General features: G+C 39.1%; 48 protein-coding genes and 3 tRNA genes (1 of these 51 running past the window's edge). 26 read left to right on the top strand and 25 right to left on the bottom strand.

Annotated elements, in window-relative coordinates; all coding sequences use genetic code 11:
• The 8 genes from L1283_RS09095 to L1283_RS09060 form a co-directional block, all read left to right on the top strand.
• A protein-coding gene (locus L1283_RS09095; protein WP_070562714.1) for a 6-pyruvoyl trahydropterin synthase family protein crosses the window boundary here: on the top strand, nt 1-376 show its 3' portion. It extends 38 nt beyond the left edge of the window; only the last 376 of its 414 coding nucleotides appear in the window; its start codon lies off the left edge, out of view; its stop codon occupies nt 374-376.
• Between the two features lie 28 nt (nt 377-404).
• Nucleotides 405-1,034 carry a GTP cyclohydrolase I FolE gene (gene folE / locus L1283_RS09090; protein WP_046673193.1) on the top strand — a complete coding sequence of 210 codons (630 nt, stop codon included), beginning with the start codon at nt 405-407 and terminating at the stop codon, nt 1,032-1,034.
• A 240-nt stretch (nt 1,035-1,274) separates the two neighbouring features.
• The gene (locus tag L1283_RS09085) at nt 1,275-1,910 is read left to right on the top strand and encodes an O-methyltransferase (RefSeq protein WP_112375449.1); all 636 of its coding nucleotides are present in this window, start codon (nt 1,275-1,277) and stop codon (nt 1,908-1,910) included.
• Nucleotides 1,911-1,932: 22 nt separating this feature from the next.
• Nucleotides 1,933-2,457 carry a glucosaminidase domain-containing protein gene (locus L1283_RS09080; RefSeq protein ID WP_046673195.1) on the top strand — a complete coding sequence of 175 codons (525 nt, stop codon included), beginning with the start codon at nt 1,933-1,935 and terminating at the stop codon, nt 2,455-2,457.
• Nucleotides 2,458-2,472: 15 nt separating this feature from the next.
• On the top strand, nt 2,473-3,306 hold the full coding sequence (locus L1283_RS09075) for a glucosaminidase domain-containing protein (RefSeq protein ID WP_070562717.1): 834 nt from the start codon (nt 2,473-2,475) through the stop codon (nt 3,304-3,306).
• Between the two features lie 70 nt (nt 3,307-3,376).
• Nucleotides 3,377-4,129, top strand: a complete 753-nt coding sequence (locus tag L1283_RS09070; RefSeq protein WP_333888519.1) for a hypothetical protein — start codon at nt 3,377-3,379, stop codon at nt 4,127-4,129.
• A gap of 22 nt (nt 4,130-4,151) precedes the next feature.
• The gene (locus tag L1283_RS09065) at nt 4,152-5,189 is read left to right on the top strand and encodes a DUF3078 domain-containing protein (RefSeq protein WP_429626057.1); all 1,038 of its coding nucleotides are present in this window, start codon (nt 4,152-4,154) and stop codon (nt 5,187-5,189) included.
• Nucleotides 5,190-5,200: 11 nt separating this feature from the next.
• Nucleotides 5,201-6,061 carry an N-acetylmuramoyl-L-alanine amidase gene (locus tag L1283_RS09060; RefSeq protein ID WP_429626056.1) on the top strand — a complete coding sequence of 287 codons (861 nt, stop codon included), beginning with the start codon at nt 5,201-5,203 and terminating at the stop codon, nt 6,059-6,061.
• 16 nt (nt 6,062-6,077) lie between these two features.
• On the opposite strand, the gene L1283_RS09055 is transcribed toward L1283_RS09060, so the two are convergent.
• The 6 genes from L1283_RS09055 to L1283_RS09030 form a co-directional block, all read right to left on the bottom strand.
• A complete protein-coding gene (locus L1283_RS09055) occupies nt 6,078-7,793 on the bottom strand; it encodes a sodium:solute symporter (protein WP_429626055.1) in 1,716 nt (571 codons plus the stop codon).
• Nucleotides 7,794-7,887: 94 nt separating this feature from the next.
• The gene (locus L1283_RS09050) at nt 7,888-8,097 is read right to left on the bottom strand and encodes a hypothetical protein (protein WP_429626054.1); all 210 of its coding nucleotides are present in this window, start codon (nt 8,095-8,097) and stop codon (nt 7,888-7,890) included.
• Between the two features lie 7 nt (nt 8,098-8,104).
• Nucleotides 8,105-10,558: a PIG-L family deacetylase gene (locus L1283_RS09045; RefSeq protein ID WP_429626053.1), complete on the bottom strand. Its 2,454-nt coding sequence runs from the start codon at nt 10,556-10,558 to the stop codon at nt 8,105-8,107.
• 656 nt (nt 10,559-11,214) lie between these two features.
• A complete protein-coding gene (locus tag L1283_RS09040) occupies nt 11,215-11,445 on the bottom strand; it encodes a DUF6952 family protein (RefSeq protein ID WP_236560329.1) in 231 nt (76 codons plus the stop codon).
• Nucleotides 11,446-11,449: 4 nt separating this feature from the next.
• Nucleotides 11,450-11,764: a thioredoxin family protein gene (locus L1283_RS09035; protein WP_046673204.1), complete on the bottom strand. Its 315-nt coding sequence runs from the start codon at nt 11,762-11,764 to the stop codon at nt 11,450-11,452.
• 84 nt (nt 11,765-11,848) lie between these two features.
• Nucleotides 11,849-12,481, bottom strand: a complete 633-nt coding sequence (locus L1283_RS09030; protein ID WP_070562738.1) for a peroxiredoxin — start codon at nt 12,479-12,481, stop codon at nt 11,849-11,851.
• A 288-nt stretch (nt 12,482-12,769) separates the two neighbouring features.
• Here L1283_RS09030 and L1283_RS09025 point away from each other — a divergent pair.
• The 3 genes from L1283_RS09025 to L1283_RS09015 all read left to right on the top strand — a co-directional run bounded on the left by L1283_RS09025 (nt 12,770) and on the right by L1283_RS09015 (nt 14,012).
• A tRNA-Tyr gene (locus tag L1283_RS09025) sits at nt 12,770-12,853 on the top strand.
• Nucleotides 12,854-13,087: 234 nt separating this feature from the next.
• Nucleotides 13,088-13,159: transfer RNA gene (locus L1283_RS09020), tRNA-Arg, on the top strand.
• Between the two features lie 178 nt (nt 13,160-13,337).
• Nucleotides 13,338-14,012, top strand: a complete 675-nt coding sequence (locus L1283_RS09015; RefSeq protein WP_088163376.1) for a phosphatase PAP2 family protein — start codon at nt 13,338-13,340, stop codon at nt 14,010-14,012.
• A 33-nt stretch (nt 14,013-14,045) separates the two neighbouring features.
• Here L1283_RS09015 and L1283_RS09010 read toward each other — a convergent pair whose 3' ends face one another.
• The gene (locus tag L1283_RS09010) at nt 14,046-15,233 is read right to left on the bottom strand and encodes an MFS transporter (protein ID WP_286848682.1); all 1,188 of its coding nucleotides are present in this window, start codon (nt 15,231-15,233) and stop codon (nt 14,046-14,048) included.
• Nucleotides 15,234-15,768: 535 nt separating this feature from the next.
• On the opposite strand from L1283_RS09010, the gene L1283_RS09005 reads away from it, so the two are divergent.
• From L1283_RS09005 to L1283_RS08990, 4 genes are all read left to right on the top strand, one after another.
• Nucleotides 15,769-18,972 carry a S41 family peptidase gene (locus L1283_RS09005; protein ID WP_145328267.1) on the top strand — a complete coding sequence of 1,068 codons (3,204 nt, stop codon included), beginning with the start codon at nt 15,769-15,771 and terminating at the stop codon, nt 18,970-18,972.
• A 315-nt stretch (nt 18,973-19,287) separates the two neighbouring features.
• Nucleotides 19,288-20,049, top strand: coding sequence for a carboxypeptidase-like regulatory domain-containing protein (locus tag L1283_RS09000; protein ID WP_145328268.1), 762 nt, complete (start codon nt 19,288-19,290; stop codon nt 20,047-20,049).
• A 135-nt stretch (nt 20,050-20,184) separates the two neighbouring features.
• Nucleotides 20,185-20,257 (top strand) — tRNA-Lys (locus tag L1283_RS08995).
• A 248-nt stretch (nt 20,258-20,505) separates the two neighbouring features.
• Nucleotides 20,506-20,970: a response regulator gene (locus tag L1283_RS08990; protein ID WP_046673283.1), complete on the top strand. Its 465-nt coding sequence runs from the start codon at nt 20,506-20,508 to the stop codon at nt 20,968-20,970.
• 95 nt (nt 20,971-21,065) lie between these two features.
• Here L1283_RS08990 and L1283_RS08985 read toward each other — a convergent pair whose 3' ends face one another.
• The 5 genes from L1283_RS08985 to L1283_RS08965 form a co-directional block, all read right to left on the bottom strand.
• On the bottom strand, nt 21,066-22,151 hold the full coding sequence (locus L1283_RS08985) for a hybrid sensor histidine kinase/response regulator (RefSeq protein ID WP_145328269.1): 1,086 nt from the start codon (nt 22,149-22,151) through the stop codon (nt 21,066-21,068).
• An 82-nt stretch (nt 22,152-22,233) separates the two neighbouring features.
• Nucleotides 22,234-24,384, bottom strand: coding sequence for a sensor histidine kinase (locus L1283_RS08980; RefSeq protein WP_145328270.1), 2,151 nt, complete (start codon nt 24,382-24,384; stop codon nt 22,234-22,236).
• Between the two features lie 9 nt (nt 24,385-24,393).
• Nucleotides 24,394-25,158: a methyltransferase domain-containing protein gene (locus L1283_RS08975; protein WP_145328271.1), complete on the bottom strand. Its 765-nt coding sequence runs from the start codon at nt 25,156-25,158 to the stop codon at nt 24,394-24,396.
• Nucleotides 25,158-25,967, bottom strand: coding sequence for a hypothetical protein (locus L1283_RS08970; RefSeq protein WP_075994562.1), 810 nt, complete (start codon nt 25,965-25,967; stop codon nt 25,158-25,160). Before L1283_RS08970 ends, L1283_RS08975 begins: the two co-directional genes overlap by 1 nt.
• A gap of 239 nt (nt 25,968-26,206) precedes the next feature.
• Nucleotides 26,207-27,541 (bottom strand): amidohydrolase family protein, encoded by a 1,335-nt coding sequence (locus L1283_RS08965; RefSeq protein ID WP_145328272.1) that lies wholly within the window; start codon nt 27,539-27,541, stop codon nt 26,207-26,209.
• Nucleotides 27,542-27,752: 211 nt separating this feature from the next.
• Here L1283_RS08965 and L1283_RS08960 point away from each other — a divergent pair, with 211 nt between their 5' ends.
• From L1283_RS08960 to L1283_RS08940, 5 genes are all read left to right on the top strand, one after another.
• Complete coding sequence (locus L1283_RS08960; RefSeq protein ID WP_145328273.1) at nt 27,753-28,616, top strand: LytTR family DNA-binding domain-containing protein; 864 nt, start codon at nt 27,753-27,755, stop codon at nt 28,614-28,616.
• Between the two features lie 95 nt (nt 28,617-28,711).
• On the top strand, nt 28,712-29,494 hold the full coding sequence (locus tag L1283_RS08955; RefSeq protein WP_145328274.1) for a CPBP family intramembrane glutamic endopeptidase: 783 nt from the start codon (nt 28,712-28,714) through the stop codon (nt 29,492-29,494).
• A gap of 189 nt (nt 29,495-29,683) precedes the next feature.
• Nucleotides 29,684-30,814 (top strand): SH3 domain-containing protein, encoded by a 1,131-nt coding sequence (locus L1283_RS08950; protein WP_145328275.1) that lies wholly within the window; start codon nt 29,684-29,686, stop codon nt 30,812-30,814.
• Nucleotides 30,815-30,946: 132 nt separating this feature from the next.
• Entirely contained in the window at nt 30,947-31,423 is a 477-nt protein-coding gene (locus tag L1283_RS08945; protein WP_088163365.1) for a hypothetical protein, read from the top strand.
• A 7-nt stretch (nt 31,424-31,430) separates the two neighbouring features.
• On the top strand, nt 31,431-31,898 hold the full coding sequence (locus L1283_RS08940; RefSeq protein WP_145328276.1) for a hypothetical protein: 468 nt from the start codon (nt 31,431-31,433) through the stop codon (nt 31,896-31,898).
• A 128-nt stretch (nt 31,899-32,026) separates the two neighbouring features.
• Here the strand turns inward: L1283_RS08940 and L1283_RS08935 are convergent, their stop codons facing one another.
• The 4 genes from L1283_RS08935 to L1283_RS08920 form a co-directional block, all read right to left on the bottom strand.
• Complete coding sequence (locus L1283_RS08935) at nt 32,027-32,776, bottom strand: LytR/AlgR family response regulator transcription factor (protein ID WP_145328277.1); 750 nt, start codon at nt 32,774-32,776, stop codon at nt 32,027-32,029.
• A 124-nt stretch (nt 32,777-32,900) separates the two neighbouring features.
• Nucleotides 32,901-33,968 (bottom strand): sensor histidine kinase, encoded by a 1,068-nt coding sequence (locus L1283_RS08930; RefSeq protein ID WP_088163362.1) that lies wholly within the window; start codon nt 33,966-33,968, stop codon nt 32,901-32,903.
• Between the two features lie 6 nt (nt 33,969-33,974).
• Nucleotides 33,975-34,589: a tetratricopeptide repeat protein gene (locus L1283_RS08925; protein ID WP_145328278.1), complete on the bottom strand. Its 615-nt coding sequence runs from the start codon at nt 34,587-34,589 to the stop codon at nt 33,975-33,977.
• 153 nt (nt 34,590-34,742) lie between these two features.
• Nucleotides 34,743-36,890: a TonB-dependent receptor gene (locus tag L1283_RS08920; protein ID WP_429626052.1), complete on the bottom strand. Its 2,148-nt coding sequence runs from the start codon at nt 36,888-36,890 to the stop codon at nt 34,743-34,745.
• Nucleotides 36,891-37,162: 272 nt separating this feature from the next.
• Between L1283_RS08920 and L1283_RS08915 the strand changes: the two genes are divergently transcribed.
• The 5 genes from L1283_RS08915 (at nt 37,163) to L1283_RS08895 (ending at nt 42,446) form a co-directional block, all read left to right on the top strand.
• A complete protein-coding gene (locus tag L1283_RS08915; RefSeq protein WP_145328280.1) occupies nt 37,163-38,131 on the top strand; it encodes a D-2-hydroxyacid dehydrogenase family protein in 969 nt (322 codons plus the stop codon).
• A 23-nt stretch (nt 38,132-38,154) separates the two neighbouring features.
• Nucleotides 38,155-39,201 carry an 8-amino-7-oxononanoate synthase gene (locus L1283_RS08910; protein ID WP_088163359.1) on the top strand — a complete coding sequence of 349 codons (1,047 nt, stop codon included), beginning with the start codon at nt 38,155-38,157 and terminating at the stop codon, nt 39,199-39,201.
• A 247-nt stretch (nt 39,202-39,448) separates the two neighbouring features.
• The gene (locus tag L1283_RS08905) at nt 39,449-39,733 is read left to right on the top strand and encodes an HU family DNA-binding protein (RefSeq protein WP_046673299.1); all 285 of its coding nucleotides are present in this window, start codon (nt 39,449-39,451) and stop codon (nt 39,731-39,733) included.
• Between the two features lie 18 nt (nt 39,734-39,751).
• A complete protein-coding gene (locus tag L1283_RS08900; RefSeq protein WP_070562796.1) occupies nt 39,752-40,588 on the top strand; it encodes a tetratricopeptide repeat protein in 837 nt (278 codons plus the stop codon).
• 304 nt (nt 40,589-40,892) lie between these two features.
• On the top strand, nt 40,893-42,446 hold the full coding sequence (locus L1283_RS08895) for an Rne/Rng family ribonuclease (protein ID WP_046673301.1): 1,554 nt from the start codon (nt 40,893-40,895) through the stop codon (nt 42,444-42,446).
• 69 nt (nt 42,447-42,515) lie between these two features.
• Here the strand turns inward: L1283_RS08895 and miaA are convergent, their stop codons facing one another.
• From miaA to L1283_RS08880, 3 genes are all read right to left on the bottom strand, one after another.
• Nucleotides 42,516-43,415 carry a tRNA (adenosine(37)-N6)-dimethylallyltransferase MiaA gene (gene miaA / locus L1283_RS08890; RefSeq protein ID WP_088163358.1) on the bottom strand — a complete coding sequence of 300 codons (900 nt, stop codon included), beginning with the start codon at nt 43,413-43,415 and terminating at the stop codon, nt 42,516-42,518.
• Entirely contained in the window at nt 43,412-44,584 is a 1,173-nt protein-coding gene (locus L1283_RS08885) for a Gfo/Idh/MocA family protein (RefSeq protein ID WP_075990358.1), read from the bottom strand. The genes miaA and L1283_RS08885 overlap by 4 nt, the downstream gene beginning before the upstream one ends.
• Before the next feature lie 64 nt (nt 44,585-44,648).
• Nucleotides 44,649-45,428 carry a hypothetical protein gene (locus L1283_RS08880; protein ID WP_145328281.1) on the bottom strand — a complete coding sequence of 260 codons (780 nt, stop codon included), beginning with the start codon at nt 45,426-45,428 and terminating at the stop codon, nt 44,649-44,651.
• A gap of 267 nt (nt 45,429-45,695) precedes the next feature.
• Here L1283_RS08880 and def point away from each other — a divergent pair, with 267 nt between their 5' ends.
• Nucleotides 45,696-46,277 carry a peptide deformylase gene (gene def, locus L1283_RS08875; RefSeq protein ID WP_088163356.1) on the top strand — a complete coding sequence of 194 codons (582 nt, stop codon included), beginning with the start codon at nt 45,696-45,698 and terminating at the stop codon, nt 46,275-46,277.
• 167 nt (nt 46,278-46,444) lie between these two features.
• On the opposite strand, the gene L1283_RS08870 is transcribed toward def, so the two are convergent.
• From L1283_RS08870 to L1283_RS08845, 6 genes are all read right to left on the bottom strand, one after another.
• Nucleotides 46,445-47,056, bottom strand: a complete 612-nt coding sequence (locus L1283_RS08870) for a trimeric intracellular cation channel family protein (RefSeq protein ID WP_088163355.1) — start codon at nt 47,054-47,056, stop codon at nt 46,445-46,447.
• A 97-nt stretch (nt 47,057-47,153) separates the two neighbouring features.
• Nucleotides 47,154-49,517, bottom strand: coding sequence for a GAF domain-containing protein (locus tag L1283_RS08865; RefSeq protein WP_145328282.1), 2,364 nt, complete (start codon nt 49,515-49,517; stop codon nt 47,154-47,156).
• 12 nt (nt 49,518-49,529) lie between these two features.
• Entirely contained in the window at nt 49,530-52,130 is a 2,601-nt protein-coding gene (locus L1283_RS08860; protein ID WP_429626051.1) for a BamA/TamA family outer membrane protein, read from the bottom strand.
• Between the two features lie 2 nt (nt 52,131-52,132).
• Nucleotides 52,133-53,029 carry an SdiA-regulated domain-containing protein gene (locus tag L1283_RS08855; RefSeq protein WP_429626050.1) on the bottom strand — a complete coding sequence of 299 codons (897 nt, stop codon included), beginning with the start codon at nt 53,027-53,029 and terminating at the stop codon, nt 52,133-52,135.
• Between the two features lie 119 nt (nt 53,030-53,148).
• On the bottom strand, nt 53,149-55,170 hold the full coding sequence (ppk1, locus tag L1283_RS08850; protein ID WP_429626049.1) for a polyphosphate kinase 1: 2,022 nt from the start codon (nt 55,168-55,170) through the stop codon (nt 53,149-53,151).
• Nucleotides 55,171-55,332: 162 nt separating this feature from the next.
• The gene (locus tag L1283_RS08845; RefSeq protein ID WP_227550323.1) at nt 55,333-56,517 is read right to left on the bottom strand and encodes a Pycsar system effector family protein; all 1,185 of its coding nucleotides are present in this window, start codon (nt 56,515-56,517) and stop codon (nt 55,333-55,335) included.
• Between the last annotated feature and the right edge of the window lie 1,154 nt (nt 56,518-57,671).

The following is a 57,671-nucleotide window of genomic DNA, read 5'->3' as shown; positions in this document are numbered from 1 at the left end:
GCACAAGCTCTATCGTGAAGACTGGAGTAAAGAGCAGAATGAACAGGTATTTGGTCTTTGCTCCAATCCAAATTGGCATGGACATAATTATGATCTTTATGTAACAGTTAAAGGAAAAGTCAATCCGGAGACTGGTTTTTTGATCGATTTAAAGATCATGAAAGAAATAATCAATCGTAGTATCATTGACAAAGTCGATCACCGTAATTTCAATTTAGATGTTGATTTTATGAAGGGAGTCATGGCTTCTACGGAGAATATAGCAATCGAAATATTTAAGATCTTAAAACCGCTGTTTGATGAACAGGGTGTGATCTTGCATAGTGTCCGTTTGCATGAAACAGAAAATAATTACGTCGAATATTTTGGCGATTAATCTTTAATACATTTAAATAGTAGAAACTATGAGTCAACACTCATTTGACAACGAAGAGTTGGATGGATATATTAAGATCGACAAATACAATACTGAAAAGGTAGATCGCATCGCTGCTCATTATACAGATATATTGGAATGTCTGGGGGAGGATCCAAAACGTGAAGGTTTAGTGAAAACACCAGAACGTGTTGCAAAGGCATTGCAATTTTTGACGCATGGCTATGATATCGATGCTGCGGAAGTGTTACGCGGTGCTATGTTTGAGGAAGACTACAGTCAAATGGTTGTCGTTAAGGATATTGAAGTATATTCTCTTTGTGAGCACCATATGTTGCCTTTCTTTGGTAAAGCCCATATCGCGTATATTCCAAATGGCCATATTGTCGGTTTAAGCAAAATACCACGTGTCGTTGATATTTTTGCGCGTCGCCTGCAAGTTCAGGAACGTCTCACCAATGAGATCAGGGATTGTATTCAAGAAACTTTAGGCGCTCGTGGAGTAGCTGTGGTGATGGAATGCAAGCATATGTGTATGGCCATGCGTGGTGTTCAAAAACAGAATTCCGTAACGACTACCTCTGCATTTACTGGCGCATTCCAAAATGATGTCACAAGATCCGAATTTTTACGCTTGATCACTGCTGATCTTGCTTAGTATATTTGTTGTTTATTAATAAAAAAAGCCTGCTAAAATATCCTCTTTTAGTGGGCTTTTTTTTTGATAGAATTTGAAAACAAAATAGAAAATCAAAAAATGGCAATATTGCTTTTTTATGCTTCTGAGGCGATTTATGAAAAATGCTCTTTACAAAAGGATAATTGTATTTAATTGATATTCAGTTTTTTGTAAAAAAAAGTTTTTATCATAAAAATGTTTTTTGGTACCTTTGTGGTTATGGAAATTGTTGCCGACGATTTAGAGTCCTATTTGGAACATACTACAGACGAGGAAAATTCGTTACTGAAAAGGGTAAATCGGGAGACTTATTTGAAGGAAACAATGCCCCATATGTTATCTGGGCACTACCAGGGAAGAGTTCTTTCTTTATTGAGTAAAGTGGTTGCTCCGAAACGTATTTTGGAAATAGGAACGTTTACGGGATACGCAACGTTGTGTCTCGCAGAAGGGCTGCAGGAAGATGGGATATTGCATACTATCGATATCAATGCAGAGCAACAAGAACGCGTCCAAGGTTATTTTGATGAATCGGCATTTGCTGATAAAATCAACTATCATATTGGAGATGCAGCGGTAATACTACCTACATTAGATGAAACATTTGATTTGGTATTTATCGACGCGGACAAAAAGAGAAATTTATATTATTTCGAAACGATAATAAATCAAGTTCCGTCTGGGGGACTTATTTTGATTGACAATGTCTTATGGAAAGGTAAGGTGTTAGATTCAAAACCAGACAACCAAACAAAGCAGATCATTGATTTGAATGCACGTTTAGCTCAGGACAAGCGCGTAGAAAAGGTAATATTACCGATTCGAGACGGACTTTTTGCCTTGCGCAAGAAGTAATTTGTGAACTAAAACATTCTTCATGAATTTAAAACAATTAAAAAGCTTTGTACTGTTACTAGCTTTGGGAACTTTTGGATTAACAAAAGTTTCAGCTCAAAGTAATGCGGCATATGTCGATAAGTACAGTCCAATAGCAAAAGAAATGATGGAGGAACATGGTGTTCCAGCATCGGTTATCTTAGCCATCGCTATGCATGAAAGCGGAAATGGTGGTAGCAGGGTAGCAAAAAATTTGAATAACCATTTTGGTGTCAAAGGAAAAAACAACAGTACCGTTATTCGGTCAGCTTACAAAGGTTATCGGTCTGTAATGGACTCGTATGATGATTTTGTAGGAATAGTAAAAAGAAAAAAGACTACTCAGAGTCTTTTTGAAAAACATCCCGGTGAAAAATACGAAGCTTGGGTAAAAGCGATTGCTCGTTCGGGCTACTCTACGAGTAAAGGTTGGACAGCAAAAGTACTCGCTACTATTAGACAATATCATTTGGATATGTTTGATAATGATGCTAAGCAAAATAGATTCTCGTCAACAAAAAAATAAGCGCGATAGTATTGCATGAAGAAGTTTTTTTATGGCATGTTTGTATTCATGATGTTGATTACATCATGTTCAAGCCGGAGAGGCACAATTTCCTCCACTAAATCTGGCTCCAATTCAAAAACTTCTTCATCCTCTTCTGTGGGGCGACCTACCATGGCTGGCAACGACTATATTGCTCATTACAAAGATGTGGCCGTTGCAGAAATGAATAAATATGGTATTCCTGCGAGCATTAAACTTGCTCAGGCTTTACTGGAATCCGGTAATGGTAACAGTTATCTTGCGCGTGAGGCTAATAATCATTTCGGTATTAAATGCGGTGGCGTTTGGAAAGGAAAATCCGTGACTCGTCCCGATGATAATATCAATGACTGTTTTCGGGTTTATGAAAATCCCGAACAATCTTTTCGGGATCACTCAGAGTTTCTGTTACGACCGCGATATGCGGCACTCTTTAAGTTGGATAAGAACGACTATAAAGGCTGGGCCAAAGGCTTGAAAGCGGCTGGATACGCCACCAATCCGCGTTATCCTGAATTGCTGATCGAAATGATCGAAAGATATCATCTTGATCAATACGATCGCGGTGAATCGCCACGTGAAAAGGTTGTACGTGAAGAGACTGTTCAGGTCGAGATCGTGCAGAATGTACAAGAAACCCCTCCTACCGTCGTAAAGACAGAAGAAATCAAGAGCCCGGTAGCTATGCGTATTCATGAGGTTAAAGCGCAGGATACGTTATATTCGCTCAGTAAGCTGTACAATGTATCCGTTGATCAGATCAAATCCCTAAACGGTCTTACCGATGATGCGCTATCTTTAGGGCAGCTATTGGTTATATCTAAATAGTTACGCTTTAAAAGATGTTAAATATTTCGCTTTTGTACAGCGATATAGTAGTTTTACGAAAGTGATACTATTGCGATATATTTTTCTACTTATTGCCCTTGTGGGCTTTACCTCTCCACTTTTTTGCCAAGATAAAAAAGTCGAGGGTATCGTTTTTGATAAAAATACCAAACAACGTATTGGAAATGTAAGGCTGGCCAACTTACGTACTGGCGAGGTCAATTATAATACTATTAAAGGAGAATTTGTCTTTAATGCACAACTAGGAGATCATATTGTTGCGCTATGTAAAGGCTATTTTTCAGATACTCTTCAGGTGGATAACCGCGGATTGTTGCTGTTTCATTTGGTACGTGAATCGTTTTATATTGATGAAGTTCAGGTTTTTGCACGCAAGACACCAGAGGAAATTCTGAAAAAAGCAAAAGAGGATTATGAGAAAGCGTATCGTCTTGCGGGTTATGGAGACGTATTTTCTGTTGGCCCAAATGGGGCTGGATTAAGCATCAATTCAATTTATAGTTTATTTAGCAAGGAGGCTAAAAGAGCACGTCGACTAACTAAAACCATTGAAAACGATTATAAGGAAAATGTGATCGATTACAAATTTACGAAAGAGCTTATCAGTAAGATTACAGGATTAAATAGCGAAGAAGCTGAACGATTTAGAAGGATATTTAGACCCTCCTATTTCTTTATTCTCTCAGCGAGTGATTATGAATTGGTGAATTATATCAAAGATTGTTATTCACGGTATCAATTGAACCCTTCGCAATATTTTATTGAGCCTTTTCCAACAATTAATTATAAATTAGTACCGTAAACAAAAAATAGACGTTTTCAGAATGAAGTTATTCAATTTTGTCGGCATGGCTCTGCTTTGCCTTTCTATTACCAGCTTAAAAGCACAGGATCTGAAAGATCTTCGAGCAAAACCAGATACCGTAATTTCTGTACAGAAAGAGCAACCATTAAATATTAAAACGATTCGTCCTATAGTTCCAAAACTAAACTTAGAGGTAGACTATTGGAAACATTGGACAAAATTCGGGATCAATTTAAACCAGGCGTCATTTAATGATAATTGGAAAGGTGGGGGTGTTGGTTCTATTGCTGTAGGATTGAATGCGAATCATAAATCGGATTATACGAAGGACAATTTCAATTTTGTGACCGAAGTTGATTTACGTTATGGAAAGATAAAGAATACCAATAATATTGCGAAGAAGAATAATGACCGTATATTTTGGGATAATAAGCTTTCTTATAAATTGTCTGCCAATTGGGCATTGTTTACGTCGGTGACATTTGAGTCGCAATTTGATGCGGGTTATAAATATAAAACGGTTAACGGCAGAGATACAATAGACTATATTGAGAATGCGTTTATGGCACCAGCTTATCTGACAGAATCTTTCGGTCTTGAATATAAGCCTAGTAACGAATTTTCCTTGCGTTTTGGTACGGGTACTGCACGTCAAACTTTTATCTTGGATGAGCGTGTTAAGCCTCGTTCTGGAGAAGGTTTCTTTGAGAAATATGGCTATTATAGAGATCCTAACAATCCAAGTGCGGGTACTGGTGAACGATTTGGTGTAAAGGAAGACCGCACTTTTGCCAATGCACTGGCATTCCAGCTAACGGGTAACCTAGACAAAAACTTCACAGATAAACTGAATGTAAAGGCTCGTTATAACCTTTTTGCTGATTACGAGAAACTTTCCAATCCTACACACCGTCTGGATGTAACTGTAACGGCAAAAGTCACGAGAGTCATCAATGTGAACTTAAATGGTATTATGATCTATGATCCAGATGTTATTTCAAGAGTACAGTTGAGCCAGTCGCTGGCATTGGGTATAGTCTATAGTTTACCAAAATAATGTTTAGGTCTGTGTCAATAGGGATATTGCTTTGTTCATTGCTGTCTTTGGCAAGCTGCAAATCGAAGATACAGCCGGTGGTTGCAAAACCGCTAGTTGCGTCATTTGCTTCTGCATTGGTTGTGGAAGAGAAAGTCGAAGCTAAGCCAGATACCAATTTATTGACACCTGAGGAAAGAAAGGTTGTTTTTTTACAGAAATCTGGAAACCATCCTTATTGGCGCCAAGAGGAAGCCATACATTATGATGTTCGTAAACCTAACTATGTCATTATTCATCATACAGCACAAGATAGTATTGGGCAGACGATCAAAACCTTTCAGATTCCAAGAACTAAAGTGAGTTCACATTATGTCATTGGCCGGAATGGGGAGATTATACAAATGTTGAACGATTATGTTCGGTCTTGGCATGCAGGGGTGGCAAAATGGGGTTCTATTGTCGACATGAACTCCTGTTCTATTGGTATAGAATTGGATAATAATGGTAGGGAGCCTTTTCCTGAGGCACAAATTAATTCATTGATGACTGTGCTTGATACCTTGAAATCGCGTTATTTAATTCCAGCAAATAATTTTATTGGCCATGCTGATATCGCTCCATCACGCAAGAATGATCCAAGCGTTTTTTTCCCGTGGAAAAAGCTTGCAGAACGGGGTTTTGGAATATGGTATGATGAAGGACAGCTTGTGGCCCCTCCTGATAGCTTTAATGCGATAGACGCGCTTAAAATTATTGGTTATGATACGTCCAATCTAAAAGCCGCTATCGTTGCCTTTAAACGAAAATTTGTCGTTCGGGATACAACCCCCGAATTGACCATATATGATAAGAGTGTATTGTACAATATCTATAAAAAATACGGAGCCTGAGCAATCAGGCTTTTTTTTATTCAAGATCCCTTTTGTCCTCTATAGGACGAGGTGCTTTCACCCCCAGTTGTACGATATAGGCGATTAACATGACAGCTAGGCAGCCAATAAGATTTAGCCAAAGAAAAGGAATCTTATTCATCGTCCATACTGCTATCACGATAATTTCGGAAAGAATGGCTGCAAGAAAAACAGCTTTGCCTTGAATTTTCTTCATGTAGAAGGCGACGATAAAAATCCCTAGGATAGTACCATAGAATAGTGAGCCCAAGATATTGACCGCTTCGAGGAGATTACCCAATCTGTTCGCATACAAAGCAACAATAACAGTAAATGTACCCCAGATCAACGTAAATAAACGCGACCACAAAAGGTCTTGTTTTTCAGATGAGTTAGGATTAATAAATCTTTTGTAGATATCAATGGTCGTTGTTGAGGCCAATGAGTTAATAGCACTTGCCGTAGACCCCATGGATGCGAGAAAAATGACCGCTATGAGTAGCCCAATTAGACCCTTTGGGAAGACGCTTGTCACAAAAGAAAGAAAGACATAATTATTGTCATTCGTTTCCGCTGTTGGGTTGTTTTTTTTGATTAAGTCCAAGGTTCCTTCTTTTACGACCTGCATTTTTGCATTAAGTTGATCGAGTGAGGATCGATAATCAGCAATTCTTTTTTCATCGTCGTGATCCAATGCTGTATTAAGCTGCTGAACAACAGATTCACGTGTTTTAAATAGCTCGCTATGCTTTTGTTCGAGAAGCTGGTAGTCAGGAGCATATTTGCTTTCTTTTAGCTTCTTGATCTCGACTTGATTAAAAAAAATGGGCGGCTGATGGAATTGATAATAGGCAAATACCAGAACTCCAATCAACAGGATAGCAAATTGCATAGGGATTTTCAATAGACCATTCATAATTAATCCCATGCGACTTTCTTTGATCGAAGCCCCTGTCAAATAACGACCTACTTGACTTTGGTCGGTCCCGAAGTAGGAAAGCTGTAGGAAAAAACCACCGATTAGTCCTGTCCAAAGCGTATAGTTATTATTGAGATCAAAAGTGAAATCCAATGCATTGGTTTTTCCTGATTTTCCTGCAATATGAAGTGCTTTTGATAATCCAATAGACTCTGGCAACAGATGGATAACTAATATACCTGCTACGAGTAATGATCCAAAGATAATGCTCATTTGAAGCAACTGTGTGTGAGACACGGCTTTGGTTCCTCCATAGGTCGTATAGATAACAACAAAACTTCCTATGGCCAATGTAGTCCATGTTAGATCAATATGAAGGATGGTTGATATAATTAAAGCCGGTGCAAAGATGGTAATACCCGTTGATATTCCCCGCTGTATCAAAAAAAGAATGGCGGTGAGCCCTCTGGTTTTGACATCAAACCGTTTTTCTAGAAATTCGTAGGCTGTAAATACTTTTAGCTTATGAAAAATAGGGACAAATGTAATGCAGAGCACAATCATGGCCAACGGAAGACCAAAGTAGAATTGGACAAAACTCATTCCAGAAGAATAGGCCAGCCCAGGGGCAGATAAGAAAGTAATGGCGCTCGCTTGTGTCGCCATTACCGATAATCCGACATGATACCAAGGTAAAGAACGATTACCTAGAAGATATCCGTCAATATTTTTTATACCCCTACTCTTATAAACGCCATATACGACAATAAATAAGAGTGTCAGAAATAAAACGATCCAATCTGCTGTACTCATGAATAGTGGTTCGTGAAAATGTACAGAAAAAGGATGAATACGAATAGCCAGATAACGACCAACCAGTAGAAACGCTTCCAGCTATTCATCTTTCTTATCTATCTGAAGGCTTTTGAGGATAGATAACGCTATTAAAAATAGCAGCGATAATCAATCCGACAATAGCACCTCCAAAGATGCTTAAAAATGTCTCGTTTGCAGTGAATCCAATTAATGCACCAAATACTACAGCAACTAAAAGAATGATTCCTTTTGCTTTGCCAGCATCAATTGTCGTGCAGTTGTTGTCAATCTGATTTTCCATTATTATATTATTTTGATTTTGATAGCAAATTTACGAATAATCTGTAAGCTCCGGGAATCCCGGCAGGCAATTGTCTGAAAAAAGACAAAGATGTATAAACAAATTTACCTTTTCCATATTGAGCAATGAGTAATGAGCCATTATGTAACGGTTCGCCGGGATCTTGCATGGTGATCGGGGTGCGGTACTTTTTATCGATATCTTCCGCAAAGTAGAGTCCCCGCTCCTGCACCCAGTGTTCGAAGTCAGCTTCGCTGATCTTGTTCGGGTAATTAAAAATCGGGTCATTTTTATCGAAATGTACCGTTGCAAGTTCGTCTGTTACACGGCTTCTGCCGATGCTAAAAGGAAAAGGGCCAAAGTTTTTTGAGAACAGTCCATTGTTTACATTGTACTGTTCCAGGACCGTTCCACCCATGTTCACATACGCAAGTAGTCTGTTTTGGAGCTGTGCAATTTGCTTGTTGACGTTGAATATTCGTACACCCAAGATTACAGCATCGTAGCTAGAGAGATCTGCTTTTAATGCCTGTTCGTTACTTAATACATCGACTTTAATACCAATGGCCGCCAGCGACTCCGGAATTAGATCCCCTGCCCCATGGATGTATGCCACTTTCTTTATGTCGTTGATCAGGTTGACATTGCTCATTTTTATAGCGACATCTGGGAAATAAACAATATTAGGTATATGATTGTAATCGATGGATTTTATCTCTTTTAAGTGCTCTTTGTTTGCTAAGAGGAAGTCCAGGGTATCAATGGAAGATTTAGAAGCATCTGATGGTTTTATGCTGATCTCTCTGGAAATTATACGTTCGCCTTTGTCAAAAGATAGGTCAAAAGATGCCGGTGAAACTTCCCAGCCTTTAGGTACATTCGGTCTGACGTTAAACGTGGTTGTGTTTGCTTGTCCGTTTTTCTGAAAAGTCAGATTTATTTTGACAGTGTGGGCATTTTGTGTAAGTGCCAAAGGGCTGGAACTTTTTGCCGTCAACTGTGGGACGATCACAATGGGGTCGTAGATTTCGCCACGAACAGGATCGGTATATTTATATTTTATGGGCTGACTGAGTGTGATATTTTCACCATTGATCCGGAGTTGAAATGATACCTCTGGAGCATAGGGGTTTTCTGGATAGCCAGTCAGGTTAAAATCACTGACATTAAATTTGCCTTTTCCATGCGGTTCAATCAACCAGTATGGTTGTGTCGTCCTGTCGGCATGTATAAGAACAGAGTCTCTTTGTAGCTTGTTTATTTTTAGTGTTTCATGAATGCTATTTCCATTTATTTGGGTCAGCTCAACGGTTACATTTGGACGTCGAACAATAATGGAATGTTCTACTTTGATCTGATCTTCCAAGGCATAGGATGGATTTTTAGCGATACTTTCGAACCAAATTCCACCACAGGCAAGAATTAGTTTTTCAACCTCTTTTTTCTTTTCAGTTTTCCAGTATTCATCATCAATTTGATCCAGTGCTTTGTACAGTTGGATCAATTCAGCAATGATCAATTCGGGTTTATCAATTTGATATGTTTGATTGATGTGGTCAATTAAGGACTCAACTTTACTGCCGTTTTGAATTCTTTTCCATGAGGTGTCAACTCCATCCAAGAGTGTATTTTTTGCAGGTGCACCGTCTACATACTCAAAGTATTCGATTGAAGAGCCACGTTGGCTTGCCGAACCAAAGCCTTGGCTTTTGTGTGATGAACGGCTGTGTGCGGCAATTTCTCCATAAGAGGCTCCTAGAAGAGAATTGTAATCCCCGATATCTATTTTTAACTGATCTTCACGTGTATTGTTTTGACCTCCGAAGTTAGCTGTATTCCAAAGCAAGCGTTTAGCTTTCCAGGGGCGTACAAATTGAAGTTGCTCTGGGAATATATTCGGATCAGCAGCAGCTTTAAAGGCTTCATGTGCTAGAATGGCCGAGGCTTGATGATGACCATGGCCACCCCTTGAATCGGGAGGAAAACGCGTGATGATGACATCGGGCCTAAATTTGCGGATAATCCATACGGCTTCGCGGAGAACACGCTGTTTATCCCAGAATTCGAAAGTTTCCTCTGGAGTCTTCGAGAATCCAAAATCGTATGCTGATGAAAAAAATTGCTCACCTTTATCGATTTTTCGAGCTGCCAGTAATTCCTGCGTTCGAATCAATCCAAGTTCAATACCTTGTTCTGTTCCGATAAGGTTTTGTCCCCCATCACCTCGAGTTAGGGATAAATAGCCTGTTTTATATTTTTTTTCCTGCGCTAGCCAAGCGATTAGCCGGGTATTTTCATCATCGGGATGTGCTGCAAAATAGAGTACCGACCCCAGCACGTTCAGTTTTTCTAGATGAAGTTTAATTTCAGCAGCGTTCCACTGTGGATTCTGTGCTTTAACGATTGAAGTTGACAAGATGCCAGCCAAAATAATGATAACAGAGAGAAAAGGTCTTCGCATGTTTAAAGATAAAAATTTTGATGAACAACGGATTGTTGGAGATTGTAATTTTATTGCGTGTCTTTTTAATTGACAGTCTTTAATTAGCCCACTTGTGACGTTGGTATATTGCTTTGACTTATGGATATTAGGCGAATTAAACTTAGGGCCATAAAAGGAAGCTAGTTTGAGTGACGAGGTAGAGGGATAGATCACTAAATGGTAAAATATAGGCATAAATAAAAAACGGAAATCCCAATCAATTTGGAATTTCCGTTTAACAATTAAAATATTTTTTCCTGAAACGAATTTTTAGAGAATAGTTATTTTGTCGCTTCGCTCCAAGTGGCAACCTTTAACATAGTAAATATATGTAGAAAATATTTAGTTCTGTTAGATTACTTTAATTAGTTTTCCACATTGCTAAATTTTGTCAACATTTTAGCTTTTGGAAAACATATAATATATAGGCGTCATGCGTTTAAGATGCTGCAATACAACGATCTTTAGGGTAAGATAGATTCTCCACTACCTTAAAAAAAATCTGGATTGGTCTAAATCCAATTGCATATTTGTTTGACAAATTTCAATTGATGTTAGTTTTTATGCTTCAAATGCTCAAAAACGACAGGAACAACCTTTAAAGAAAGTTTCACACGAATGCTTTTTTGCAAAGACTATTTATCAATAGCACCTAGAACACGCTTCATAAACATATTTAACGCGTCTTTTTTTGAGTTACCTTCTTTAATTAATTTATCAACCTCTACAGCTCCGTATAGGTTTGAAATCAATTCACCAAGAACGTCAAGTTCTTCATCCTTTAAAGGAGCTTCGGTTAATGCTTCCAGTGTCTCGATTGTTTCCAGGACATAATCTACATCATTCTGCTCGATGAACTCTGTCAAATGCTTAATTACTGGTAGTTTCATTGAATAATTCTACTAATGCGTCTAACTTATTTGTTTGTACCTGATTGACTAATTTACCGTTCTTAAAAGCGGCAAAAGTGGGTAGGTTATTGACATTTGCCAGTTTGCGGGATTCAGGAAATTTTTCTGCATCAGCAATAACAAAAGGTACGCTATCATTTTCGCCAGCCAGTTTTTTGAATTTTGGTTTCATGATTTTGCAGTTACCGCACCAAGTGGCAGAGTACTGAACCATCACAATATCGTTATTGTTTACAATTTCTTGTAAATTATCGTTTTCTAATTCTTGTAACATGATTTTATTATTAAGGTGATTGTTGGAGAAATCAACAGGAGCCGGGAAAAGCTCCTGTTGATAAGACACTGTGGTATTGTATTGTTAGTGTTTCGCTAAATAATCAGCTACACCTTTTCTATCTGCGTTCATGGCATCTTTACCTTCTTCCCAGTTTGCAGGACACACTTCGCCAAATTTCTGAACGTGAGCGTAAGCGTCGATCAAACGTAAATATTCTTTAACGTTACGGCCCAAAGGCATGTCGTTTACTGATTCATGGAATACACGGCCAGTTTCATCGATCAAGTAAGTTGCTCTATAAGTAACCGCAGAACCTTGAGCCAATGTTCCGTATTCAGGGTGTTCAACTTCTTGAACATCTAAGATTCCCAATATACTTGATAAGTTACGGTTGGTGTCTGCCAAAAGAGGATATTCAACACCTTCAATTCCACCGTTATCTTTTGCTGTGTTTAACCAGGCAAAGTGTACTTCATTTGTATCGCAAGAAGCGCCGATTAAGACTGTATTGCGTTTTTCAAACTCAGCAGCTGCTTCTTGGAAAGCGTGCAATTCAGTAGGACATACGAAAGTGAAATCTTTTGGATACCAAAATAAAAGCACTTTTTTACCTTCTTTAACTGCTTTTTCAAAAATGTTGATTTGTAAATTGTCGCCTAAATAATCAATTGCATCTACTGTAATGCTTGGAAAACTTTTACCTGTGAAACTCATAATATATCTTTCTTTTTTTTGTTGACACAAAGATACAGCAACTCGATGCAAAAAGCGAATTGATTTTACCAATACACTATCGTCAAAATCTATTATGACTAGATTATAACAATAAGTTTTTATTATAATAATGATAACTTGATCTCATGATGAACAGATCATTTGAATGTTTCTTGAAAATAAATGAATTAATACTGCGGTAGTTACAAATTTATGGCCTAAAATAATTGCAGTTTTGCAAATCAAAAGCTACTTTTGCGACGTTCAATTCTAGAACAACACAATGCTGGAGGGGTTCCAGAGCGGTCAAATGGGACGGACTGTAAATCCGTTGCTTCGGCTTCGAAGGTTCGAATCCTTCTCCCTCCACCATTTTTCATTTTCTAAATCCAGTTTATCTTTCAGGTTCTAAATTTGCGTTTGTTCGGGACTATTCCATCGTACATGAAACGGCTTTAATATAGATTTTTTGCTATTGTGGATGTTAATGGCTTTAGTATAACCAGTCTATACAGGGGTTACCTCTCTTTTTGAAAAAAATATAACAGGATTTTAGACTAGCTATTGACTTATATATAAAATAAACCTAAGTTTGGCTTCTGAAAAGGCCCCGTAGTTCAACGGATAGAATAGATGTTTCCTAAACATTTGATAGCAGTTCGATTCTGCTCGGGGCTACTGAGAAAAGCGATGGATTTCCATCGCTTTTTTTGTTTAGTGCTTAATAGTTTTTCTTTTCTTATCAAAATAAATGCGTAATAGAATTGTAAATTTTTAATAGAATGTTTACTTTCGGATCATTATTTACACATACAGCAATTTTACTTTTGGCCTGTAATTCTGTAACATAGATTGAATGGGAAAATTTTTATTATACCAATTTAGAAAGGTATATGCAGCTAATCCTGCTTTTTTTGTTTGTTTTGCCATTTGGATGGCCTTAATGACAGCTATAGTTGTATTTATACCGAAGGGAGATTCATTCCATTTTGTGAATACACGTCATGCATTTTGGGCCGATATTCTTTTTACAATACAGACCTATTTTGGAGATGGTCTTTTTGTTATAGGTGTTTTTATTGCTTACTGCTGTACACAGCAGTGGAATTTTGCTCGAGCTATCCTCGGGACTTATATCTTTTCAGGGCTGATCTGTTGTGTATTGAAAAACCTTTTCGATGCCGATAGACCGGCAACGGTATTTCATGGAGACCCAACATTCCATGTTGTTTCTTGGTTGCGTGTAGCGCACTTTAACTCTTTCCCTTCTGGACATACAACGTCGGCCTTTGCGATGGCAGCTACGTTAGCCATTATCTCAAAAAATAGGGCTTTTGGTATAATTTTATTTGTTCTTGCTGTATTAACGGGCTATTCTCGGGTGTATTTGGGCCAGCATTTTGTAGAAGATGTATGGTTTGGATCGATTTTAGGAACCAGTACAGCTTGTTTTTATTTACTTGCAATGCCTTATGTTTTAAGAAGTAAACGCATGTCATTTGGCCTGAGATTTCTTCAGGTCAAAATCTAAAGTGCAAATTCGGTAAACATGTGCGTTGATAGATTAGGCTACGCGTGTTTCTTTAAATAAAGATAATCGCCCAACCATCACAAACATCAATAGGCCGAAACAGGCAAAAACACCGTAGGAATAACGTAGGCTAAAAGCTTCAGCAATATATCCAATTAAAGGCGGTCCCATTAAGAAGCCCAGGTAACTGATGCTTGAAACCATGGCTAAGGCTACTCCAGATGGTACATTTTTGTTCTGCCCAGCAATGCTATAGATAGATGGGACGTTACAGGCCACACCTATACCTACCAACATAAAGGCTAGGGTACAGATGATAAATTCGGGGAAGATAACCGATGTCATCATTCCGACGAACATCAGGAGGCCACTGTATTGCAGGGTTCTTTTTCTCCCTAATTTGCGAATGACAGCATCACCAACAAAGCGCCCAGTGGCCATCATAATCATAAAAGACGCGTAGCCAACGACAACAAATTTTTCAGGAGCTTGAACGATCTCTTTGAAATATACCCCACTCCAGTCAAACATTGCCCCTTCTGTTGCCATGCTGAAAAAGCCGATAATGCCGAGTTGAAGTAAGCCACCTTCTGGTTTAGAGAAAAAACTACGCTTTTCCTTTTGAGGAGATTTGCCCGGAACCAGATACTTTTGGTTGATTAGTGTATTCGCTGTGACAATGACTAATATGATTAAAAAATGATAAAAGGTGTTCAGACCCAAATTCATCGTTAACAAGCCGACTAGTGCACCTGTGAAGCCAGCGATGCTCCAGGCCCCATGAAAAGAAGTCATTATTGATTTTTTGAAAATCTGCTCAGTTGCAACGCCTTGCGTGTTAACGGAAATATTACACATATTGCCAGTGACACCAAACAGAAATAATATGCCCCCCAACTGCCAGGCATTCTGTGCAAAGGGGATGGAGCACAGGACCAAGGTGTAAGCGATAGGTACAATACGCAAAACACTTGCACTGCCATATTTTGTGACCAGCTTTCCTGAGAGAGCCATTGTTGCAAGCTGACCAACAGGAAGCATTAGTAAAATTGTACCCAATTGCCCCTCACTTAAATGGAGATGAGCTTTAATAACGGGAATTCGACTTGCCCAAGATGCAAACGCGATCCCTTGGCAAAAAAAGAAAAGTGATACCGCGATTCTTATGCGATTTCGTTTGTTATAAAGATCTTCTTCTGAGTGAGTTAACGTTGCTTCCATAGTTTCTGATTTGAGGGTGCAAAGTTAAGGATAAGTATCCCATTAAAGAATATAATGATTCAAAAAAATACTTCAGCTTTTAGGTTGCAATAGGAATACAGAAATATGCCTATATTTAAATTGCTCATCGGATTGTTGATAATTATATGCGATTAATTCGATAATTATCTTCTGTTTCAGTCTTTCAGTAAGAAAATAATACGATGTCCTTTTTGAATTTGGCTAAAACATATGTATTCAATGTGATATGTTTTGCATAACCATTCCTTGTATAAGAACAGGAAAGACACACATTTGTTTCAGTCTATTTTCAAGCATGGTTCAATTTAAAAAGAAATTAGATGTGGAAGTCAAAAATAGGCCGAGTGGGAGCTTCTACTTCTTTAGAAAATAAACACCTATGAAAAAGTGGAATAGGTCTACGATTAAATGCTGAAGAAATAAAAATATAAAATTCTTCACTATTTCATATTGGTATTGTTCAATACCTATTCTACCTTTGTATTGGCAAACAATTATTAGCCTCCTAGATAACATGATAAAGAAACTAATTTTAAGTACAGTTCTAGCCTATGCTGGAACAACCTGTGTTATTGCCCAACAACCCACGTTTTTATCCCATCCGACTTTAAGTCCCGATGGAAAGGAAATGGTTTTCAGCTACGAAGGTGACCTTTGGAAAGTTGGAAGTCAAGGTGGTGTTGCGGTACGGTTAACAGGAATGGAAGGAAATGAGATCAATCCAAGAATTTCCCCAGATGGAAAATGGTTGGCTTTTTCCGCCAATCAAAACGGTAATATGGATGTCTATGTAATGCCCTTGGCGGGTGGAGATATACGGCAGCTGACATCGCACGATGCTTCGGATGAAGTAGACAGCTGGAGCTGGGATAGCAAGACGCTTTATTTTACGTCATCGCGTTACAATAGAATGAGTGCTTATCAAGTCGCTTTGGATGGCGGAACGGCAACAAGGTTGTTTCCTCATGTCTTTAATTATATCAGTAATGTGGTGCCAACACCTTCAGGAGAATTATTATTCAATGACAGCTGGGAAGGCTATAGCTCGGCGAACCGCAAGCGATATAAAGGTGCTTTCAATCCGGATATCAAGTCTTATAATCCCAAAACAAAGGCATTTCAACAGTATACAGATTATATCGGTAAGGATTTTTGGCCGACAGTAGACCAGAAAGGAAACATATTCTATGTGTCCGACGAAAGCAATGGTGAATACAATCTTTATCAAATAGCTGGAAAAGCGAAAACCCAATTGACCTCTTTCCCAGAATCAATCAAACGTCCGTTTGTCGCGGCAGATGGTAGTAAGATCGCTTTTGAAAAGGGGTACCAGCTTTATATTTACGATGTCAATGGAAAGAAAACCATGCAGCCCAGCATCGCACTTAACCGTAATCAGGTCCTAGGAAAGCTGAAGGAGTTCAATATTTCAGGTAACATCAGTAATTTCGACGTTTCACCGGACGGGAAAAAGATGGCATTTGTATCCCGTGGGGAATTGTTCGTTTCGGATATCGAAGGAAAGTTTGTTCGTCAGATGCCTAGTCAAGGGGAGCGCATCATGGAAGTTAAATGGCTTAAAGACAGTAAAACATTGCTCTATAGTCAAACGCATCAAGGGTATCAGAACTGGTTTTCACGTACAGCAGACGGTAAAGGAGAGGTAAAACAATTGACACAAGATCTGCGTAACAATCGAGATATTACATTCAATGGGGATAAAACAAAAGCGGTATATCTCAGCGGACGTGATGAAGTTCGTCTATTGGATTTGACAAGTTTGAAGAGCCAAACAGTAGTTAGAGATGAAATCTGGGCATTTCAAAATTCTTCGCCCTCATTTTCTCCCGATGGAAATTATCTTTTATTCACGGCTATACGCAATTTTGAACAGGATATTTTTGTGTATAACCTGAAAAATGAGCAAACGACAAATTTGACAAATACTGGTGTTACAGAGGCAGCACCATATTGGTCTCCCGATGGTAAATACATTTATTTTGCGAGTAATAGGACTAAACCTTCTTATCCTACTGGTATGCAAAACTCAAGCATTTTCCGAATGGCATTGACCAACTTTGACCAACCTTATCGTAGCGCAAAGTTTGATGAATTATTTGTAACACCTGAAAAGAAAGATACGACAGTAAATAAAACTGGTGCAACTAAGAAGGAAGATGCTGCTAAGGATAAGAAGAAAAATGATGCCGACAAGGTAAAGTCAACCGCAATACCAGCAGCCGAAGCAAAGAAAGCTGTTTTGGTCCAATTGGATTTAGAAGGATTGCGTGACCGAATTGAGCAAGTCAGTCCAGCATTTGGAACACAATCTGATCCTTTGGTGATACAAAAAGGGGATAAATCCTATTTGTTCTATGCTTCCAATCATGAAGGAAAATATAGTACATATCGTACCGTATATGAGTTATTTACACCAGCCAAAACCGAAAAAGTCACAGATGGAGGTATGGGGCAATTTGTAGAGTCTGCAGGCAAGTACTTCGTGCTGACCCGAGGAACAATTCAGAAATATAATCTTGACTTGAATAAGCTTGATGCGGTCACCATGAGTTTTAAATTCAATCGGGATCTTGAGAAAGAGTTCAATCAGATGTTTTATGAGACATGGGCCAATCTGGAGGAGAATTTCTACGATAGCAATTTCCATGGTGTAGATTGGACCGCTGTTAAAAAGAAATATGAGAAATATCTTCCAGGTATCAACGATAGGACAGATTTGCGCATCCTCTTAAATGATATGTTGGGCGAACTCAATTCGTCACATTTGGGGTTCAGTTCTATGGGGCAGGAAGAACGTAAGCCGTTTGGTTTTGTAACGAATGAAATCGGTGTGATCTATGATACAAGCAACCCTTATAAGATTAGCTATATTGTTCCGAATGGCCCCGCAGCAAAGAAAGAGGCCGATATTCACGCGGGTGATATTCTCATGGCGATTAATGGAACAAAATTGAATACGCAGGCAGACCGCGATAGTTATTTTACTTGGCCTTCACTGGAAGAAGAAATCCAATTGACCTTGAATCGTAATGGCAAGGAAATTCAGACAAACATTCGTCCGGTATCAAGCGCTGTGTTTAGAGACCTCCTCTACGACCAATGGATTAGAGATAACCGAAGCCGAGTTGATCAGTTGAGTAGCAATAAGATAGCGTATTCACACATGAAAAATATGTCGGATACTGAGTTACAGCGGTTCTTGATCGACATGGCTGAACAGGAGAATAACAAACAAGGGATTATTTTAGATTTACGGTATAATACAGGCGGAAATGTGCACGATGAAGTTTTACGATTCCTGTCACAACGCCCTTACTTACAATGGCAATACCGAGGTGGTAAACGTGCGCCACAAAGTAATTTTGCACCATCTGCCAAACCTATTGTTTTATTGATTAATGAGCAATCGCTGAGCGATGCTGAAATGACCGCTGCGGGCTTTAAAGCCCTTAAATTGGGGAAAATCATCGGTAATGAGACCTATCGTTGGATTATTTTTACTTCTGCTAAAGGCTTAGTCGACGGATCAAACTATCGACTTCCGTCTTGGGGATGTTATACGCTTGATGGTCAGGATCTCGAGCAAACCGGAGTTGCCCCAGATATTCTTGTAAAAAATACAGTACAAGATCGGATGGAAAATAAAGATCCGCAATTGGAAAGAGCAATAAAGGAAATTCTTGACAATATCAAATAGGGAAGTAACAGTTAGAATTACTTACTGAAAATAGGCTGTCCAACTTTTGTTGGACAGCCTATTTTTTTAACGTCTCATGTTTTTATGAATACGATCTTCTAATTTTTGCTATTTATTACCCTTCAGCGTATGATTTACCTCATTCGGTTCATTTACTTCATTTGGTCCCACCCTTTGCTCTGTGGAAGTTAATAGACGGTTTTAAATGGTTTCATTTTTTTTAATCTCCTGTTTATCAGTATTTAATAGTTTTGTGCGCTGTTTCGTTATGAAATTGGTGATTTTCCTGCATCCCTTCTGAAAATATAAGGCAATATGGAAAAGATTGTATTACAGGTAAAAGAATCTTGCTCTGCAGATTGGGGTAAGATGACGCCACAAGAACAAGGCCGTTTCTGTGGTCAATGTGAGAAGATGGTTGTTGATTTTTCACAGATGAATGATCAGGAAATTGTGGATCAAATAAAAAAAGCCAGTAGGGGGTTATGTGGTCGATTTTATGAAGATCAGTTGATGCGCGAATTGGATGCCACTATTTCTTTTTCTAAAAACCCCATTTGGCAAGGTAGATGGACAGGCATTGCTGCGGGCCTCCTATTGGTTGGATCCTTGAGTTTTCATGCTGCTCAAGCACAAAACAAACTGACTGGAGAAGTTGTCGTTGTCCAAACAAAAACGAAAAATGATCAGATAAAGAAGCAAGATTGGGGCAACTCATCAACAAATGATAATTCAGCGTTAAAGGGAAGCCGTGATAGTACTAAAGTAAGTATAAAAGGTAAAGTTGTTTGTGCTGGAAGCGATGTAAGCATGGTGGGCACAGAGGTATCCTTAGGAAATTATCGTACGAAAGTGGATGAAAATGGAAATTTTCAGCTTTGGGTACCGCAATCTTTGTTTCGGGTAAACCAAGAGCTCCGTGCACAGATGCTTGGCTATAAAACTGTTGTGATTCCATTCAAAAAAGGGAGTAAAATGCAACTGGATAAACCAATAGAAATGGAAGTTAAGCCAATGATTATGGGAAAGATCGCTGTAGTGGGAACACATGGCAATATAGGGCGAAAGAATAAATAGTTTGATGGTCTTATTTTGGTCTGTTTTTTTATCGAGCAACTGCCAAAAATCTCGCTTGAATGTCATAAAAGTCAAAAAAATATTCTTTTCCACTTGACTTTTTCTACGGTGAACCTTACATTTGGATTATCGAATGACTTCGTAGCTCAGTTGGTAGAGCAACAGACTCTTAATCTGTGGGTCCTGAGTTCGAGCCTCAGCGGGGTCACTTTCAAAAAAGCCGTTTTACGTAAGTAGGATGGCTTTTTTGTGCCTAATACAAGTTGGATTATTACCGTTGTGGAAATATTAACTTTAAATCGTTTTTCCGGAGTCTGATGCTATAATTTTCGGATAACTAATCCATTATTTTATCAGAGATCAGGTATTATTTCTGCTAGGAAAACATAAAACTCTTTAATCTGTTATTAATTCAGCGAATTTATTATGTAAATTTGTATTTCAGACGATAAGCTTATGGAAGACAAGAAGATTTCGATATTGTACGTTGACGACGAAGAAAACAATCTGTTTTCTTTTAAAGCGACATTTCGACTAAAGTATAAAGTGTTTACGGCAATTAGTGGTGCCGATGCAATCGATATTGTCAAAAACAACCAAATACATATTATCATTACTGATCAACGGATGCCGGAAATGACCGGTGTAGAGTTTTTGGAAGAGATTATTAAGATCAATGCAGCCCCAATGCGTATCCTTTTGACAGGGTATACAGATATGGCAGCCGTCGTTGATGCTGTCAATAAAGGAAAAATCTTTCATTACCTCAATAAGCCGTGGAGTGAAGAGGAGCTCGATCAAACGATTCAACGCGCTTATGATGTCTATGCTGAGCGTCAAAAGATTGTGGAGACTAATTCTCAGCTTGAGACTTCAAATGATCAGTTGGAGTTTCTGCTGCGACAAAAGCTACTTTCCTAAAAGATTGTAATTTTAGGAAAGTCAACTTTTATTTAAAATGTCTGTTTGTAATACTCTTCGCTGCAATCGCATAGGATTGCAGAAAGTGAGAGGCCTTATTTGCTCGGTATAATGACTGTAAAGGTTGTGCCCTGATTTGGTTGTGATTGCACTTCAATTTTCCCCTGTAGTTTTAAGAGTGCGTTCTGAACATTATAGAGCCCAAATCCCATGCCCTTAGCTTGATCACTTGCTCTAAAGAATAATTTAAAGATATCTTCAACATACTCTGGAGATATGCCTATTCCGTTGTCACTCACAATAATTTTGGCTTTACGTTCTGATACGAATACGGAGAGTTTGACGTACTGGTTTTCCTGCCCTTTACGTTGGTATTTAAACGCATTAGAAAGAAGATTATGCAAAATTAATTCTAGAAGAGCTTTGTCTCCGCTAAAGATCTCTTTTTGATCCACTGAAATTTCAAAAGCAACATCTTTATTTTGCGTGTACATACTGTAAAACTGACGGATATTATCAAAGAGATCTTCGAAATTTATGGCTGACAACATAAGTTCGCCTCTTCGTAAGAGATAATAGTCTCGCAGACTGTCAATATAAGCATCTAAGCTGACCAATGAACTATCCATTAGTGATAACAACTCATGAATACGATCTATGCTGTCAAATTCTAACCCAAGTTTCACCGCAGAAAGAACCCCTGTCAATGGATCACGAAGATCATGACTAACACTATATGCGAATTTATCTAATTCATCATAAGCTTTTTGCAGCTCTTGATTCTTAACTTCTAGCATAGAGTTTGCAACATAAAATTTATTTGCTTCTTCTATAGCGGAAACGATTTCTTCATTCATCCAGGGTTTTCGGACAAATCTAAAAATATGGCCCTTATTAACTGCATCAATTACAGTTTCCATATTGGCATAAGCCGTTAAAAGAATACGGATTGGTTTTGGAAAATCTTTTTTAATGCGGTGCAAAAAATCGATGCCCATCTCATCCGGCATACGTTGGTCACAGAAGATAATACGGATATCAGGATGAGCATGAAGGATCGTTTCGGCCTCACTCGTATTGGATGCTGTATGGATAGCGTAATCGTATCTAAAGTTCGCTTTAAAGCTAACCAAATTGTTTACTTCGTCATCGATATATAATATTTCAAGCTCCCTCTGCATAATTTTATTATATGGTTTTATTCCCTTACAAAAGATATGAAAAAATAATAGTTAATTGAACTATTTTCAGTTTATAGCGGTATTAATTGTTTTGTTGAATTGGAATGAGGAGTGTAAAACTTGTGCCCTTTCCCACTTCTGAATCTACAATAATCTTACCATGATGTTTCGCAATGGTATTATAGGCAATGGACATTCCCAAACCAGTACCTTCGCCAACGTCTTTCGTTGTAAAAAATGGTTCAAATATCCGTTCATGGATTTCTTTTGGAATACCGATACCATTGTCTGCGATTTTGATAAACACAGCTGTATTATCCTCCTGAACTCCGGTTTCAATGCATATTTTACCGCCAACATCGTGATTAAACTTTTTATTTACGGCGTAAATAGCATTTGTCACGATATTCAAAAAGACTTGATTAAGTTTTCCGGCATGACATTCGACCTTTGGCATATCGCCATAGATCTTATCAACTTCAATCGTGTTATTTAATAAGCTATTGAGGATAACCATTGTTGACTCGAGCCCCTCATTTAAATCTGCAAATTTTAATGTATCCTCGTCTACGCGCGAGAAGATCCGCAAACTCTTTACTATTTCGGCAGTCCGATGGGCCCCATCATGCATCCCCTTTAATAGAAAATCTACTTCTGTTTTCAGATAATCGATATCCTGGTCATCTTTGAATTTTTTGATCTGAGATTGCTTTTCAGTATCGGATAGCCCCTCTTTAAAAGCGATACGCTCTACCTCCTCCAGCGTTTCCCAGATCATCTTAATATCACGTTTTAGCGGAGCGACATTAGACGTAACAAAGTTGATTGGGTTGTTGATCTCATGTGCAACCCCAGCAGTCAATTGACCAAGGGAGGCCATCTTCTCAGCCTCGACAAGTTGAGATTGCGTTTCCTTTAAGTGAGTAAGAGTGGTTTGTAGAGACTCATTAGATTCTGTTAATTCACGTGTCCGCTCATCTACTTTTTGTTCCAATACAATATTTTGTTCACGTATTAACTTCTCGTTTTCTAATGAGATTGCTAATTCTCTGACTTGTGATGCTTCTTTTTCTTCTTTTAAAATATTGATACTATAGGCTAGACCGAAGGACAATAAGGCCATCTCTACAACAGATGCAATTTGTACAGCATTGCTCGTAAAATCGTTATATTTTAAGATGCCATAGTCTTTCAGTAAAAACACGACAGAACCTAATAATAAAATTGTCCAACCGTAAACAAAATATTTAGCCGGTTTATAACCATTTATCATCACACGATAGGATAAGTAAAGGACAAATAAAGACCCCGCTCCTGTTGTCAGCTGCATAACCATGAACGCTGGTTGCGTCAGGTTGAGCAGTGTAAGAAGGCTGCCAATGACAAAAAGGATGATAAAAACAGTAATCACACGTCTTGACCGAGGAGCATTTTTCGGCAATTGAAGAAATGAATCTGCAAAAAGCAGGGCGCATAAGCCTGATAAACAGCCAAAGATAATAGGACCCTTTGTTGCAAAATAAGTCCAATTTGGCCACAAATATTGAAAACTGTAACCTTTAATCCCCATTTGTGTTATTCCTGCACAAAGTACATAAAGGACATAATACAGATAGCCTCTTTCACGAACAGAAAAAAACAGGAATAAATTGTATATCGCCATAATGCCGACAATACCAATATAGATGCCACTTAACAAACTGTCATCATTCATCTCTTTTAAGAAACTACGCTCGTTACTTAAATAGATCGGGAGAATAATCTGTTCCGTACTTTTTATGCGAAGAAAAAAGATGGTCTTCTCATTCCCAGGTAATTGAATGTCGAATGCATAATTAGGGACCTTATATTTTCTCGCCGAAAAAGATTGATGTTCGCCCAGCTTGATCGAGTTATAATGCCCGTTTGATGACGGTACAAAAAGTTCGACCTCATCCAAGAGGGGATAGGCGATTTCGAGCAAGAGTTCAAGCTTTTCTTTGCCCTTGTTTGTTACGGGCAATCGAAACCAGATGTCAGCGGGTGATATGCCCAAATTGGGGACCTTGCTTTCTAACGATTGAAAGGAGGAAGCCGAAGTATCTGCAAAGTTAGGCTCTCCTTTCCCGGTATAACGCTCCAGACCATATCCGATCAATACACGCTGTGTCGGTTTATCGATAATAACCTCTCCAAAACAAGTTGAACTGCATGTAAAAATAAATAAGAAGACTAAGTTAAGCCAGCATTTCATCACTATATGCTATTTTTTTGCTTCGGCAATAACTAAATTCATAGAAACAAGGAAACAACCCGCTTCATCAGCTTGATCCAATGTATTTTGAAATTCCTCCATTTCAGCTGTACTTAACTTCTCTTTTTCGACCATCTCCAGAAGAATTTTATCTAAGAATAGATAGCGGTTGGCCTCTTCTTTCGAACGGGCTACCATACAGAATGTTTGCAATTGAACTTGTTTAAAGCCTTGAGTCAATAGATCTGAAGTTAATTTATTCCCAGCCCAGCCATTGTTGACTTTTTCTTCGGTCAAATAATGACATATCTTAGCCTCAATGTCAACATGCTTGCTGTAAAACGTCAGGCTGTTCCAAATGGTCTCAACGATCACTAAGGGTTGACCTTCACGCAAAACACGGTGGACCTCAGCAAACATTTTTGGCGCTTCCAGCAGATGTTGTACAACGCGCTCCATTCTAATGCCAGAAATGGAATTATCTGTAAAGCTAAGTTGATAAACTTCACCCTGAACAAAGTCGACGTTCTTTACCTCTACACTGCTTGTTTTGGCATGCTCGATTAAAGCCTTATCATGATCCAATCCAACGATAAGTACATTATGGCCCAGCATATTAGCCAAATTGATGGCATCCATTCCAGTTCCACAGCCAAGATCGACGACAACCCCCTCTTTAATCGTATTAAAAGGAGTATATGAATGTATTTTTAATTGTTTAAGAAAATCACCGGTATCCATTAAATAGCCGGCACCATAATGTTTAGTGTCCATTATAAGATATTTAAATTACGATCATCTGATTTATGATCTAATGATGTATGTTTCAGATTTTTAATAATTTCATTTAAATCCCATTGATTGAGATTCGGAATATCGATTTGATAATGAATTTCAATCTCCTTATTCCGTAAAGTTTCTATGCGGACAATATTGGAATTATTACGAAGCGACAAAATTGCATCTTTGTTTTCCTGATCGGCTTCGGTCAAGGTGTCTAGATTGCGCATAATCATTACGGTAGCCAGTAGATCCAGCTTCGGATAATAGAATGTGCCATTATTTCCAACACTTGTATCAATGCGGTAGCCAACACTTTCTGCTAATTTCACCGTGTAAGGAGCACATAAAGCAAAGAGTGATTTAATGCCAACCTGTGTACTGATGGCGGCACCAGCTCTCGTCAAAAATATGCTGCCAATGCCATATCCAGCAATCTCCCTAGAGTTCCAAAGGCCACAACCTTCACCTGTCCCCTGTTGCGCATAATCATAAACAAGGTCTAAGATTTTAGCGTCCATCGCTCCCGTGGCTTGTTCAATGGGAAGTGGTTCGCTCCCTCCAGATACGTGTATACGTACTCCACCATAGACTTTATCGCCATCTAGGGATTCTACGATCAATACGAATGATGCGGGATTGTACATCCAGTCATTTTTGGAAGAAGTTACTTTCTTTACGCCTATAGCAGTTAACACGTGCGCGTGTCCTTCTATGAAACGTTCACAGGTTTGGGGATCGTCGATAGCCCGAAATGCTCTGAGTCTTACTACTGGACGCCCGTCGTTGAATAATAATGCCACCGAATGCTTTGATTTATCGTTTAAACGCAAAACTAATCAATTAAATGCAAAGGTGTTTACTCTTCAAATAAATTATACCGTAATGCAACCGCCTGCACCTAGTGATGGTAAAAATTGTTTGATTCCTTTTTCACCTTTAAGGGCCCAAATAGCCCCTTTTAACTGATGTCATCGAAAATACATTTTATCATCTTAATATGCTGTATTTTCGATATACAATAAATTTGACCTTGGAAATATTAACGTTTCTGGAGGCTATTTTTATGAATCTGACCGTCTTTCATGATTAACAGAAAGTTTTTTTCAGGATCTGCCAATAGTTTTAAATTCTTAAGAGGATCTCCGTCTACAAGGATTAGATCTGCCAACGCTCCTTCTTCTACTGTTCCCAGCTTGCCAGGATAAGGACTTCTTAATCCCGAAAGCTGCAGAAGCTCGCCATTGTCTTGGGTAATCATTTTAATGATTTCGGCATTTGTAAACCACTTTTGAAGGCGCAAAATAAAAGTATTCTGCAATTTATTCAGGTCCGGCTCAAAAAGGAAATCTGTACCCCAAGCTAGTTTTACCCCATATTTCTTAGCCATAGGCCATACTTTTTCTTGACCTTCAATGACAGGCTTACGCTTGATTCTTCGTTGTGGATCCATATCGGGTGTATCTTCCACAAGATTCTGTAAACTAAGCCAGATATTTTTTTCTGCAATTAGCTGTAAAGTTTCTTCATCGAGCAATTGTCCATGCTCTATACATTTTACGCCAGCTTCGATCGCTCTTCGAATTGCTCTTGGCGTATATGCATGTACGGTGACATAGGTTCCCCAGTCTTCGGCTGCATCTACTGCTGCTTTCATTTCGTCTAGCGTATATTGGGTGACATCCACAGGATCATATGCTGAAGAAGTTCCTCCGCCTGCCATGAGTTTAATTTGACTTGCCCCGAATCTTAGATTCTCTCTTACTGCCGTCAGGACCTCATCACGACCATCGGCGATGAAGGTTGCTCCATATCGCTCCGCACGAGAGACAACGCCGAAAAAACGACGCGATTTTTCCTCCGGTGTCCGAAAATCTCCATGCCCTGCAGTTTGGCTTACAACGGCACCAGAAGGCCAGATTCTAGGCCCTAAAAGCTTACCTTTGTCGATCGCAGCTTTTAATGGAAATATGGGACCACCGACATCACGTACGCTTGTAAAACCCCGCATTAACATCTGTTGAGCCGATAGCCCCACCGTCTTGATCAAGAATTCCTCGGATAGGTCATTTGTCATCATTTGAGGCATTGTCAAAGCTCCAAATACCAAATGGACATGCACATCGATCAATCCAGGGATCAGTGTTTTGCCTTTAGCGTCAATTCTGACGATATCCTTTCCTTGTGCGTCAATAGGGGATGTACTGATGGTCTGAATTGTGTTTCCGTTTATTAAAACATGTTTTGGTGGAGTTAAGGTTTGAGTTGTATAGTCGAGCAGTTTGACATTTTCTATTAAAACTTGCTTTTCCTGTGCTTGGATAACATGTACAAAAGCCGAACAAAGAAATAAAGTAAGTAGTTGACCTAAACGCATAGCTTGGAGAATTACGTTAAAATATAATATGACAAATCAATTTTAATTCAAGCTAACTAATGTGCTTGAAAAAATATCTTCTAAGTTAAATTATAAATTCAATATATTTCAATTTTTTCACTATAAATTTTTGCTCTGCCAGCCTTTTTTGAAGAAGTCTTTGTGTAATGTACGCTGTTAATCACAAGAAAAATGCTAAATTTATCCAATCATGATATATAAAAAATCTATTATAAATTATTTAAATATCGTAATTCCCAAGATTGTCTCCATAAGAGAGCTGCTCACCTATGCCCTCTTACTCGGCTTATCAGCTTATGTATTCCTACTGGTTTTTCAGCCATTTGGAACGTATAATTTTGAGAATGCCTATAAATTTAGCTTATTATCCGGATACGGGGCCATTTTATCCATTGCATATGCCTTAATTTCTATTGTCTTGCGTAAAAAAAGGGGGACAGTTGCGATAGAACTATTTCGTATTTTTCTTGTGTTCCTATTATCAAGTTTTTTAAATTTCGTCTATCATGGTTGGTTCATCAATCAGACCCCGTTGCAGTGGACTAACCTGCCCTATATTGGATGTTACACGCTTTCACTTTATAGCCCTATTGCAGCGATTTATTTTTTGCTTCGAGTTGATAAGCGTCATTCGAATCATGAAAAGAATAACTCGTCTATGGAAAGTCTTTCAATAAAGCCAGCTATGATATTGAGCCAAGCGAATGACTGCCATTTGGCCCTGGTCGATATTCCCAATGGTAATCAACCGTTAAAGTTGCTGCCAAACGATTTTATTTTTGCAAAATCGATGGATAATTATTGCATGATCTACTTTAGGAAGGATGGTATGGTAAAGAAGCAGATGGTACGAATTACGTTGAGCCGCTTATCTGAACTGTTGAATACAATGTCTATTCACCGATGCCATCGGTCCTTTCTTGTCAATTTTGAAAAAATCCTTGTAAAGGAAGGGAATGCTCAAGGTTTTTTGTTGCGTTTTGCAGATACTGAAGATTGTGCTGTTATTTCGAGGTCTGCTATAGAATCAGTTAGACCCTATTTGTCGGACTGACCACCCACGTTTTGGTCAATCGTCCCTAAATCTTGCCATACGCCACATAACTTTGTATACTCGTCTTGGGTAGCATAATTTTGTTCAAAAAAAAGATGAACACAAAAAGTTTAAACCTGCTGGTATTATTTCTCTTCTTCGGAATATATTTTATCCTCGATTATTTGTTTTTTGCGCCCCTTCAATCCATGATAACCAACTATGTCCAAAGTGGATTTTTGGGGCATGTACTGACCTATTCAATTGGCCTTGTACCGTTGCTTTTTGGGGCAATGCTGCTTAAACCGAAAGGGCAGAATGAATTATTGGAAAAATTTGGGTTGAAAGGCAATTTTTTACAGGGGCTTTCTTTTGGAATAATAGCTACCTTACCGATGTTCTTGGGTTATGCCTTTGTTTTTATCTTAAATCGGAAAATAGATCCAAACGCACTATTAATAAATAGTGTGTCATCAGGATTCTTTGAAGAAATGATCTTTCGTGCCTATTTTTTTGGTCTAGTTTTTCGCTATACCCGACTAGGTTTTATTCCATCCATTTTAGCTACATCACTCCTGTTTGCTTTACTACATCTTTATCAGAGTCAGGATTTGGGAGAATTGGTCCTGATTTTCGGTATGACTTTCTTCGGCTCTATCCTATTTTCGTGGTTGTATGCTGAGTGGAAGTTTAACCTTTGGATACCGATAGCACTTCATGTTTTGATGAATTCGGCTTGGATGATTTTTGATGTTTCGGACAATGCTGCTGGAAATGGATGGAGCAATTTTTTCCGCTTCTTGACCATCATTGTAGCAATCATAATGACCATAGTCCATTCAAGGAAGTCAATTGGCGGTCTACAAATTGAAAGGAAAAATTTGTGGCTAAAAGATTAGAAATCAGACGTTTTTTAATGAACCTTCATAGCTGTAGATATGTTCTTCAAATGATCTCGTCCACATTTGGAATGAGCGTTAGATTTTAGGTTGCTAAAACTATGAACCTTTTGATAATAGTATTGGCTCTGGAAGAACCCCTGAAAACCAGTATTTTTTTTTGGCATGGGAATCGCTACCTTGACCTTTATGAATAGACCGCTATTTTCACCCCTATCTTTATTCCTAGGAGCGACGTTATCCATGGGAATCTTGAGCTGTGGACACAATACAAAAACCAAAGGTGCGGATTTTAAGGATTCTGCTGAATTTAAAACAGTTGCTGTGAAGGATACGTTGGCTGCTGCTAAATTTCCTCCTTTGCCAATTGACTTTGACAAGACGAAGGTTTTAAAAAATACCTATGTTGTTGATCGAACTGGAGCCGAGCTTAGACAGGGCGCGGATAAGGCTGCCCCGCTATTAGGAAAATATCCCTATGGTACCAAGCTCGACGTGATCGGTGAAGAAGGAGAATGGATTGCCGTAATGGATCGTATCCAGCGCGATTATAGCGGGAACAATGGCGAAAAAGGTGATGTAACGCGATGGGAAAAGGTCTATGTAGCGAAGTCCAAGCTGGGGAAACAAGATAAAATTACAATCTCTCCCAAAGATTTAAATTCAATCGTTTCATTGACGATAAATGGTAAAGAAATGTATTACGAAAATGGACATTCTTTAGATAAGTATCTCCAGCTAGAGTTGATTGATGAGCAAACGTTCTTAGCCGCTCGGAATACGGCTAAAAACTACTTGATCAAGGATACTCTGTCTTATCCCAAAAATGGAAAGATTTTGGAATTGCCGTTGACAAATGGGAAAAAGCTAACATTTAAGGATAAGGATATCGATAATGAATTAGAAGCCAGCTATTCTTATAAAGGGCATTACGATTTTTTAAATGCTTTTGCTGTTGATGGGAATTATTGGGAAAGTGCTGATGTGCGGCTTTTTGATAAACAAGATGGTCATCTTATTGTGGAATGTGGGGATTATCCATTCTTCTCTGCCGATAAAAATTACCTGATGACCTTGCATGCCGACCCCTATGAATCGACGGGCGACCTGCAGCTCTTCCACGTGAAACAAGGAAAGGTGACACCGATGCTTTTTATTAGTTTTAAAGAGTGGATGCCAACCTGGAAAGAAGAGTTAATGTTCTGGGGAAAGGACGGTTGTATCTATACTGCTGCCAACCATGTAGACGGTTACTGGGGTGAAGAAGGATCGCTGAACGAAAGATCACAGTTTATCAGAATCAAGATATTACCCCATTAAACAGGCACAAACCATATTTTTATTGGTTTACTGCTGGCGTATATATTTATTGTTTTTCTGTTTTAAGTAAAACTATTTTGGCATGCACCTGTTGTATTCCATAAAATAGATTATAGTTTGTAATTTAGCTGGATGAAACTAAGAATATTATCGTTATTTACTATCCTTCTTCTCTTTTCCACGTTGTCTATGGCACAAGATAAGCCATGGAAACAGCATAATAAATGGATTTGGGGTCCTTCAGTAGGGTATCAGTATCAAAGTGGTAATTTCCTGAAAGTTTCGGGCTGGGGATTATTTGCACCGAATGATTTTCAGTATATGAAAATTGATGCCGGAGCCAATTTCAGCTGGATGGAAGGTAAAACGACTGTTATTCCAGAGCTGGGGTTTACCTATTATCTAAATGATTTTGTTGTTTTTCCTTTTGTAAAAGCAGAGTTAACACCTTATACCATAACGCCAAAAGTTGGCGCCAGTCTATTCTCTATTGTGGATCTGGGAATAGGTTATGGATTTGATTACAATACTAAGAAAAATTTTAAGCCGATTGACGGAATTACCGTTTCAGTAGGGGTAAATATTCCGCTCAATTTTCATATTTATTAATTGAAAAATGCGCAGTAAGACTATTTATAAATTCCTGGGGTCACTTGTTGTGTTATTAGCTATAGTTAGCAACCTAAAAGCGCAAGACCACTTAATCGGTCCGACGTTAAGCTACCAGTTCCAAAAAGGGAGTATAATAAAAACTGGTGCTTATTTCGCTTTTCCTTTTATAGGAGATCATATTCTCCGAGCTGATGCCACAGCCAACTTTACTTGGACACAAAAGAAGTTTGCCGTGATACCTGAGGCTGCAGTAACGTATTATCCTCAAACATATGTCTTAACTCCCTTTGTTCGTGCAGAGCTTACTCCGTATACCTTTACGCCCAAAGTTGGAGTGAGTTTGGCCACATTGGTGGATATCGACTTTGGTTATGGATTTTCCATCAATGAAAAAAAAGATTACAATCCGATAAAGGGGTTCGCGGTGTCTCTTCGATTTAGTATTCCGCTAAATTATCGAATCAATATGTAGCTTAGATTCATGAATCACCCTTCGCTTGATTTACCTTCCAAAAGCTAAACTTGATAGGACCATTTTTTATGATAGCCTATTTCGCTTGCAAAGTAATTGTGCTAAAGTACTTTTAAGGAACGACTAGACTAATTGTCAAGCCAGTTTTTGAAGGCCGTGACTTTCTCCCGTGAAACAATGAGCTCATCCGATTCATAATGCTTAAGGTATATTTTTAACCGGGCATTAGAATGTACAGCAATATTTTTGATAGCATCAAATTGAACTATAGTGCCTCGGTTGATCCTAAAAAAATCCTTAGGGGATAGTTGTGGCATCAGCGCATCCAATGTTTGGTCCAAAAGATAGTTCCCCTTTTCATTGGTATAAAGGTAAGTGCCTTTGTTTTCGCTGTAAATACATTCGATTTGCTGGGTGGTCACTACTTTTAGGTTTTGGCCTATTTTGATGGTAAAGCGTTCCTTATATGTTTGGACAGTGTTTTTAAATAAAGCTTCAAAAGATGCCAGATCGAGCTGTGGCTTTGGGTGTCTTAATTGACGGAATTTTTCAATAGCATTTTTCAGCTCTTCATCTTCAATCGGCTTCAGGAGGTAATCGATGCTATTTTGTTTAAATGCCCGCAACATATATTCATCGTATGCGGTGGTAAAAATAATGGCCGAATTAGGCTTCACCTGCTCAAGGATGTCAAATGAAATCCCATCGGCGAGTTGAATATCCAAGAACAGTAGGTCAGGTTCGGTATTTGACATAAACCATTCGATAGACTCTTCTACAGTCTGCAGTACAGCAGCTACCGTGTAGCCGAGGTTCTCCAGTTTTCTTTGGAGTAATCTAGCTGATGGGAGTTCGTCTTCTATAATTACTATTTTCATTGTTTTTTGCATGCTTATCGATCATCAGACCGTTGTATTGTTTAATTTATCGAGCATCGTTGTGCCTATGCTATTAGTTTTGCTACGATTACCTCTTGCATGTTTGTTTAAGAAAAGGTTACTTTTAAGAGACTATTTCATTGATGATGGGCAGTCCGACAGAAAATAAAATATCAGTTTCCTGAAGATGTACAGATAAATTGGACAGTATAGCGTAACGTTCCTGAATGTTTTTCAGACCGATTCCCGAATGATCATGGAGCACTTTCTTCTTTTGAAGATTATTTTCAACATAGAGGTAATTATTTTTTCGATAAATCTTCAATAAAAGAGGCTTCCTGACCGAAATAATATTGTGTTTGATTGCATTTTCGATCAGTAATTGAAGGGAAAGGGGTAATATAAAACCAGTATGTTGTTCCGCATTGATCTGTAAATCGATCTGTATACCGGCTTCGAAGCGAAGACTCAAGAGGTTTAAATAGGCCCTTGAAAAAGTAAGCTCATCCTGTAAAGAAACGAGGCTTTTGTCTTTTTGCTCCAATACATAGCGATATATCTTAGAAAGGTCCGTGGTAAACATGCTGGCCTTTTTGGGGCTTTCTTCAATTAATCCATTCAATACATTCAGGCTGTTGAACAAAAAATGTGGATCGAGTTGATTTTTGAGCGACTCAAATTGTGCTGTTATTTGCTGTTTTTCCTGATGAGATTCTTTGATTTGATAATCTTTGAATCTTTTATAGAAATAGAATCCAAAAAAAATCATAGAAATGCACCAAGATATCATCGCAGTTTGAAAATAATATGCAACACGTTGTTGGTGAATAAATTGGTGGAAACGTTGTGGGAAATTTTGGGCAATACTGGGTTTAAACAGTCCGGAAAAAAAAGCATTGACAATAAAAACGACCAGTATGGTCAAGAAGAAACTGACACTGTAAAAAACAATCATCTTTTTTCCAAAATCTTTACTGCTTGGGTATTTGTTCCCGACCCATTTCGATAGATAGCTATGACCTAGAAAGAGAAAAAATCCGTATAGTAAACCTCTGACCATATTAGGATGAAAGATGATGGATATCCAAGGGACATCATTGTGGTCAAGTTTGGCCACAACCACAAAATAGATGGTTACGACCAAGCTTGCGAGTAATGCTTGTATAATAGCTTTAAATGGTGCTTTTTTCACAAAGTGTTATTTGCATTCTTTTATCAATTGTTCTGCCCGATCTTTGCCCCATGAGGGTGCAAATGGTGCAGTAGTTTTCTCTTCACTGAATAAAGATAGTGCTTTCTTTACATCCTCACATTCTTTGCTGGTATCCTGGTTGAAATATTTTTTTGCGTTTATTTGGAATTCCGCTAATCCCAATACCGCACGTGGATTATTTGGCGCAAGGGTGATGGCTTTTTTATATAGACCTATAATCTTAGGTGAAAGCTCTTTGGCTTTTGTCATCGGATCTGTAATCATCAATGCCGTTTGGTTCATCGCTCTCAGCACAAGCCATTCTGAATTATTGTCCTGGGCGCTATTGTTTAGTATTTCTTCTGCAGACTGTATATATTTTGCTTGTGTCTCTTTATTTTTCTCACTGAAGGATGCTGTTGTCAGTACCATGGCCTGATAATAGGCAGGAATCCAATTGTCCTTTTCTGCCTGTGAGATGCGTTCTAAAAGAGCGGCCGCTTTCTGCGTCTCCCCCGATTGCCATAGACTCATGGCTTGTCCCATACTTTTTTCAAAATTGCTTTGTGCAAATGTGCTGCCGCTTATAAGGCAGATGATGGCGATAATAAATGATTTCATGATCTTTCGTTTTTAGTAGTAAATATTTTTCTAAGTTATTGTTGTTGTGTTTGATGTATTTGATATTGAATGTTATTGAAGTTGGTAATCCTTTTCTTCAAACAGAAATAATTCTGGATGGACCGACGTATTTCGATGATGAGTTGATGTTTATTATAGATTGTCCAATTGATTGTCTTTTTCATTTTTACTGATTGTCCAAAAATAGCCTAGAAATACAAAGCGTTTGACAGTAGGGACAATCGGTCTACGGTCGTAGATTCCTTGTGAATTTGGCCGGTCTGCATATTGATACCCATAGATTGGGCTAGCGCCAAGAACATTACTGACGGAGAAATGGATAATTTTTTGCTGGCTGTAAAGAAACGACCAACTCATAGACAGACTATTGTAGCCTTTTGTATGGCCATTCATGAATACTGTTTGGTTGGGATCATTGTAATTTCTGCCGGATACAAACGAATTTGTCAAACTGAGCTGTGAACGTAGGCTTGATAGCCAGTATTTTCCAACGATATAGAAACTGTGTTTGTAAACGTAAGGGGGAGTGACTGTCGTCGGATAATTCGCTTCATTTCTCTTACTGTCGGTATAGGAATATGAAATCCAGTATTGGAGGTTTTTGATGGTGCTGCTGTTTTTATAAAATAAGTCAAAGCCTTTGACCTTACCGCTTCCGTTATTGTCATATTGGCTGTCATATTTTGGAGTTATACTGTTGTATTTTGCCAAATTGTTATATTCTTTGTGATAGGCTTCTAAGCGAAGTAAGTGCCCGCCACGCGAATAGAAATAATTTGCGATATAATGATTGGCCTCCATCCAGTCAAGTTGTGGAGCATATTTTAACAGCGGTGTTGGCGCCTGCTGATGGAAGTTCCCATAAGCAAGTGATAGCTGCGTATATTTATTTAATGCATAGCCCAGCGAAGCCCTCGGTTCTAACGTGCTCTTCGCCTGTAAATTGGAAGAAGTTTCTCGTAAGCCGATCTTCCCGATTAAGTTCGGGAGGATGCCGAAGGTAGTTTCCGTAAATACAGCGGTCATCTTGCTATGATAACCATAGCTATAGCCAAGGGTTTGTCGGTGATATTCTTCTTGATAATTCGTGTCGAAATATTCTATTCCTCCGATACTTTTAATCTTATTGTTCCAGATCTTACTTAGCGTTCCTTTTAAGTGAAGACTCTTTTCTTCATTAGGTAGGTAAACGTCATCGTAATGCAGCTTATCGGTCAGGTAGCCTAGGCCAATACCAGACTGGAATGTCCATCGGTTCCCCAAATTCTGACTGTAGCTGATGTTGGCGTAGGCATTGTTGGATTTCTTTTTCAATGGGACGGGCTGCTCATAATTGATGTCCGCTTGGTAAAGTCCCATATTTTCGAAATTGTAAGCCCCATAAATATTTAGAAAACCTTCTTTAAACTGATGGCGATAGATCATTTCTCCAGAAGCGTTTTCATAGGGTTTCGTCCATTTTATATCTGGTGTAATAATTTTGGAATAGGGTTTTAAGTTTGTATAACTGCTGTTGAAGGTGAGAGAGTTTTTGCCCCATTGTAAGGTATGTCCTAGCCCTAATCCAACGGAAGATAGCGAAAGCTCTGTTTTGGACTGCTCTATGGTATTTTCAGTGTTTAGCGCTAGAATGCTGGACAGCGCATTGCCAAATTCTGCAGAATAGCCGCCTGTAGAGAAATTCACGCCTTTAAAGAGCATAGGCGAAAACCTGCCCCTTACAGGAACTTCGTTTGGTGTTGCGGTGTAAGGTTGGGCTACTCTGATTCCATTGATGTAGGTCTGTGTTTCGGAAGCATCTCCACCGTGAACCATAAGACGTCCATTCTCGCCCCCAACCTGTGCTCCGGGCAATGTTGCCAGTGCGCTGATGATGTTTCCCATGCTGCCTGCCGTAGTGACAATATCCAATGGACTCATTACCGTGTTTTTTCCGGAGCTATTGGCTTGTAGGACCCCTGCCTGAATCGTAACTTCCTGTAAGCGATTCTCGCTTTCTTGCATTTGAATAATCAGCAATTCTTTTTGAGGTAGCTGGATAGGCCTGTTATATGTTGGGAGGCCCACAACAGACGCTTTAATGATTTTAGTGCCTTGTTCACTGGTCTCAAATACGAAATTTCCAAGGGAATCGGTGGTGCCACCATCATAGGTGCCTTCAATATAAACATTGGCTAAATATATAGGTTTGCCGTTTTTGCCCAGCACTTTCCCTTTCAAGATGGACTGCGCAGATACGATGGTAATACTTAAAAATAGTAAGGTTAATAACAGCTTCATTTTTCTTTAATTTTATTCAAATATCCGCGGCTGTAAGTGTTCCTGCGAAAAAGAGTGGATGGAATGTCAAAATATCATGACGAATTGCAGGATTCCAACTTTATGCTGTAAATTGATATCGAAAAACAAAATTTCCTCCATAAATAAGTTCCGCAATGGAAAGTGGAGAATGCGAAAAATGGCTGTTATATGTGACGTACTTATATCGGATATAAAAGTCATTTTACTTTCGTTTGATATTGAAAATAAGAGTTTAAAATTAAGTCAGAAAAATGCGAATAACCATTTTAGATGACTATCAAGACGCTGTCCGAAAGTTGGACTGTTTCAAAATTCTTGATGGTCACGATGTCCAAATATTGAAACAGTCCTATTCAGATCCGGCTTTACTGGCCGAAAAATTGAGCGATACGGAAGCGCTAGTGCTCATCAGAGAACGGACGCGGATTACAGAAGACCTGTTGTCTCAGCTTCCCAAGCTTAAGTTAATTAGCCAGACGGGCAAAATTTCAAACCATTTGGATTTGGCTGTTTGTAGCCGTTTCCATGTGGCTGTTGCTGAAAGTATGGGCTCTCCTGTTGCTCCGGCTGAATTGACCTGGCTTTTGATCATGAATGCCCTCCGTGGTTTACCTAAGGCTCTTTCAGATATGGACAAAGGCCTATGGCAAACGAATATAGGAGATTGTGTCGCCGGGAAAACAATAGGGATATGGAGCTATGGAAAAATAGGGAAGCGAATAGCGCAATATGCAAAGGCTTTTGGTGCACAAGTAATTGTTTGGGGAAGCGAAAATTCCCGAGAGGAAGCTGTAAGAGATGGTTTTTTAGCTGCTGCCAGTAAATCCGATTTTTTTCATTTTTCAGATGTTGTTACTTTACACCTTAGGTTAGTGCGTGAGACGCGAGGTGTCGTAAAGCTCGAAGATCTCCGGTCTATGAAGCCGACAGCGCTTTTTGTCAACACCTCTCGTGCTGAGTTGGTTGAAGAAGGGGCACTATTGACCGCGCTCGAGACAGGTGTTCCGGGGATGGCTGCGGTAGATGTCTATGAGTCCGAACCAATCTTTGATCCGAACTATCCGTTATTGCAGCTGCCAAATGTACTTTGTACGCCACATATTGGCTATGTGGAGAAAAATGGTTACGAACAATTATTTAGACTTGCTTTTGAGAATATTGTAGCCTTTTCTGGGGGCGATCCACAGCATATCGCTAACCCCGAAGTTTTGACCCACTAATTAAATGAATCGGCTATACATAGATGAATAATTTTACGCATTTAGAACAACCAACAGGTCGCGTTATTGTGGTCGGCGGTAAGGAATATCTTTTTTTTGGTGGAACTTCCTATCTAGGGCTGGCAACAGATAAAGCATATGCTTCTATTTTCATAGAAGGTATACAGCGGTATGGTATCAACAACGGCACTTCACGAAATAATAATGTGCAACAGGCCATATTTGATCAAGCCGAAGAATATGCAGCAAAGCGTTTTGGTTTTGAAGCAAGCCTGTTGCTCTCAAGTGGATATTTGGCAACGCAATTTCTTGTAAGAACCTTGGCGACCGAAGGAGAAGTATTGTACGCTCCCGCTTGTCACCCTTCTTTATGGCTAGATAAGAAGCCCGTCGCAACTGGGCATTTTGTTGCGTGGGCTAATGCAACGATCGAGTATATCAATCATTCAGCCCAAACATCATTTATCATCGTTAGCAACAGCTTGGACAATATGCGGCCAGAATTGTACGATTTCACTGTTTTCAATCGTATTGATCCGGACAAAAAGATTATACTGCTCTTGGACGATTCTCACGGAATAGGAGTTTTGCGCAAGAATAGCATTTCATTGGATAAAAGTAGTGTTCAACAAACTAATATTGAACTGATCGTCGTCGCATCCTTGGCAAAAGGCCTGGCAACGGATGCTGGATTGATTTTGGCCGATGGGGAACGGATCAGGTATCTCAAGCGATCAAACTTTTATACAGGGGCTTCTCCAAGTTCACCAGCGAGCTTATATGCATTTGTTCATGGAGAGCAGATCTATCTACAGCAATTCGAAAAGCTGCGGTATAATATTGATTCCTTCAAAGCACATATGGAGTCTGGGTTAAACACTGTTGCTGATTTTCCGGTCTTTTCTTCAATGGATACGGGCCTTTATGCGAGGCTGATGAATGCTGGAATACTGGTTTCAAGTTTTCCTTATCCCCTCGCTACAGACCCGCTATTAAATCGGATTGTGGTGAACGCGCACCATACCAAGGCAGATTTGGACCAGCTGAGTCATGCAATTGGCATATATTGATTTTTATATGACAAGTAATAAGTCAACATCTTGTAAATTAGATAATTGTTTTTATTTTTGAGGTCTATTTAATGGTTGGTTGGACGCAATGTCTCGTTAATTGATTGTAAATGTTTGGCTTTTGGAAGCTTATTTATCAAAAAAGTATTTAAATAATTTCCATTACTCATTTTAAAACAATACTTTTGCATCCCCAAACATTAGTTGGCTTAAGGGTTGAAAAATAAATAATTACAGTAAAATAGATATGACTAAAGCAGAAATTATTGCAGAAATCTCTACCAAAACTGGCTTAGAGAAGGTAGATGTTCAAGAAACCGTAGAGGCGTTCTTTAAAGTTGTCAAAAACGCAATGATCGGAGGAGAAAATGTATATGTAAGAGGTTTTGGTAGCTTCGTAGTCAAAAAAAGAGCTGAGAAGACTGCAAGAAACATTTCAAAAAATACAGCAATCATTATCCCTGAACACTTTGTTCCTAGTTTCAAGCCAGCTAAAATTTTCGTAGAGAAAGTAAAGAATGGCAATAAATAATCTTTAAAATAGATTAAAATGGCAAAAACCAAACAGATAATAGTAATAGGATCAGTAGTAGCCTTGGTTGCTGTGCTTTTAGCACAGCCTATTAAAGGTTTGGTGAACAAAGAAAAACAAACTGCTGCAGCATCTGAGTCGAAGCCTTCCAACGAAGTAAATTTGGAAAATATATCTTCGATGACAAAACAAGGTTTAGATGCTAGTTTAGTCAAAGAAATTTCCGATATTGAGGGCCAAGTTGCAAAAGCTTCTGGAGAGGATAAGATAAAGCTGTTGCAACAGTTGGCAAATAAGTGGGATGATGTCGCAAAACCAGCCCCTCAGGCTTTCATCTATGAGGAAATGGCAAAGGTTTCACCGAAGTTTGAATATTGGTTGAAAGCAGGTAATGCTTATCGTGCCGCTTATACAAATTTGCAGGATTCTACTTTAGCCCAAGCGTTGAATCAAAATGCTATTCATGCATATGAGGCTGCGTTAAAAGCGAATACAAGTAGTTTGGATGCAAAAACAGGATTGGGTGCCGCAATGGTATCAGGAACGAACAACCCTATGGCAGGTATTGCCTTATTGCGAGAAGTCGTTGCTGCCGATCCTAAAAACTTAGAAGCAAACAAAACTTTGGGATTGTTTTCATTACAATCCCGTCAGTTTGACAAAGCCATCGAGCGTTTTAAGACCGTTATCGATCAAAAACCCGATGCTGAGTCATACTTTTACTTAGCCACAGGCTATGAAAATATTGGGATGAAAAAGGAAGCCGTTACAGCTTTTCAAAAAAGTAAGGAACTGGCAGCCGATCCTTCCCTATCACAATTCATCGATCGAAAGATCGCGGAATTGAGCAAGTAATTAATTTATTATTTTATAATCATTAAAAAATTTAGCTATGCCAAGCGGAAAAAAAAGAAAAAGACACAAGATGGCTACTCACAAACGTAAAAAACGTTTAAGAAAAAATAGACACAAGAAAAAATAGTCTTGTGATAAGCTTTTAAACATCTTGGCCCATTTTGCTGAGATAGCTTTACGAAACGATCTACATGTCTGTGAAGGGGATGTAGATTGTTTTTTTCGTAACAACGTTCTTTAAATGTTTAATCGGATACCCAAGATTGCGATAGGATATTGCATAGGTATCAAAAATGAGTAGCTTTTGGTAAAGGAATTAATTATCGATTCAACTCCTGATAAAGGGGTAACTATTGCTTTACTACAAGATAAGCAGCTTGTTGAACTTAACCGGGAGCCCGCAAATAATAACTTCGCCGTTGGAGATATCTATCTCGGACGTATTAAGCGAATTATGCCTGGGCTTAATGCAGCTTTCGTGGATGTAGGCTACGAAAAGGATGCTTTTCTACATTATTTAGATCTGGGTCCTCAAGTTCAATCTTTGCTAAAGCTTACGCGTATAGTGAAGAATGGCAGTTATCAAGAGAAACTGCTCAATAGTTTAAAACTTGAAAAGGATATCGATAAAGCTGGTAAGATCTCTGATGTCTTAAGCAAAAATATGCTCGTGCCAGTACAAATCGCCAAAGAACCCATTTCAACAAAAGGGCCGCGTCTGAGTTCAGACCTTTCAATTGCGGGCCGTTTTGTCGTTTTGGTACCTTTCTCAAGTACTGTTTCCATTTCCAAGCGTATCAAAGGTAGTAATGAACGCAATCGCCTAAAAAAGATTGTCGAAGGAATTAAGCCAGCTAATTTTGGCGTTATCATTCGTACAGTTTCCGAGGGTAAGGGTGTTGAAGAACTACAACGTGACTTATTGGACCTGATCTCAAAATGGGAGCTATTTACCAAACGTCTTCGTAATGCTGAACCGCCTCAAAAGGTTCTTGGCGAAATGGATCGTGCATCCACTATTCTACGAGATATTTTGACAGACGAGTTTTCGCATATTTATGTTAATGATCCTTCGATCTTCGAAGAAACAAAATCATATATACACGATATATCTCCAGACTTGGAGAAAATTGTCAAACTTTATAAACATAAAGAGCCAATTTTTGATCATTTCGGAGTTGAAAAGCAAATCAAGGCAGCTTTTGGCAAAACTGTAACATTGCCGGGCGGTGCGTACCTCGTTATAGAGCATACCGAAGCCTTGCATGTCATTGATGTCAACAGTGGTAACCGTTCTGCTAATAAGGAGAATCAGGAAGACAATGCATTGCTGGTCAATATGGAAGCAGCAAAAGAAATTGCGCGTCAGCTGCGTTTGCGTGATATGGGCGGAATTGTAGTCATCGATTTTATCGATATGCATAAACCCAATCATCGAAAAGAGTTGTATACGTTCTTAAAAGAATGTATGGTAGCGGATAGAGCGAGACATACAATTTTGCCTCCAAGTAAATTTGGATTGGTTCAAATTACACGTCAGCGCGTTAGACCTGAAATGAATATCGTCACAAACGAAAAATGTCCGGCTTGTGATGGTACAGGTGAAATCCGATCAAGTATTGTCCTCATGGATGATATTGAAAATAATTTGAGCTTTATTCTTCAAGAACAAAACGAAAAGAAGGTGACCTTATGTGTTCACCCTTACATAGACGCCTACATTAAGTCTGGTTTGATTTCTAAAAGAATGAAATGGTTCATGAAGTACGGAAAATGGATTAAAGTAAATCCAATGACGTCATATTATCTAACTGAATTCCATTTCTTCAATGCGAAGGATGAAGAAATCAAGTTATAATAGAAAGAGATTAACGAAAAGGGTTAGTAGTGATACTAGCCCTTTTTTGTTTTTATATCATTGTACTGTTTATACCCAATGGATAATTATGCCGTCTTTTTCCATTTTGCGGAAGTAAGTCATTTGTCTTTTGGCATAGCGATGTATTTCTGTCTCCAGTTTTGTGGTAAAAGCAGAATAATCGAGCTGTCCAAGAAGATGGAGTGACGCATATTTATACTCCAAACCATAGTATTGAAGTTGCTCGTGTGTAATACCTTCTGTCAAGAGCCCGCGCACTTCTTCTAAGAAGCCTTCATTCAATCGTTGTTTTAATCTTTGGCTAATGTGTTCGCGTCTGATTTCCAACGGGGGACTTAATCCGATAACAATGCTATCTACCGCTTGTTGCTGGACGATGTGATCGGGGTGGTTCTCTAAAAACGCTAATATTTCTATTGCTCGGATTATACGTTTTTTGGTTGAAAGATCGATTTGAAAGTTCACAGGTAGTGTATATTCCTGAAGACGCGCTAACAGCTCCGTCTCTGGATATGCAAGTAATAACTCCTTGAAGCCTTCGATTGATGGGATCAGCGCATAGGGATTTTCTTGGATTACACTTTGAATATATAAACCTGTACCACCACATAGGATGGTATGTTTTCCCTTTTCTAGAATGGATTGTTGGGCTTGACGGAAGTCAGCAATAAAATTTCCGAGATTGTAGCGTTTTCCCGGTTCATGAATGTCGATAAGATGATAGGGAATATCTTGGTATTCCGATAGGTCTTTTCCCGTACCGATGTCCATCCTTCGATAGATTTGGCGGGAATCAGCACTGATGATTTCAGCATCAATGTGTTGGGCCAGTTGGACGGCCAGTTTCGTTTTTCCAGAAGCTGTAGGCCCTAAGATAACGATAACTTTCTCTTTTGGAACGGTTTGCTGTTCCAAAAGAGAAAGTGTATATTTTAATCTGTCTATCACAGAACAAATTTAGTCCATTTTTCTGTTCCTTCGTTATTTTTTACAACAGTATCGATAAAAGCCATGCCTCTTACGCCATCGTAAACTGTTGGAAAATCCTGTTGTTCAGCTGTAGGAGTTTTTCCTTCACGTTTTGCTGTAACTGTTGCCGCAAAATTACGGTAGATATTCGCAAATGATTCTAATAGCCCTTCAGGGTGACCCGCTGGTACACGGGTATTATGTGTTGCAAAAGAACTCAACGTATAAGGCGCTGCGTAAGCATTACCTGTGCGATAAAGCTGACGAGGTTGATCAAGCATTTTGATAATTAAATTGTTCGGATCCTCATTCGCCCATTCCAATCCACCTTTTTCGCCATAGATACGGATACGAACAGCATTTTCTTCTCCGGCTGAAATTTGCGAAGCCATCAATACGCCTTTAGCACCATTTTCGAAACGTAAAAGCACCGAACCATCGTCATCCAATAGACGGCCTTCAACAAATGTTGTTAGGTCTGCACATAGCTCTTGGATTTTTAAGCCCGATACATATTCCGCTAAATGCGCAGCATGGGTACCGATATCACCCATAACCAACGATTTGCCCGAGCGTTTCGGATCTGCACGCCAAGCGGCTCCAGCATTCCCCTCGCGTTCCGTTAAACGACTTAACCAACCTTGTGGATACTCAACAACAATCTTTCTGATCTTACCGAAGTGACCTTCTTTGACCATTGCTTTGGCTTGTTTAACCATTGGGTAGCCTGAATACGTATGGGTAAGGCACAGCGTACGACCAGTACGTTCTACGGTTTCTTGTAATTCTTTTGCTTCTTCAACAGATACTGTCATTGGTTTTTCAACGACAACATCAAAACCTTTTTCTAGCGCTAATTTAGCGGGAGCAAAATGTAAAAAATTGGGTGTTACGATCGTTACAAAATCCATGCGTTCGCCTTCGGGAAGCAAAGATTCTTTTTCGATCATCTCTTCATAGTTTAGATAGACACGCTCAGGAGCTACAAATAAGTCTTCTCCAGATTGTTTTGAAATCTGTGGATCAATACTAAATGCACCACAAACCAGTTCAATCTTGCCATCCATAAAAGCAGCAATACGGTGTACAGCGCCAATAAAGGCGTCGTTTCCGCCTCCGACCATACCCATGCGAAGTTTTCTCTTCATAACGTTATTATTTTTGATTATTTATTTTTCAAACTTTTACAGTGTACAATATACACAATTTAGCTTATTTTATGTATAAAATCATCTTGATGCTACCCATATTTTCTTTGGGAAAGCCATGAGGGAACTGCTCCCTAAGCGCTTTTAATTCATCTGTATTTCGATAGGTATACCGCTTTGTTCCCGTGATCCAAAAGTTAATCGGTGTCGTAATTTCTTTGGCAACAAACCCAATTTTTTCGAGCGAAGAGTGTTGGCTCCAATCACGATCGGTGAAAGTCATAATGTCTCCTGGTGAGAAATTGCTACAAAAGGCTTTAATTAATTTGCTTAGGCCTCCTATAACATTAATACCTGTTTTATTACAAAAGCGTAATAGTTCAAATGAGCGATAGTCTTCATTTTTATCCAGCATTCGGCGTCCTCCAGAGAATACCGCGACGGCGACAAGCTCTCCTTGTTCATAAAGGCCATAACGATACTTGCCGGGAAGAGCGGTTTGTAAATGATGTTCCACGAGGAACTGTAAACTCGTTCTTTTGTCGATCCGGGCAACTACAGTATTACGTGCGTAGATGCGTTTGTCATTTTTTGTTCTAGAAACAATGCGCCTGACGATCAAATCAAACTTTGTTATTAATTGGTCTTCATCGATATGGATGCAGGGGTCGGAAGTATCACGTCTAACGGATTTGTTATGAGGGTATAGTAAAATGTTAATTGCTAATTCCGGAGAGGATATTTGTATAAATCCATCATCCTGGCAAAATCCTAATGGGACTTCAAGAGCTTGCTCGAGCCTAAGCTTGAACTGCGTTGACAAATTTATAAACGAAGGATCCATAAAACAAAAGTAACTTTTATGGAAGTTTTGACGAAATATTCACTTTTAATAATTATCCGTACCTTTGTACCGAAAAATATAATGGTGCTACAGGGTATCCTTGTTAAAATAGTACAATGACTCTGGGTGAGCAATTAGCCTGACATGATCTGAAATAAAATCGTGCTAAAATTACAACAGGTGCCTAGTGATCTTTAAAAGCAAACAACGTGTAACGAACTCAGGTATAGCAATGAGTATCGGCACTTATAAATAATTATAATACATATGAAACTTCCGATAGTGGCGTATGGCGATCCTGTATTAAGAAAGGTCGCTGAAGAAATAGATGAAGACTATCCAGATTTAAAGAAATTGATTGATGATATGTTCGATACCATGTATGCAGCTCATGGTGTTGGGTTGGCAGCTCCACAGGTAGGTTTGCCTATACGTATGTTCGTTATCGATGCAACTCCTTTCGCAGAAGATGATGAAGAAAACAAAGAGGTGCTCCAATCGTTCAAAAAAGTTTTCATCAATCCTATCATGGTTGAAGAGTCTGGTGAGAAATGGGCTTTCGGTGAAGGATGTCTGAGTATCCCAGATATTAATGAGGACGTATTGCGTCACAGAAATATTCGCATCAATTATTTAGATGAGAACTTTGAAGAACATGAAGTAGACTTAACAGGTTTGGCTGCACGTGTGGTACAACACGAATATGATCATATTGAAGGTAAACTATTTACCGACAAATTGAGTGCCTTGAAGAAAACGATGCTGAAGGGGCGATTAGATGCTATCGCGAAAGGAAATATTCGCGTTGGTTATAAAATGAAATTTCCACAGCAAAAGAAAAAGCGTTAGTTCATACTAACGCTTTTTCTTTGTTGCTTCCTCCTGATAAAATTGGTTGGAGATCAAGAATATCCGTGTTCTACCTACCAATCCATCCTTTTATTCCATTTTTGAGATTGAATTGGTCATTCTGTAAAGCGTGTTATAGAAACTACACCCGCGAAGAAGGACATTCCTCAATCCAACCGGGGTAAATATAGACGATATTTAACGGCTGTCATTCGTATTAAAAATACAACAGCAGCCCCAATAAAGGCAGCCCAAGAAAGATCAAGATCGAGATGCACCAGCAAGATATACGTGAGACCTCCACCTAAACAGGCCGTAGCATATACTTCTTTTTTAAAGATTAATGGGGTTTCGTTGAGTAGGACGTCGCGCGTCATCCCCCCACATACCGCGGTGAACATTCCAAAGATAATGGCAGCATAGGTATTGCTTTCGTAATTGAGTGATTTTTGTACCCCTAGGATAGTAAAAAAGCTAATTCCGATGGCATCAAAAAGTGTCAGCGTGCGATAATAACCATACAACTGTTTGTTGAAGACAATGGCAATTAAAATTCCGAGGAAAATAGCAATGAGGTAATTGCTATCATTAACCCATACTGGGCGCAGATTCAAAAATACATCCCGCATCGATCCACCGCCAATGGCTGTCACAAAGCCTAAAAAGGCTGCCCCAAAAATATCAATATCTTTACGTTTTGCCGACAGCGTGCCTGATATTGCAAAAAATAAGGTGCCAAGCAAATCGCTTAGATAAAAATAGTTGGCATCAGTAATCATGGTAATCCTTTTTAAATCATTATATTAAAATCTCCAGTTGACGGTAGCCCATATCGCTTAACACCAATGGGGATAAACTTCCCTTTATTGGACAAATTTAGGAGAAATCTTGATAGTTTAAATTCACCGAAAGGCGAATAGCTTTCAAACCCGCGATTCCCTGTACATCCTCCAATTTTAAATGTTCGATGGTATGCTCAATGATGCCCATGTCGTAGATTGCCTTTATACTCAACATAAGGTCCTCCAGGATTTCATCCGATAAATAGACAATAGCAATTTTATTGACCTGAGTAAGTCGTTCTTTGGTTCGCTTTATCCGAATTTTGTCTATCCTTTTTTTGATTATTTCATAACGGATATTGAGTGATCCCTCTACATCAAATCTCCGTTCATCTTCCCGGAAGCTGATATCAATGCTATGTGGATTGATAAAAATCAATTGTGTTGTTTCTAAAGCCAGAGGCAGAATATCCTTCGCATGGTAAGCTTTCAGCGCAATTCTAGCCATAGAAATAATTTGCTGACGCCTAAATACATTAATAAATTCGTAGCTAAATGGTTGTTGTGGTGTAATGGATTCGCCGATATAAATGTCATATTCAATACCGTCTGTCCTGAATTTTTGAAAATACGATGGGTAATTCCCCTGGATAAAGCTATTGAAATGGTCTAGTTCCTTACCGATCAATTGATTGATTTGGCGTAAAGAAGTTTCAAATTCATTCCTATAAAATTCACCGGTTTCTCGATTGGTGAAAAAATGCTTCGCATAATGTTCAATCACCTCTATTTTTGACGGAAATTGCTTTCTGGCTTCTTCTAAAAATGGCTGTACGTCTTTCCTAAAAAACTCAATGATCTTGACCATCGACTCATCAAAAGAAATATGATCAAGAGATTCTGTAATTTGATCAACACGTGCTGAAAAAGTCATAATCAACTTGTGCTTTCCATCTAAAGAGAGCTCATCAATAAGCATTGCGAGCTGTTTGACCTTGAAGCTAAAGTCTTTCAGAATGGAGGCGTTTCTTATGATGGTGGAGTCTTTGACATCGACAGCACCGTAGAGCGGATAGACTTCTTCAAATACAACGGCTTTGATATGCGCATCCCGACTGTCGTTTTCCAGGTCCTGAATGTACTGGGCCGCGATATGGTTAAATTTCCACTGAACCGAAGGCTGTATGGTCGTAAACCGGTTGATGATGATATCGTCGATACGTTTTTTAAATTCTAGCGTAATATCCTGAGATAATTGTGATAAAAGCGGGACCAAAGAACCTAAGGCTTGCATTGTCTCATTGTCGAGCTGATCTTGTTCATGGCTGTATATTTCCAATATGCCTGAGAGGGAATGATTATGGATAAGTGGAATACACAGATAGGTCGTTACCCCCGAGCGACCAATCCGCTCGTCTAAAATAGATGTGGTATTTCGGAGGCCATTCGTCGCATTATTGGTATAAAATATCACATGCGGATGTTTTAGGTAGCCCGCAAGTTCAGGATTGATCTTGAAGGTTTTATTTGCGGTATACGCTTCCGCAATCAAGATGCTCTTATTGGTGATTGAATAATCGAAAAATGGGACTCCATTTAATTGGAATAACGGAAATAAACTAAATACGGTATCAGCCCCCTTTAATAGCGGTGTGATGATTTTTTCTAAATCAGCGAAAAAGAGGTGATAATTGTATGTAGGAAGGTCCAAGAGAATGGACTGAATGCGGCGTAAAGTATGTTCCGTACTGGTCTTTCTGAAAGTTACAATACTAAAGCCCGATAACTCAAAATCTTCCAGTTTAACGGTATTGATAACGGTATTCCAATCAAAAAGCGAATCACTAGGATTTTCCGATAAACGACCGATATCAAGCGCAGGCAGTGTTTTTTTTGCCTTTATCTCAACAAATTTGAAATCGATGTCCAAATCGTAATAATCCACGATCTCCCCCTGATCATTGAGTTGATGATAAACAATGCTGCTGTTTTCATTGGAAGAAAAGCCATACAGACGCTCGAAAATGAGGGTATAAAAGAGCTTTTCTTGATTAGTAAGAAGGCTTCCGGTACGCATCTTCCCTTGAATTTCTTGCTCCACAAGCTGATGGCTAGTTAGGTCGAAAAAGGCTTCCGTTCCATAGAAGGCTTCTTCTGCTAGGGCTGTTGTGAGTGCCCAGTACCTTTTTGGAGCAGTGTCAACCAACGATACGGAGAGGCTATAAATCAATTGCAGAATATCTTTATAGGCATTGAGGTTATGCTTGCAGAGTTTACCGTTGAGATGCTCTATTTCTTTGATGCGTTCCAACGCAAACAAAGGAATCATGTCATCCGATGAAGTGCCATTTTCAATAAAAGATTCCAGGTATTTGAAAAATGGTTCAAAGTCTAGCCTGCCATTTGCATACGTATTGGCCATTTTCGCCGTTGTGAGTTGTACTTTCTTTATCTCCATGGATCGAAAATTTTAAAAGCGGAAACCTGTGCTGAAATAGGGATACCAACCTTCATTGGATTTCGTCATGACAAAATGCAAAGGAAGTGCATTGGCGACGATGTAATAAATGCCTCCACCCACACCTTGATGAAACTTATCGTTGTTATAGCCCTTTGCCCACACTTTTCCAACATCATACATACCCATTAGTCCGAATTCACCTGGAAGAACATAGCTTTTGACATCAATTACTTTGACACGAGCCTCTAGGTTATTGTAAAGCATCTGTTGCCCTGCAAATCGATACTGGCGAAATCCCCTGAGATTTTCATGGCCGCCTAGAAATAGATATTGATAAAATGTAGGGTTCCCGACAACGGTGCCCCCTCCTGTTCTATTGGCGAATATAATACCTTCATTGAATGCGCTAAAATAGCCCGTCATTGCTGCACTTAACTGCGCTGAGTTTTTTGAGTACTGATTGAGTCCAAAATAAGAATTAAAAGCGGCTTCAATATATAGCCCTTTACTTGGGTTAATGTTTCGATTACGGGAATCTTGCGTTAAAAATGCATTGATACCTGCAAAAGCTTTGTCTTTGGTAATCGATAAACTATCGTAAGAATGTAAAGCTTGGGGATTTAAAATAAATCGATCTTGATTTTCAATCGGATCTAGGTGGTAAAATTGGATATGCGGACCTACGGCAAAGTTTAATGTAGCTGAAGGTTTCCACCTTAACTGTGGATTGACATTGAAAATATTGAATCTACTTCTGTAATATTTTGCACCATACTGTTCCTTTAAGAAGAGCGAGTTATTACCTACGCCAAAGAAATTCTGCGTGTTGTCAGGAGCTTTTGCTAGCGCATCGACAACAAGATCCGCGTCCCCGACAACAGCTATCCATTCGCCTCTATAGTGAATTTTATAAGCTCCGGTCCGGAAGGCTGTTGCTACAGTAAGTTGTTGCTTATACGTAAAAGGACTTTTTCTAAATCCACGCTGATGTGTGTAAGCAGCCCCTAGCCCCAGCGAAAAACCGTCATCAGCATTATAGCCCGCAGTTACCAGGGGTAGCCAGGTGTTGTACAGGTTTACAGGAACAAATTGCGTGTTGGTACTATCTTGTGCATAATGAAGCTTTATTTTGTTCTTTTCACCCAGTAAAGTGGAATTTTTGGTGTTTTCGTAAAGCTGTATTTTCGATTTGCTTTGGTTGATCACATAAGTCTTTGGCGTGTTATCGCCAATAATTCGGAGTTTTATAGGAGAATTTGCGTTATCGATGACAACAGAGTCTTTTCCTTCAGCCAGATAGAGACGAATTTCTTTCGTCAGGGAATCTTTATAGGTTTTGTCCATCAATGCTTTGGTGACTTTCCCATCTTTATTGATCTTCGAAACTTTGACTTTTAAGTTTTTATTCGCTGTGCTGTATATTTCTACTTTTTCATTTTTGTCGCTGAGATGAATATCGACAATGTTATTAATGAAATTGTAATACTCTTCCATCGCCATGGGCAGTGCATCACGACGGCTTTGAAGTGTTTTAAAAATTTGCTCTCCACGAATAGCAATGGACGATTGCGGCAGGCTATGTACCGACTCCCATAATACCGAATCTGTGAGACGTGCTACAAATTGCTTAACCTCTTTGGTCCATTCCTTGTGAGGAAGCTGGTTGCTCGGATGAGCATTTAAAAAGCGTGATTTAAACAAAGAATAGCGAATATCGGGAATACCGGTCGTGAAACCTTGCATGACTGGGTTGACAAATTGCTGATAGATATCTTTCATTAGAAAACCTTGTGTGACACGTAGTGCCTGATCCCGATCGCGGGGAATAGGAATATAGTCTTTATCGTGATCTGTGCTATCCTGATTTTCATTGTACCAACGCCATTGATCCTCGTGTCGATCCCAATCGCTTACCAGTACATCCAGCATTCTTGCGCGGAGATATGCCTTAGCCTTAAAGTTATCGTCGTTATCTTCCTGTAGTTTTCGTACAGCTTTCGGGCTGTTGTCTGAATCACCAAGAGGCTCGCGTTCTTCTAGTAAAGCCACCGTATGCTCAAAAAGCGGAGCATATTCACCCAATATGCTGTCTTGTGCAACAACGCCGATGATTGGATGGGCATGTGGGACGTTCACGGCATTTGCCAAAGCGGGGATCATAAGCGCAGAATAGGGATGCTGTGCGCTAGTGGCATCGTCCAAGACATCCTGTACAAAGGTGCCATGTAGCTCTTCTGGTATAAGGGATTCAGTCCTTTTATTGACTGATCGCAGTGCCCATTCCTGACCGCTTGAATCTGTAAGTCGTAGAGAAACCGATTGCATCCCGCCCCCTTGTTTAACAGGACGCAGTCCCCCGTATAAGGTTGAAAGTTGGAGCAAAGGTAAGGTGGTTTCTGCAGCCCATTCTTTGCGGTAGTTTTCGCCAAGGAAGAACTTTTTGAATTTACTGGCTTTACCATATTTTGCATTTGCAACGATACTTACACTGTCCTTGATGACGGTTTTAGCAAAGGACTTGCCCTGATGTGCAGGTGACTGTGTATGTTTTTGTTGTGAATAAACATGACTAGCAAGAAAAATAAGAAAGAATGGTACAACCTTTTGCATGCCTATTTTTGTTCAAATTTATAAATGATCCCTTTATCCTGATTACCGGCTTCGCTGCTGATGTAAAGATTGAATTTTGAATCAAAGTTAATGCCTTCAGGTTGAGGGAAGATCTTCGGATCTAATGGAGAGAGCGATTTTACACGAAAATTCTCATCGGTGACCACAAGGGCTTTGTCTACAGAAGATAAGATATACCATTCCTTACTGTCTGCTTTTTTAGCTAACGCGGAGGGTTTGAACGTTTTCTTAATTTTAGCATCAAATGCCTGAAGTTGATCAAGCTGGATGGCAAATTCTCCTTTCGGCTGAAATTGACCACGCTCGTCAATTGAAAAGACATAGCCAGAGGTTTGCGGTTGTTTTCTATCGACCTTGCATTCTTTACATAATACGTATGCCTGGTTACTTTCGCGGTCAACAAAAAGTCCCTCGTACTCTCCCTTTGGGAGTAAATTTTTCTGTTCAACAACGTTTTTTATATCGTCGTTTTCGGCAATCGGAAAGGAATAGATGCTGCCATTGCTCTTTAAGATAAAGAAATGTGTATTGCTTATCGAGATATCCTCATAGTCGCCATCTTTTCCGAAAGGGTTGAACGTGACTTTTTGTGTCGGTTGGTTAAACTTATAAAGAAAGCCCTGCTCGTCTTGGATGGCATAAATATCGTCATCCTGTCCCGCGAGAAAGGCTATCCCGGATATTTCTAATAATTCGTCTGGCAAACTCATCTTTATGCCCGAAGATAATGTATAGGGTATTTGTTGCGGTTTTTCAGCTTGAACATGAGCGAGCTTGTTGTTATTTTCCTTGGCTGTATTATTCGGGTTGCAGGCGAGAAAAATAGCGGAGGCTAAGCCTAATGCCATCGTTGTCAATATCGTCGGGTTTTTCATCATTATATGATTAAATTTAAATTGATGAAGTCATCAGGTTTCTGAATGAGCTTACGTGCAATGATTATTTTGTTGGGCTTTCAGGCTGGTCATACTCTTATGAGGTGCCCTGCTGAATAGTCCTATTTTTTCATTTTGCCTTTCAAATAATTAAGGATTTGTTGCTGCGAAACATTCTTCTGTTGTGTTTCTATTGCCTGATTTTGCCCATGTTCATCCAACAAAGTTGCTTCGGTGTCATCCGAAAATTGAATATCGAACAGCTCCTGTATTTGATGTGCTAATGTCAGATTCAGCAGCGGAAAGCAAGTTTCTATACGTCGGTAAATGTTGCGGTTCATCCAGTCCGAAGAACCCAGGTATACGCTGCTTTGTGCTTGATATTGAAAAATAAATATTCTGCCATGTTCTAAATATCGTCCTACAATCCGTTTCACGACAATGTTGTCGCTCAATCCAGGTACTTGTGGTTTTAGTCTACAGATTCCTCTAACCAATAACTGCAGCTTTACCCCTGCCCGGCTTGCTTCATACAATTTATTGATTAACGATTCTTCTTCCAGATTGTTTAATTTAATTTTTATTGTAGTTGTCTCTCCGGCCTTAGCGGCTTGGGTGGCCTGGTCGATCAGGGATAAAAATGTATGTTTGAGGTTGAACTGTGCAATCAGTAGATGACTAAAAGACAGCTCATTTGGACTATGGGGTTTTCTCCGGGCTGGTAAAAACTCGAATAGCATATTTAATTCGTTGGTCAATAGCTTATTTGAGGTGATGAGGAAGTAGTCTGTGTAGACCTTCGCCGTTTTTTCATTTAGATTTCCTGTACCTAGCAATGCACTTTCTCGACCTTGTTTGCGTTTGACCAGCGCTATTTTGGCGTGTACTTTTAAATTGGGGATACTATAGGTGATTTTTACACCCTGTTCTTTCATCAATCGAGCCCAATGTATATTATTTGCTTCATCAAAGCGCGCTTTCAATTCGACAAATACATTGACTCTTTTTCCATTCTTTGCTGCGGTAGCGAGTGCTTGTGCAATATGTGAATCACCGGCGATGCGGTATAAGGTTGTGTAAATCTCGTCTACGGTTGGATCTATCGCAGCCTCGTTAAAAAAACGCAGTATGGGGTCGAACGATTCATAGGGAGTACTGATTAACAGATCCTCTCGGTCTATTTGGTCAAAGATAGATTCCTTAAAATTCTGATTCTTATTAATTTGCAGCTGTTTTGGATAAGAAAGTTCCGCTATTTTAATCGGAAATGAAAATAGATCCTTAAGATTGTGGTAGTTTCCGCCTTCGACAATGCTACTTTTCCGCAGATCAAATAATGTTGCCAGTGTTTCTATCAACTGTTTTGGCAGATTTGGCTGGAATAGAAAGCGTGTCGCATAGCCAAGGTCACGTTTATTGACTTCCGTCTCGATTTTTTGGGCAATATCACCCTCAAATTCATCTTGGAGATTTAATTCCGCATCCCTTGTGATTTTAAAGGAATAGAAATTTAATGATGTATTTCTTATGGCTTCAGGAAAAAATGCTTTGATAATATCATCTATGAGCACAACATATTTATTGCCATTGATCTCACAGGTGAAAAAGCGGCCAATATGATTTGAAGGCACATTTAGAAAGAATACCGCTCCAGTATTGTCGTCTGTAACGACGAAGTAGAGCTGATTGTTGATCGGGAAAAAAGAGGTGTCATCAATCGGTATAATTTGGAGGTAGGAGGCAATTGTGGTAAAGAAATATTGGGCTGCTAGGTCTTTTATTTCGGCTGGAATAGCTTGATTGTAAATTAAGAGTATATCTTCTTTTGCTAATTCTTGGATAATATCAGCTAGTATTAGGCCAAATTTTTCCTGTTGTCTATTGATGGTTTTTGACGCTTTTTTATAGGTCCCAATATCTATGTTCGGAATGAGCTGTCCGGGATTTTGCTTCATTATTTTTTTCCAAGCCATCAGTACAGGCATTCTAACCCGATAAAATTCATCCAGATTGGATGAGAAAATAGCGAGAAACTGTAGTTTTTCCAATAAAGGGACCTCCTGACGACCAGCTTGGTCAAGTACCCTATCATTGAACGACAGCCAGCTGATGTCTCTGTTGATATAAAGATCTTTCTTCTTCATCCGTATAAATTTATGGTTATGGCAACATGCTTACAACAACATCAATAAATGATCCTGTCTATTGGTCGCTAATGATTGATTTAAAGGCGGCATCTTTTTAAATAAAAAAGAAAGTTTGAACAACATGATCCTGACATATTCCGCTGTGTTTATAGGATCGCATTAAAATATGGTTGCGACGACAAAAGAAACAACCGATATAACAAGGCCAAACATAAAAATTCCATATGCGTATCGTAGGAGTTTGTATTTTCGGCCTAATACCACACCTTGCGAATAAACATCCTTGGTAAGCATGCCATATAGAAATTCCGAATCGACCATTACCTTCTGCATGCCCTCATTGTAGTCGTCGAGTTTCATCTTGTAAAAGTTCCCAAAAAAGAGCAGATTGACTGATTTTTGTTCGATTTCCTCCTTTGAGAATTTACCAGAGGGAATTTTGGGTATTGTTGACAGTATTGCCATGACCATGGTTGCTACCACGGCCGTTGTTAAGATAATTGTTGGGATAATAAGGTGCTCGTTGGCATCTAGTTTCCGAAATAAGACAGCAATCACAACGGAAAGAATAATAGAATTGACCGTTAACAAGATGTTGGCCTTATTGTCTGCCATGTCGCTTAATCGCTGATTGTTTGAGGATGTAATCCGGAACATTGTTTCTATCCCACGTTCTGGCTTACCACCTTTCTCCTTCTCCTTCTTGTCTTCTTTTTTGCTTTCTTTATTTTTTGAGATAGATTTCTCCTGTTTTTTCTCCAGTTCTTTTAGATTCATCTCCTTTTTGGCATTAAGCTTTTGTTGCGCATATTCAGTATGGTAATGATGGCTCATTAATAATTTGATTGTGCCGGCGCGCCATACGTCTTTATCGATCTCCTTCCCTAGTACTGCTTCAGCTTCGGCTTTCATCAGTTTGTTTCTGTTAACGAAATCCTCGTTTCCAAAATGAAATAGGTCCGCGTCGCAGAGAATTTGCTCCAGCAGGTTTGTTGGATCCTGAGGCATTCTCGTTGCTAAAATACAACCTTTGATTTTTTCCTGTATGGCTTCCGGTATTCCTTTATCCTGGAGAAAATTGAAAGCAATTTCGACACTTATCTTCTCATGACCGATAGCATTGTCAGATTTTACGTAGCCGAGGTCATGAAAGTAGGCAGCACTAATAACAATAAAGTGATCCTCCTCTCCTAGTTTATAGTGCGATGAAATCTCCTCCGCAGCACGTACAACAGAACGTGTGTGTATCGTATTGTGAAAACAATGGCAAACTGAAATATTTTCTGTAATATAAGTTTCAGCATATTCTTCTACCTGTTTTAAAAGCTGAGCATAATCTATCATGGACCAATATGGTTTTATGTGCAATAAAAGTATTTAATATCTTTAATTTCTTAAAAATAAGGTCTTCTTTTTTGTTATTTATTAACCTAGATCAAATTTACTGAAAAAAGAGATATTCCAATAGCTGTAAAATTGCCTGTTATATAAGTAGATAGTTGATTGTTAAAACAGATCGTTAACCGGATAAGATCTTTCAATATAAGTCATGACGCTCAGGCGAACTGGGTTTGGATCGTTTTATAATGCGAGCGACCCATGGTTCCTCCCTAAGCGAGGAAGAGTTCTGGATTGCTTATCCTTTAGTTTAGTTTTTGTCTATAGTTAGCTTAGTCTTAGGTTAGGTTTAGTTTAGCTATAACCTAAGCTATACCTAAACTAAACCTAAACAAACCCTAACTAAACCCTAAGTAAAGTGGTAAGAAAGTATAGCTATTAAAAGAGGCAATCAAGAGCGTTGTATGCTGTCCCCTTTTATGTGCTGCGCTGCGGTATCCTTCCGGTGTCATCTTTCCGGCGGCACAATTTTCCGGTCTTTCCGGCACGGATTCTACCCGGGGATGTCGCGCAGGCTTTTAACAGAGGATCCCGACCGGATTATGCAGCCTGATGTTCTTTGACCTTTGACTGCTATCTTCCTGCCTATGCCCGTTCGCCGACTGCGCTGCCATTCCCGTCCGACTTTAGTACTCTCTTGCGCAAACCACTCCTTTCCGGTGTTCTGAGCGGAAGCCCGCACGGGAAGCTGGGACTGAAATCCGCTGCAGATCTTAGGAAAGTAGCCTTTTTGCCGCCTTCTGCGCAATCCTGTGGACAAAATCCAAAAAGAATCTCGCACCGTTACAGGCAGTTAAGGACAAAATGAAATAAATAAGAACAAAAGGCTTGGAAGTCTGCCCGAAAACTCCCTATCTTTGCACCACTCCGCAAGGGAGGAACGGTTGCTTCGAAAGAAGGAATCCTGAAAAAAGAAGGGTTTAAGAGAAGCCTGACAGGATTTAAAATCCCGCTCAGTTTATTTTAAACGCGGAAATCGAAAAAAGGGAAAAGAAAAAAAACTTGAAAAAGTTTTTGGAAGTTCAGAAAAGATTTCTACCTTTGCAGTCCCAACGGAAACGAAGGGAAAAACAAAACGATAAAGAGGGGCGCAATGCCTA

It is taken from the genome of Sphingobacterium sp. HSC-15S19 (assembly GCF_050433745.1).
Lineage (GTDB): Bacteria > Bacteroidota > Bacteroidia > Sphingobacteriales > Sphingobacteriaceae > Sphingobacterium > Sphingobacterium siyangense.
Note: the sequence above shows the minus strand (reverse complement) of the source record. Positions and strands in the feature narration are given on the sequence as shown.

Excerpts from the sequence above, each read along its gene's own strand:
- folE (WP_046673193.1), top strand. The coding sequence starts at position 405 with ATGAGTCAACACTCATTTGACAACGAAGAGTTGGATGGATATATTAAG.
- L1283_RS09085 (WP_112375449.1), top strand. The coding sequence starts at position 1,275 with ATGGAAATTGTTGCCGACGATTTAGAGTCCTATTTGGAACATACTACA.
- L1283_RS09080 (WP_046673195.1), top strand. The coding sequence starts at position 1,933 with ATGAATTTAAAACAATTAAAAAGCTTTGTACTGTTACTAGCTTTGGGA.
- L1283_RS09075 (WP_070562717.1), top strand. The coding sequence starts at position 2,473 with ATGAAGAAGTTTTTTTATGGCATGTTTGTATTCATGATGTTGATTACA.
- L1283_RS09065 (WP_429626057.1), top strand. The coding sequence starts at position 4,152 with ATGAAGTTATTCAATTTTGTCGGCATGGCTCTGCTTTGCCTTTCTATT.
- L1283_RS09055 (WP_429626055.1), bottom strand. The coding sequence starts at position 7,793 with ATGAGTACAGCAGATTGGATCGTTTTATTTCTGACACTCTTATTTATT.
- L1283_RS09050 (WP_429626054.1), bottom strand. The coding sequence starts at position 8,097 with ATGGAAAATCAGATTGACAACAACTGCACGACAATTGATGCTGGCAAA.
- L1283_RS09045 (WP_429626053.1), bottom strand. The coding sequence starts at position 10,558 with ATGCGAAGACCTTTTCTCTCTGTTATCATTATTTTGGCTGGCATCTTG.
- L1283_RS09035 (WP_046673204.1), bottom strand. The coding sequence starts at position 11,764 with ATGTTACAAGAATTAGAAAACGATAATTTACAAGAAATTGTAAACAAT.
- L1283_RS09030 (WP_070562738.1), bottom strand. The coding sequence starts at position 12,481 with ATGAGTTTCACAGGTAAAAGTTTTCCAAGCATTACAGTAGATGCAATT.
- L1283_RS09015 (WP_088163376.1), top strand. The coding sequence starts at position 13,338 with ATGGGAAAATTTTTATTATACCAATTTAGAAAGGTATATGCAGCTAAT.
- L1283_RS09010 (WP_286848682.1), bottom strand. The coding sequence starts at position 15,233 with ATGGAAGCAACGTTAACTCACTCAGAAGAAGATCTTTATAACAAACGA.
- L1283_RS09005 (WP_145328267.1), top strand. The coding sequence starts at position 15,769 with ATGATAAAGAAACTAATTTTAAGTACAGTTCTAGCCTATGCTGGAACA.
- L1283_RS09000 (WP_145328268.1), top strand. The coding sequence starts at position 19,288 with ATGGAAAAGATTGTATTACAGGTAAAAGAATCTTGCTCTGCAGATTGG.
- L1283_RS08990 (WP_046673283.1), top strand. The coding sequence starts at position 20,506 with ATGGAAGACAAGAAGATTTCGATATTGTACGTTGACGACGAAGAAAAC.
- L1283_RS08985 (WP_145328269.1), bottom strand. The coding sequence starts at position 22,151 with ATGCAGAGGGAGCTTGAAATATTATATATCGATGACGAAGTAAACAAT.
- L1283_RS08980 (WP_145328270.1), bottom strand. The coding sequence starts at position 24,384 with ATGAAATGCTGGCTTAACTTAGTCTTCTTATTTATTTTTACATGCAGT.
- L1283_RS08975 (WP_145328271.1), bottom strand. The coding sequence starts at position 25,158 with ATGGACACTAAACATTATGGTGCCGGCTATTTAATGGATACCGGTGAT.
- L1283_RS08965 (WP_145328272.1), bottom strand. The coding sequence starts at position 27,541 with ATGCGTTTAGGTCAACTACTTACTTTATTTCTTTGTTCGGCTTTTGTA.
- L1283_RS08960 (WP_145328273.1), top strand. The coding sequence starts at position 27,753 with ATGATATATAAAAAATCTATTATAAATTATTTAAATATCGTAATTCCC.
- L1283_RS08955 (WP_145328274.1), top strand. The coding sequence starts at position 28,712 with ATGAACACAAAAAGTTTAAACCTGCTGGTATTATTTCTCTTCTTCGGA.
- L1283_RS08950 (WP_145328275.1), top strand. The coding sequence starts at position 29,684 with ATGAATAGACCGCTATTTTCACCCCTATCTTTATTCCTAGGAGCGACG.
- L1283_RS08945 (WP_088163365.1), top strand. The coding sequence starts at position 30,947 with ATGAAACTAAGAATATTATCGTTATTTACTATCCTTCTTCTCTTTTCC.
- L1283_RS08940 (WP_145328276.1), top strand. The coding sequence starts at position 31,431 with ATGCGCAGTAAGACTATTTATAAATTCCTGGGGTCACTTGTTGTGTTA.
- L1283_RS08935 (WP_145328277.1), bottom strand. The coding sequence starts at position 32,776 with ATGAAAATAGTAATTATAGAAGACGAACTCCCATCAGCTAGATTACTC.
- L1283_RS08925 (WP_145328278.1), bottom strand. The coding sequence starts at position 34,589 with ATGAAATCATTTATTATCGCCATCATCTGCCTTATAAGCGGCAGCACA.
- L1283_RS08920 (WP_429626052.1), bottom strand. The coding sequence starts at position 36,890 with ATGAAGCTGTTATTAACCTTACTATTTTTAAGTATTACCATCGTATCT.
- L1283_RS08915 (WP_145328280.1), top strand. The coding sequence starts at position 37,163 with ATGCGAATAACCATTTTAGATGACTATCAAGACGCTGTCCGAAAGTTG.
- L1283_RS08910 (WP_088163359.1), top strand. The coding sequence starts at position 38,155 with ATGAATAATTTTACGCATTTAGAACAACCAACAGGTCGCGTTATTGTG.
- L1283_RS08905 (WP_046673299.1), top strand. The coding sequence starts at position 39,449 with ATGACTAAAGCAGAAATTATTGCAGAAATCTCTACCAAAACTGGCTTA.
- L1283_RS08900 (WP_070562796.1), top strand. The coding sequence starts at position 39,752 with ATGGCAAAAACCAAACAGATAATAGTAATAGGATCAGTAGTAGCCTTG.
- L1283_RS08885 (WP_075990358.1), bottom strand. The coding sequence starts at position 44,584 with ATGAAGAGAAAACTTCGCATGGGTATGGTCGGAGGCGGAAACGACGCC.
- L1283_RS08880 (WP_145328281.1), bottom strand. The coding sequence starts at position 45,428 with ATGGATCCTTCGTTTATAAATTTGTCAACGCAGTTCAAGCTTAGGCTC.
- def (WP_088163356.1), top strand. The coding sequence starts at position 45,696 with ATGAAACTTCCGATAGTGGCGTATGGCGATCCTGTATTAAGAAAGGTC.
- L1283_RS08870 (WP_088163355.1), bottom strand. The coding sequence starts at position 47,056 with ATGATTACTGATGCCAACTATTTTTATCTAAGCGATTTGCTTGGCACC.
- L1283_RS08865 (WP_145328282.1), bottom strand. The coding sequence starts at position 49,517 with ATGGAGATAAAGAAAGTACAACTCACAACGGCGAAAATGGCCAATACG.
- L1283_RS08860 (WP_429626051.1), bottom strand. The coding sequence starts at position 52,130 with ATGCAAAAGGTTGTACCATTCTTTCTTATTTTTCTTGCTAGTCATGTT.
- L1283_RS08855 (WP_429626050.1), bottom strand. The coding sequence starts at position 53,029 with ATGATGAAAAACCCGACGATATTGACAACGATGGCATTAGGCTTAGCC.
- ppk1 (WP_429626049.1), bottom strand. The coding sequence starts at position 55,170 with ATGAAGAAGAAAGATCTTTATATCAACAGAGACATCAGCTGGCTGTCG.
- L1283_RS08845 (WP_227550323.1), bottom strand. The coding sequence starts at position 56,517 with ATGATAGATTATGCTCAGCTTTTAAAACAGGTAGAAGAATATGCTGAA.